Genomic DNA, 45,710 nt, shown 5'->3' with positions numbered 1-45,710 from the left:
ATGGCTGGGCTACCAGGATTCGAACCTGGGAATGGCGGGATCAAAACCCGCTGCCTTACCGCTTGGCGATAGCCCAATCAAATGGTGCGGGAGGAGAGACTTGAACTCTCACACCTTGCGATACTAGAACCTAAATCTAGCGCGTCTACCAATTCCGCCACTCCCGCATTTCTTTGAATTTTACATCGTAAGAGACGATGGCATAACTGCTTATGCTGGTAATAAAAAGCCACCTTGGTGAGGTGGCTTAATGATGTATGGCTGGGCTACCGAGATTCTCGAACCTGGCACTGATGCCGGGATAAAATCCGTTGCCTTGTAACCATATTCAATTAAATGGCTGGGCTACCGATATTGTCGAACCTGGCATTGATGCCGGGATCAAAATCCGCTGCTTTAGAACCATATTGAATTAAATGGCTGGGCTACCAGGATTCGAACCTGGGAATGGCGGGATCAAAACCCGCTGCCTTACCGCTTGGCGATAGCCCAACAAATTGTCTAATGGGTGCGCATGCAACCATTCTAAAGATGGCTGGGCTACCAGGATTCGAACCTGGGAATGGCGGGATCAAAACCCGCTGCCTTACCGCTTGGCGATAGCCCAATCAAATGGTGCGGGAGGAGAGACTTGAACTCTCACACCTTGCGATACTAGAACCTAAATCTAGCGCGTCTACCAATTCCGCCACTCCCGCATCTCTTTATTTTTACATCGTAAGAGACGATGACTGGTAGTATTCCTACCAAATAATGGTAGCTACGGCGGGACTTGAACCTGCGACCCCAGCATTATGAGTGCTGTGCTCTAACCAGCTGAGCTACGTAGCCACTAAATTGTTTTGAAGCTTTGCTTCATTGTCAGCTGCTTGGTAGTGCAACTAACAAAAATATGGCTGGGCTACCCGATTCGCGACCTGGGTGCTGACGTCGGGATCAAAACCCGTTGTCGTTAGCCACATTTCTTAAAAATGGCTGGGCTACCAGGATTCGAACCTGGGAATGGCGGGATCAAAACCCGCTGCCTTACCGCTTGGCGATAGCCCAACAGGACAACAAATTGTAATGCTAGCTAAATGCTAAAACCAACTCTTTATAAGAGATGGTAGCTACGGCGGGACTTGAACCTGCGACCCCAGCATTATGAGTGCTGTGCTCTAACCAGCTGAGCTACGTAGCCATCACAAATTGTTGCGCGCTCCCTCACTGGGAAGCGGGGCGTATTATGCGTAGAACCGCGGAATCGGTCAACCGCTTTTTCAAGGGAATTTTGCTTTGCGCAACTGTTCGTTTGTAAATTGTTCAGTTCGACGCCGCATCAGGCAACTTTGTGCTAATTGTCGTTCAATTTGCTGCAGATAAAATTATGCCCCGACTTGCGGGGCATAGAGAGTTATTGCGGCAACGATTACACGTTGAAACGGAAGTGGATCACATCGCCATCTTTTACGATGTAGTCTTTACCTTCCAGACGCCACTTACCGGCATCTTTAGCGCCGGACTCACCCTTGAACTGGATGTAGTCGTTATAACCGATGATTTCGGCACGAATAAAGCCTTTCTCAAAGTCGGTGTGGATTTTACCTGCGGCTTGAGGAGCGGTGGCGCCAACAGGAATGGTCCAAGCGCGCACCTCTTTCACGCCTGCGGTGAAGTAGGTTTGCAGGGTCAGTAGGCTGTAACCACCACGAATTACGCGGTTCAGACCGGGCTCTTCAATGCCTAGGTCAGCCATGAACTCATCACGCTCTTCATCGTCTAGCTCGGCAATTTCCGCTTCGATTTCGGCACAAACTGGCACTACGATGGCGTTTTCAGTGGCGGCAATTTCGCGAACCTTATCTAGGTAAGGGTTGTTCTCGAAACCGTCATCGTTAACGTTAGCGATGTACATGGTTGGTTTTAGCGTCAGCAGACCCATGTATTCGATGGCTTTTTTCTCGGTGCTGTCTAGTTCTACAGAGCGGGCCATGCCGCCCTCTTCCAGTACTGGCTTTAGCTTATCCAATACGGTGATTTCGAACTTGGCGTCTTTATCACCGCCTTTGGCGCGTTTACCAAGACGCAGAAGAGCACGTTCAACGGCTTCCAGATCCGCCAGAGCCAATTCGGTGTTGATCACCTCGATGTCGTCTTCTGGGTTAACGCCACCAGATACGTGAACGATGTTGTCGTTCTCGAAGCAGCGAACCACGTGACCGATGGCGTCGGTTTCACGGATGTTGGCTAGGAACTTGTTGCCCAGACCTTCACCGGAAGCCGCGCCTTTTACCAGACCAGCGATGTCCACAAATTCCATGGTGGTTGGCAGGACGCGCTCTGGATTTACGATGTCTGCCAGTGCTTGCAGGCGCTCGTCTGGCACAGGAACCACGCCAGTGTTTGGCTCAATGGTACAGAACGGGAAGTTAGCCGCTTCGATACCAGCTTTGGTCAGTGCATTAAAGAGGGTGGACTTGCCGACGTTTGGCAGGCCGACGATACCGCATTTGAAACCCATGGTGAAAAAACCCTTTGTGTTCGCTTAGGCCACTTCGGCCTTAAATGTGTGGAGACGATTCATTGCTTTGGTGATGCCATCCTTCAATAGGATATCGATGCAGCGTGAGGCTTCATCGACGGCTTCATCTATGGCGCGTTGCTCTTTTTCTGGGGCTTTACCCAGAACGTAGCCGCTTACCTTGTTTTTGTCGCCGGGATGGCCAATGCCGATCCGCAGACGATAAAATTCTTTGTTGTTGCCTAGCTTTCTGATGGTGTCCTTAAGGCCATTGTGACCGCCATGACCCCCACCTTTCTTTAACTTGGCAACACCAGGAGGCAGATCCAACTCATCGTGTACGACCAGAATCTCCTCGGGCTCAATGCCGTAGAAATTGGCCATGGCGGCGATGGCTTTGCCTGATAGATTCATGAAGGTGGTCGGAATCAGCAGGCGCATGTCTTGGCCATTTTGCTGAATGCGACCGGTTAGGCCGAAAAACTTGGATTCGCTTTTCAGCACCACATTGTGCATACGGGCTAACTCTTCAATCAGCCAAGCACCGGCATTGTGCCGAGTGCGGCTGTATTCGGGGCCTGGATTGGCCAGACCCACAATCAGGCGGATACTGTTACTCACTGTCTTGATTCGTCTCTTCCGAGTTGTCGTCGTCACCGCCGCCCTTCGCAGGATGGATGGTAACCACGGAGTAGTTGTGTTCGTCGCCTTTACCTAATGCCACCAACTCAGTGCCTTCGGGCAAGGTGAGATCGCTTAAGTGAAGGGTATGGCCAGCCGCCAGATTGGCAATGTCCACGTCGACAAATTCGGGCAGTTTACTCGGAAGTGCCCGCAGTTCCAACTCTGTTAAGTGATGATGTACTTGTCCTCCGGCTTTTTCCCCTACCGATTGGCCTTCATTAAGGAAGTGAATCGGTACTGTGGCGGTGATGGCTTCACCGGCGGTCACTCGCACCAGATCAATGTGTAGAAGCTTGGGTTTGTATGGGTGGCGCTGCAGGGCTTTGACAATCACTTGAATGGGCTTGTCATCGAGAGACAACTGAATGACTTGGCTGTAGAACGCCTCTTGCTCCTGAGCTTTGATCAGTTGATTGTGGGGGAGGGCAACAGAGACGGCGGCTTGGTCTCCTCCATAGAGTACGCCGGGCACTAAGCCCTGATTACGTAATCGGCGGCTGACGCCGGTGCCATGTTCAGTGCGAGTTTGGGCTTCCAATGAGATGGTGGTCATGAAGGTTTTCCTTGAGGTTGGTATTGATCGCGATTAGATCCTTTAGTCGATGAATGTGCGCTTTACCAATCCCCAAAAATAAAAGGCGGCCATAGGCCGCCTCTATTCATGGTGTTAATCAGCTGTGATTAGTCCATGTACTTGATGGTAACGGTTTCAAATGGCAGAGGAGCCAAAATGCCTTTTGCATCAGAGTAGTCGATGAAAGACTGTGCATCGGTGTTGCAACGAACGCCATCGGCTTTACAGTCTGGAGCATTGCCATCTTTGTAGTTTACGGTGAAGGAGATAGCACCATCGTCAGCCACGTTTTTGGTTAGGCTATCCACTGGGTAACCTACGTATTCGCCGTTTTCGATTACCACATCTACACGGTCGGTTGAGCCAACTTGTGCATCGCCCATGGCAGTCCAGCCATCACGGCCGTTAACGTTGTAACCGTTGATAACCACAACGTAGTCTTGGCCATCTACGATGTCAGCCCATACTGGAGCTGCTTCGGTTCCGGTGTTTACCTGCAGCTGAGTGATAGAGCCAGATACGCCCTTCACGGATTCGGTGAAGGTGTAGCGCATGCCACCAACGTATGGGAATTTACCGGCGTGTGCCGCTTTGTCCAGAGTTGGGGTAATGGTGGTTTCCAGCAGGGTCTTAATCTCTGCGCCAGACAGGCTCAGAACAGACAGCTGGTTGGAGAACGGCAGCAGTTCTAGGCTGGAGTTACCTTCGCGGAAGTCACCGGCACCAATGTTGGTACGAACGCCACCTGCACCTACTAGACCGATTTGTGCGGTTAGACCGGTTACGGCTTTAACGGCATCTTGGTTGGCCCAGAACACTTCTGCTTCACCCACTAGAGGTGCTACGTCAGAGCCGTGAGCATCGGTGTTGGCATCGCCAGGACGGCGTTCGTGGTTGATTTCAGCTGGAACCGCAGCAATGACTTCGCCGTAAGCCGCATCAACCGCAGGCTTGTAGAAGGCATCGATGTGAGCACGTAGATCCGCATTCTCTTCTTCAACGGTGATCTGTTTGTGAGCGTCGATGAAGTCGATCACATGTTGATGGTCGTTGCCGATCACCAGTGAATCACTGCCGCGAAGTGCGTCGGTAAAGAAGGTGTCGTTGGACAGTAGCGTGTTATTACCGGCACATTGCACCAGTTCACCTTCAGGGTTGAACTCAACGTTTACTTTACCGATGGCTTGGGCCAGTTCACCAGCTTGGACGATACAGGTTTTGCCTTTGCCATCTGCATTGGTGACTAGCTCAGCGTATGCGCCAGGGTTGCCTTTGCCTAGATCGGTGAAATCGCCAAGCAAGGTGTGGCTGTGGCCACCAACGATAACGTCGATGCCGTTTACACCAGCTGCCAGAGCTTGGTCACGCTGCAAACCGATGTGGGACAGAACGATAATTTGGTTAACGCCGTCAGCTTTCAGAGCATCAACGGTCGCTTGAGTGGCAGTGATCTCGGAAGAGAAAGTCACATCGCCAGTGCCGGTGGAGATGTCTTGCAGGTCTTCAAGAACCACACCGATAACGGCAACAACCTTTTCGCCTTCAACGGCGCCGCTGGCACTGCTGATTTCACGCTTCATGTTGCCGTTAAATGCGAACAGCTGATATGGCTTAAGGTTAGATACTTGACCCAGTGCCGCGTCGGCGCTGGCATCGATGTTGTTGGCCAATACTGGGAAGGTCACGGTATCGATGAAGTCTGCCAACTCGGTGGTAGTCAAATCGAACTCGTGGTTGCCCAGAGCCATGGCATCGATGCCCATTTGTGACAGAAGATCCGCGTTAGCGCGACCATCGTTTAGCTTAAAGTAAGCGCTGCCTTGCCAAGCGTCACCGCCGTGCAGAAACAGAACGGAATCGTTGTTTGCCGCTGCTGCGCTCTTCACTTTGTTTGCCGCTTCTAGCAAGCGAGGGTAGCCACCGAATTCGTTGTAAACCAGGTTGTCTTCACCGGCTAAAAAGCTAGAACGAACTGGATCGAAGGTGGAGTGAGTGTCATTGACGTGCGCGATGGTCAGCTCAAAATTCTCTACCTGAGCCGGTGGCGGTGTATCGCTGTCAGAACATGCGGATAGCGCCGCCATCAGGGAGATAGCGATCATCGATTTTTGTAATTTCATCATACTGGATAGCTCTTTTAATATTTTTTAAGAATCTGCCAGTTAGGCGGTCGAACCGTATCATTATCTGAAAATTCGCTGAGTGATCTGGATCACGTTGAGGGGTTTTGGGTTGCACAAAAATGAAGCGAAAGTTTCAGCTTGGTAACTGAATGCCATTCGCTAAAGCATGAGGAAACTAAGCTAGAAATGAAAAAGGGCGCTGAATAGCGCCCTTTTGAATTAGGTGTTGTGCTTAGTGCTCAAACATTGCCGAGATAGACTCTTCGTTGCTCACGCGACGAATCGCTTCCGCCATCACGGAAGACATGGTCAACTGAGATACTTTGCCAGTGGCTTTCATCTCGTCACTCAGAGGCACAGTATCGGTTACGATCACTTCGTCGATCACCGACTCGGTGATATTTTGAGGCGCGTTGCCGGAGAATACTGGGTGAGTGGCGTAGGCGAATACGCGGCGAGCACCGTGTGCTTTCAGCGCTTCAGCGGCCTTACACAGGGTGCCGCCGGTGTCGATCATGTCGTCAACGATAACGCAGTCGCGATCTTTCACATCACCTATGATGTGCATCACTTGAGATACGTTGGCGCGTGGACGGCGCTTGTCGATGATGGCCAAATCGGAATCATCAAGCAGTTTGGCCACGGCGCGAGCACGTACAACGCCACCGATGTCAGGAGAAACCACAACTGGGTTGTCCAGTGCCTTTGCACGCATGTCTTCCAGTAGCACAGGGCTACCAAATACGTTATCCACTGGTACGTCGAAGAAACCTTGAATCTGCTCGGCGTGCAGGTCGCAGGTTAGAACGCGGTCTACGCCAACGCTGGATAGGAAGTCGGCAACCACTTTGGCGGTGATTGGCACACGAGCAGAGCGAACGCGGCGGTCTTGGCGAGCGTAACCGAAGTATGGGATTACCGCGGTGATACGGCCAGCGGAGGCACGACGTAGAGCGTCGACCATCACAACCAATTCCATCAGGTTGTCGTTAGTTGGAGCGCAGGTAGATTGGATAATGAAGACATCCGCGCCACGAACGTTCTCGTTGATCTGAACGCAAATCTCTCCATCAGAGAAGCGACCTACTTCAGCATCACCCAAAGAACAGTAGAGGCGATTGGCGATACGGTTTGCCAGTTCGGGGGTAGCGTTTCCGGCAAAAAGCTTGATGTCAGGCACAGTATTAACCTCAGGCTAGGCTTATTTTTAATAGGGTAGGGAGGCGCAAAGCGTAGCTCCAGTTAGGGCTGCAGCGTTCGGTCGAGCAGGGGCGAACGGTTACGGCCTCGAGCAACAAATCCTTGCCACTCGCTTGGCAATTCTGCAAGCGCATATTGGGCATCTTCTTGATTTGTAAAGGTGCCAAAGATGCAACTTCCAGTGCCAGTCATTTGAGACGGCGCATATTCTATCAACCACGCCAACGCGTTTGCAACTTGACCATAACGCTTGATAACCGCGCCAACGCAGTCATTTCGCCATTGAGTTTGGTGAAATTCCGGTTGTGCCAGCTTGGCTGAATCTCGAATCAGGTCTGGCGCGCCAAAGATTTCCGCCGTGGAGACTTCAATCCCTGGGGCGACCACCAAATACCAAGGCTCTTCCACTTCAACAGGGCGCAGCTTCTCGCCCACCCCATCGGCCACGGAAGCCAAGCCGCGAACAAACACCGGCACATCGGCACCTAGGCTCAGTCCCAGTTCTGCGAGCGTGTCGACGCTTAGGTTCAGTTGCCAAAGTTGATTCAGAGCGACCAATGTGGTTGCGGCATCGGAAGAACCACCGCCTAGGCCTCCGCCCATCGGCAGCTGTTTTTTCAGCTCAATGAGAGCGCCTTGGTGCGTTCCTGAGTGTTGCTGAAGCAATTTGGCGGCGCGAACAATGAGGTTATCGTCGTGATTGACCCCTTCCACTTCAGGCGTCAGAGAGATGTGGCCATCGTCGGTGATGGCAAAGTGCAACAGATCGCCATGATCAACAAATTGAAATAGTGATTGCAGCTCATGGAAGCCATCTTCACGACGACCATTGATGTGCAGGAAAAGATTCAATTTGGCGGGGGCAGGCCAGTTACGGCTAAATTCAGGCATTCCCTTAAGGCTCCGGTTGCCACTCATAAAGCTTTAATTTTAAGGTCTTATCGAGCTGGCGCAAGTTAATCGCCTTTGGAATTCGGTAGCCATTGAACTGTTGCCACCCTTGGTAGGTCAGAGTCCAAGCCGGAGCCAGAGGGTCCACTTCGACTTGGGCGAACGCGGGCCAGCCATTGGCATCGTATTGGACGGCGTGTTCACCTGAGGGTTGGCCTAAAATCCAACTGGTGAGCTCGGTGAGTGGGAATTGCCAGCCGGTAAGACGTTGGATGAGCGCATTGGCGCTGTTCCCTGTATGATGTTGGCCATCCAATAGGACTGAGGCGTATTCAGGCTGGGATTCCAGTAGAAGTACGGTTCGTCCGAATGGGTCGGACAAGCGAATTTTATCTTGCTGCTCAAGGTGTTGCCACTGCATGGTTAGTGACAACCGCTCGTCAGGGGTGATGATGGCCAGTTTTCCTTTTATCTGCCAGCGAGTTAAATCGGCGGCAGAGTTGGAGTTTTGGTTGGCGTCAGGGGCACTGGCACAGCCGGTTAGCCATAGGGCGAGCAGCACCAAGGTGGTGCACTTAACGAAAGCTTGAAACATAAATTACCTATTTTGTGCACTGCACCACAATCAACAACATCGATCTAGCAAAGAACAGCATTGCTGTTTTCAAGGTTGGCTGTTTGCGCATAGAATTGCCCAAGTCTCGACCCAAGTTCAATTTTCGGGGTGAAGCTGGAGAGCCATGACGTTAGTAGCAATTGGAATCAACCACAAGACCGCAAGTGTATCTTTGCGTGAAAAGTTGGCATTTGGACCAGATATCCTAGCTGATGCTTTAAAAAGCGTATCCAAGATCACCGCCACCGGTGAAGCTGTCATTTTGTCTACCTGTAACCGTACTGAACTGTACGTGAATCAGGCGGAGAGTGAAGCGTTGATCCGCTGGTTGGTTGAATACCATAGCTTGCCAGAAGATGAGGTGCGGGCCAGCCTGTACCTGCACGAAAACCAATCTGCCGTAAAACACCTGTTGCGGGTTTCCGCGGGGCTGGATTCTCTGGTTCTGGGTGAGCCGCAGATTTTGGGTCAAATCAAACAAGCTTTTAGCAGCGCTCAACAGCACGGCACCGTGTCCCATACCGTTGATCGCATGTTCCAGCATACCTTCAAGGTGGCGAAGAAGATCCGTACTGAGACCAATATTGGTGCCTCAGCGGTTTCTGTTGCCTTTGCAGCGGTAAACTTGGCGAAACACATCTTCGATGATGTGCAAGGCGCCAACGTACTGCTGGTGGGCGCGGGTGAAACCATCGAACTGGTGGCCCGACACCTGAAAGAAGCTGGCGTGACTAAGATGACCGTGGCTAACCGCACCGTCAGTCGTGCAGAAGGCATGGCGGAAGAATTTGGTGCCCGAGTCGTGACTCTGCAACAGATTCCGGAATGTCTGCCTGAGGCGGACATCGTGATCTCCTCTACCGCATCACCGCTGCCGATCATTGGTAAAGGGATGGTGGAGAATGCGCTGAAGAGCCGCCGTCAACAGCCGATGCTGCTGGTAGACATCGCCGTACCTCGAGATATTGAATCTGAGGTGGGTGAGCTGGAAAACGCCTATCTGTATACCGTAGATGATCTTCAGGGCATCGTTCAGAAGAACATGAAGAATCGCTTAGAAGCGGCGGAAGAGGCGGAGCAGATCGCCTCAGAAGAAGCGAGCGAGTTCATGGACTGGCTGCGAAGCCTGGATTCCATTGATACGTTGAAACACTATCGCGATCAGAGCAGTGCCATCAAAGACGACATGTTGGAAAAGGCACTGACCAAGCTGCAATCCGGCGGTAACGCTGAGCAGGTGGTGAGAGAGTTGGCCAACAAATTGACCAACCGTTTGATCCATTCTCCAACCCAAGCTTTGGGGCAGGCCGCACGAAGTGGCGATCTGAATTCACTAGACCTCTTGCGTAAGGCCCTCGGCATCAACGACAATTAGCGCCAGCGTTATTTGTCAAAGATGAAATCATGAAGCCTTCCGTATATGCAAAACTTGAAGGCTTGCTCGAGCGTAATGAAGAAGTTCAAGCGCTACTGGGCGAGCCGGATGTCATTTCCGATCAAGATCGGTTCCGCGCTCTGTCAAAAGAGTTCTCTCAGCTGGAAGAGGTGGTTGCCGCCTTTCGTCGTTACCAGCAAGCCCTAGAAGATATCGAAACCGCCGAAGAGATGCTGTCTGATCCTGACATGAAGGAGATGGCAGAAGAGGAGCTTAAAGAAGCCAAAGCGGTGGTAGCCGAACTGGAAGATGAGCTGCAGATTTTGCTGTTGCCTCGTGATCCGAAAGACGACAACAACGCCTTTATTGAGATTCGTGCTGGTGCTGGCGGTGATGAAGCGGCGATTTTTGCTGGCGACCTGTTCCGCATGTACAGCCGTTATGCGGAAGCCAAAGGCTGGCGCATTGAGCTGATGTCTGCCACCGACGGCGAGCATGGCGGTTTCTCCAAAGTGATCGCTAAGCTGTCTGGTGACGGCGCCTACGGGGTAATGAAATTTGAAAGTGGCGGTCACCGCGTTCAGCGTGTCCCCTCCACTGAATCTCAAGGTCGTATCCACACCTCCGCTTGTACTGTGATTGTGATGCCAGAGCTTCCAGAAGCTGAGCTGGTTGAGATCAATCCAGCGGATCTGAAAGTGGACACCTTCCGCGCCTCCGGTGCTGGTGGTCAGCACGTAAACAAAACCGATTCGGCGATCCGTATTACCCACATCCCTACCGGCGTGGTGGTGGAATGTCAGGATGAGCGCTCTCAGCATAAAAACCGTGCCCGAGCGATGTCGATTCTGGGCGCCCGCTTGCAGGCGGCCGAAGATGAGAAGCGTCGTCAGGAGGAGCAAAGCTCCCGCCGTAACTTGATGGCGTCTGGTGACCGTTCTGAGCGAATCCGCACCTACAACTACCCTCAAGGCCGTGTTTCTGACCATCGCATTAACCTGACGCTGTATCGTCTGGCGGAAGTAATGGAAGGGGATCTGGATGCGTTGTCGCAGCCAATCCTGCACGAATATCAGGCTGACATGCTGGCGCAGCTGGCCGAGGAGTAAGGGTGCGTATAGATGCCCTTATCGCCAGCGCTACTCAGGCGCTGGCGGACGCTCACATTTCAGAAACGCCTCAGTTAGATGCTCAGCTGTTGCTGTGTTTCGTGCTGGATAAGCCCCGCACTTATCTTTACACCTGGCCTGAGAAAACTCTGGATGCGGTCACACTGTCGCGGTTTGAAACGCTGTTGACTCGTCGCTTACAGGGGGAGCCCATTGCCCACCTTACTGGTGAGCGGGAGTTTTGGTCTCTGACACTTGAGGTCAATCCCAGCACCTTGATTCCAAGGCCAGATACCGAAGCGCTCATTGAGCACATTCTCGCTTTACCGCTGCCTGAGGCCGCTCAAGTGGTGGATTTGGGTACCGGTACCGGTGCCATTGCGTTGGCGCTGGCCAGTGAGATGCCTCGCTGGCAGATGCATGCGGTGGACCTGCAGCAACCGGCGGTGGAATTGGCGTGTCGGAATCGGGATCGCCATGGACTGCGTGTCGATATACGCCAGAGCAGTTGGTTTGAGGCGTTATCAGGCCTTAAATTTGATTTGATCGTTTCCAATCCGCCGTACATTGAGGCGGACGATCCTCATCTTAGCCAAGGTGACGTGCGATTTGAGCCGTTGTCGGCACTGGTCGCCGACAACAATGGCTTGGCGGATATTGAACATATCATTGAAAAAGGTCGCGATTTCTTGAATGATGGCGGCACCATGGTGTTGGAGCATGGGTTTGAGCAAGCCGGCGCAGTTCGGCAGCTGTTTGAGCAATATGGCTATCAGCAAGTCGGCTCAGGAAAAGACCTAGCCGGTAAAGACCGTTTCAGTTTTGGTCGCTTGGGCTAATCCCACAGCGACGACTTAGGAGAGTTAATGGACGCACTGTATCCTGGAATGAAACATTTCCATATGTTAACCATCGCCTGCAGCGTGACCTTGCTGCTGGTACGTTTCTACTGGCACATGGCTGGTTCCGCGATGATGGAGCGTAAGTGGGTTAAAATAATCCCCCATGTTATCGACACTCTGTTGCTGCTATCCGGCATCAGTTTGTGTTTTTTGATTCAGCAATTCCCTGGTTCTTCCGAATGGTTAACCGAGAAAGTGTTGAGTGTTGTGGCTTACATTCTGTTGGGTGTATTTGCATTTAAAGCCAAGGGCAAAATGCTCAAGGTGTTCGCTGTGTTGGGGGCGCTGGGTTGGCTAGGAATGATTGCCAAAGTGGCGATGACCAAAACCCCAATCTTGTTGGGCTAAGCCTCTGCTAAAAGCAATGGATTTTCGATATGATGGCGCTTCGGCGCCATTTTTGATGCGACCGATAAATACAACAACAAAAAGCCACAGGCAGTGGCAATAACAACGAGGAAGTTATGCAAGAAGTATTGATTACCAACCAAGCGTCAGTGTTGGGGCTGTTGATGTTGGTGTTAGGGGCGGTGTTTTACACCCACCAAAGCGTACACCCATTTTGGAAGAGTTTCTACAAGTACGTTCCGGCACTGCTGCTGTGCTATTTCATCCCATCGTTGCTGAATAGCTTCGGGGTGATCGATGGCAGTGACAATACCCTGTATTACGTGGCGTCACGGTTCCTGTTACCGGCGGCGCTGGTGCTGTTGACCTTGAAGTTGGACCTAAAAGCCATTGCCGGCCTGGGCCCGAAAGCGCTGATCATGTTCTTTACCGGCACATTGGGGATTGTAATTGGTGCCCCCATCGCGTTGCTGGTGACTTCCACCTTCTTCCCTGAGCTTATCGGTGGCCATGGCCCAGAAGCGGTTTGGCGTGGCATGACCACCGTGGCCGGCAGCTGGATTGGTGGTGGCGCTAACCAAACGGCGATGAAAGAGATCTATGGTGTGGGTGATACCATCTTCTCGGCGATGATCGCCGTAGATGTGATTGTGGCGAACATCTGGATGGCGGTGCTGCTGTTTATGGCGGGACGTGCCAAGCAGATTGATGCCGCCAACGGCGCCGATACCAGTGCCATTGAGTCTTTGAAAGAGAAGATGGCCCACTGGCAAGCTACTAATGCTCGCATTCCGGATCTGAATGATCTGATGTTTATTGTGGCGATTGGCTTCGGTGTTACCGGCATCGCCCATATTGGTGCCGATATCCTAGCGCCCTATTTTGAGGTGAACTTCCCGGCGCTGGATAAGTACAGCCTGCACTCGAAGTTCTTCTGGTTGATTGTACTGGCGACCGCCATCGGTATCATTCTGTCGATGACCCGAGTGGCCAAAGTGGAAGAGGCAGGAGCTTCTAAAATAGGCTCTGCCTTTATCTATGTGCTGGTGGCCAGCATCGGTATGCACATGGACATCAGCGCCATTTTGGAGTCGCCGGTGTACTTCCTGCTGGGCGGCATCTGGATGTTGGTGCACGCCAGTTTGATGCTGTTGGTGGCCAAACTGATCAAAGCTCCGCTGTTCTTTATGGCGGTGGGCAGCCAAGCCAATGTGGGTGGCGCAGCCAGTGCCCCAGTAGTGGCCAGTGCATTCCACCCAAGTTTGGCTCCCGTCGGCGTATTGCTGGCGGTATTGGGCTACGCTGTGGGTACGGTTATGGCGTGGTTCTGCGGCCAGCTGCTGCAAATTTTAGCGATGGGTTAATCAAGTTTATCGGCAATTCGATGCGCTTGAGCCCGTCTCACCGAAAATAAGTGAAGAGAGAAACTATGCAACATCGCACTATTGAAGTGGCCTCCCTTGAGGTAGCCAACGACAAGCCGTTTGTGCTGTTTGGTGGCATGAATGTGTTGGAGTCTCGAGATCTGGCAATGCAGATCGCCGAGCACTACGTCGAGGTGACCAGCAAGCTGGGCATCCCTTATGTGTTTAAGGCGTCGTTTGATAAGGCGAACCGCAGCTCAATTCACTCCTATCGTGGTCCAGGTATGGAAGAGGGCTTGAAGATCTTCGAGGAGATCAAAGCTCAATTCAATGTACCTGTGATCACCGATGTGCATGAGATTCATCAGTGCCAGCCTGTTGCCGACGTGGTTGATGTGATTCAACTGCCAGCGTTTTTGGCTCGTCAAACCGACTTGGTTAAAGCGATGGCAGACACCGGTGCGGTGATTAACGTTAAGAAACCGCAGTTTTTAAGCCCGGGTCAGATGAAAAACATCGTCGATAAGTTTGGCGAGTGTGGCAATGACAAAGTGATTCTGTGTGAGCGTGGCAGTAACTTCGGCTACGACAACTTAGTGGTGGACATGCTGGGTTTCCGCACCATGAAAGAGTGCAGTGGCGGTCTGCCAGTGATCTTTGATGTGACTCATGCACTGCAATGCCGCGATCCTCTTGGAGCTGCGTCAGGCGGTCGTCGTCATCAGACGGTTGAGTTGGCGAAAGCGGGAATTGCGACGGGTTTGGCGGGACTGTTCTTAGAGGCGCATCCAAATCCGGATAAGGCGCGGTGTGATGGTCCGAGTGCTCTTCCTCTGGAAGTGTTGGAGCCGTTCCTGGCCCAAATCAAAGCACTTGACGATCTGATTAAGGGTCAGCCGGACCTCAATATCAGCTAACCCTTGCCTATTCGTCTAGGCTCTTCTCCTGCAGCGTGGGTCGTTATTCGGCTCGCGCTGTTTTTGTATCCTTACCCTCTTTTGCAACAATAATTGGTTCGTAAACGTCCATCTGTTGAGCTTGACGCTGCATGTTGAGCATCTGGTCTTCCAGTTGCATCTCAATCTGCTGTTGAACTTCGGTCAGATTAATTTGTGGCATTTCTGGTTGAGCCAGTGGGTTGTGCAGAGCAACGGCGGCTAGGGTTGGAGCAAGAAAGCTAAGTGTGATCATGGTCGGCCTCATTGGAGAAGGTGTAAAAGCTGTTCAAATTCGGGGTGAAAAATAGCCGAACCCCGTAGTGGTCACAAACGATTTAATATAATATTTGGTATTAGAAAAACTTATTCATCAGCCAAGGGAGCACTGATGTCTCGGCGTCTACCCCCATTAAATGCGGTTAAAGCCTTTGAGGCTGCGGCTCGCAACCTGAGTTTCACTCGCGCGGCAGAGGAGTTATTTGTGACTCAAGCCGCGATCAGTCATCAGATAAAGGCATTAGAAGAGTTTTTAGGATTAAAACTTTTTAGGCGTCGTAATCGATCTTTGCTCCTCACTGAAGAGGGACAAAGCTATTTTCTCGACATTAAGGATTTGTTTACCCACTTAAGTGATGCCACTGAACGTCTGCTAGCACGAAGTGCCACTGGCTCTCTGACGGTGAGCTTGTCGCCAAGCTTCGCCATTCAATGGTTGGTGCCTCGATTGGCTAAGTTCTCGGAGCTGCATCCAGAGGTCGACGTTCGCATTAAAGCCGTGGACATGGATGAAGGCTCGCTGTCAGACGATGTGGACGTAGCCATCTACTACGGACGCGGCAAATGGCCGGGGCTGCGTGCCAATAAATTGCGGGCAGAGAGTCTGTTGCCGGTGTGTTCCCCAAGAATGCTAACCGGACCCAAGCCACTGAAAACGCCTGCGGATTTAGCTCAGCATACGCTATTGCATGACATGTCGCGCCGTGACTGGAAGGCGTGGGCAAAGGTGGCCAACATCGAGCTGCCCAATGTGAACCAAGGTCCTATCTTCAGCCATTCCTCTTTGGTGCTGCAGGCGGCGATTCACGGCAGTGGCATCGCGTTGGGGTACTCTGTGCTGGCGCGTCCGGAGATCGAAGCGGGTCGATTGATCTGCCCGTTTGAGGAGGTGCTCCCTAGCAAGAACGCCTACTATCTGGTGTGTCAGGAGGGGCAGGCGGATCTGGGTAAGATCACCGCATTCAGAGACTGGATGATGGAAACCTTCCGCGAAGAGACCGAGAACGAAGCCATTCCAACCCCAGGGTAGACTGATGACTGAATATCGAATTGATGGCAATACCCAAGCCAAAGATTACCTATTGTTGGCCCATGGCAGCGGCGCTGGCATGGATCACCCGTTTATGAAAACCGTGGCTGAGGCCATTGCCGGAGAAGACTTGTGTGTGGTGCGGTTTGAATTTCCCTACATGCAAACCATTCGGGCTACGCAAAAGCGTCGTCCACCTGATAGAATGCCGCGCCTGCTTGAGGCGATGTCAGCATTGGTGGCGGAATTTAGCCAACCGGGGCGTCGAATCTGGTTGGCGGGAAAGTCGTTAGGGGGCCGTGTGTCGGCAACCTGGGCGCTTGAGCATGAGGTTCATGGAGTCATCGCCCTTGGTTATCCATTCCACCCTGTGGGCAAGCCGGATAATTGGCGTTTGGAACCGGTCCTGGAAGCTCGTCAACCGATGCTGATTTTGCAAGGGGAGCGAGACACCTTTGGCAATCGCTCTGAGCTTGACGGGATAAACTTTCCCAAGCCGGTGACCCTGACATTTTTGCCTGATGGTGACCACGGTTTAAAACCACGCAAAGCCAGCGGCTACAGCGAAGCAGACAACCTAGCGCAAGCGGCCAAGGCGTGCCGTGAGTTTATATTGAGGACATGATGCACAGATTATTGATGGCCGTTGCTGCCTTTCTGGGAATGACGGCAACGGGTTTGGGCGCTTACGGTGCCCACGGGTTGGCGAAAGTGGCGCCACCCTACTTAGTTGAGAGTTTTAACACTGCGGTGAGCTACCAGTTCTTCCACTGCCTGCTGCTGATGGCTGTAGCGTTGTGGTTCCGCCAGTGGGGCGGCCGCATCTTACTGGTGGCTGGCAGCCTGATCACCGCAGGGATTTTAGGATTTAGTGGCAGCATCTACTCTTTAGTGCTGTTGGGAACCAAGGGAATTGGCATCATCACCCCCATCGGGGGCAGTTTATTAATTCTGGGTTGGTTCACCTTACTGGTGGCTGCGTGGCAATGGGAGAGAGACAGATGAACACGGTATTACTGCATTGCCGTCCAGGTTTTGAAAAAGAGTGTGCGGCGGAGATCCAAGACAGCGCCGCTACGTTAGAAGTTTATGGCTTTTCCCGTTTGGAAGCGGGCAGCGGCTTTGTGCTGTTCGAGTGTTACCAAGAGGGCGATGCGGAGCGATTGATGTCCGAGCTGGACTTTAGTCGTCTTATCTTTGCTCGCAGCTGGTTTGTGGTGGTCGGTCAGCTTAGCGACATGCCTCTGGGCGATCGCGTTGGTGCGGTTCTGGCCCACGCCAAGTCGCTGCCAAAGTCTGGTCTACTGTGGGTGGAATCTGCCGATGGCGATGCCTATCGTCAGGTGCTGCCGTTCTGTAAGAAGCTGGCGGTTCCTATGCGTCAGGCGCTGCGTAAGCAGGGGATCTTGACGGCCAAAGAGAAAGATAAGATGCCGCGCATCCATCTGTTTCTGACTGACAACCAAAATGGTTATGTGGGTTACAGTCGTTCGGATAATGGTTCGCCGTTCTACATGGGTATTCCGCGGCTGAAATTCCCATCGGACGCCCCAAGCCGTTCAACCTTGAAGTTGGACGAAGCGTTTCTGGTGTTCCTCAATGAAGAGGAGGCCGAAGAGCGTTTGTGTGGTGGTTTGCGTGCCGTTGACTTGGGGGCGTGCCCTGGAGGCTGGACCTATCAGCTAGTGCGTCGTGGCATGTTCGTTAACTCCGTGGATAACGGCCCGATGGCGGAAAGCCTGATGGAGACCGGTCAGGTAACTTATTTCCCTGAAGATGGCTTTAAATATGTTCCTGAGGATCCTCGCATTCACTGGATGGTGTGTGACATGGCGGATCAGCCTCATAAGGTGGCTCAGCGCATGGCAACCTGGATCATCGAAGGCTGGTGTAAAGAGACCATCTTTAACCTGAAGCTGCCGATGAAACAGCGTTATCAGGCGGTGGCGGAGTGCTTTGGTGAAATGACCGCCATGCTGCGTAAAGCGGGTGTGCGATATGGCATACAGGCTAAGCACCTCTACCATGATCGCGAAGAGATAACCGTTCACCTCTACCGCATTCATAAATGATGAAAACACCCCGCCACGCGGGGTGTTTTTTTATCTGCGGTTCAGGCGCTTAATTACCCGAGCATAGGGGCTGTGGCGTTTGGCAAACTCGCCAATGCTCAAGCCATTACACTGGATCTTTTTTTGAATACCAAGGTAGCTGTACTGTGAGTTCGCGACAGCCTGATGCAGTTGAGCGGGAGTGCCTTTAGCGGCGAGCATGCACATCTTCGTGGCGAACTGTTTGTCTGCGGCTTGAAAGCTGACGCTGTGGGCAGAAGCGCAGAGAAGTAGGGCAGCAATAGGGATTAAATACTTCATCGGTACCTCCATTAGCTGGAAGTATAAGTAAAGTCGAAAATGAGTGAGTTTTTGAGATTACTGCGCTTTAGATGCAAGCCCTTTGATCTTTCGCGCTTTGTTTTTGAGCACTAAAAAAGGCAGCCGAGGCTGCCTTTTTCTGTATTTAAGCGAGTTTACGCGATCTTAGCCAGCACACGCTCTGCGGCGGCGATGGTGGCGTCGATGTCAGCGTCGGAGTGCGCCATAGACAGGAAGCCCGCCTCAAAGGCAGACGGTGCCAAGTTTACGCCCTCTTCCAGCATGCCGTGGAAGAATGCATTGAACTGCTCCATGTTGCACTGAGTTACCTGCTGGTAACCGGTTACCTTCTCTTCAGAGGTGAAGAAGAAACCGAACATGGCGCCAACGTAGTTGACGCTCATTGGCACGCCCACTTTGTCTGCTGCTGCTTTTAGGCCCAGAGCCAGCTTCTCAGTTTTGGCTGCCAGTGCTTCGTACAGACCAGATTCGCGCAGCAGGTTCAGCTGAGCCATACCCGCCGCCATGGCGATAGGGTTACCAGACAGGGTGCCGGCTTGGTATACCGGGCCAGCTGGAGCCAGATGTTGCATAACGTCAGCTCGGCCACCGAAGGCGCCCACAGGCATGCCGCCACCAATAACTTTACCTAGACACAGCAGATCAGGTCGCACGCCGTAGTGGCCGTGAGCGCCGGTCAGAGACACGCGGAAGCCTGTCATTACTTCGTCGATGATCAGCAGAGCGCCGTGCTCATCACACAGAGCGCGCAGACCTTCCAGGAAGCCTTCTACGGGCGGGATGCAGTTCATGTTGCCTGCAACTGGCTCCAGAATGATGGACGCGATCTGGCCTGGGTTTGACTCGAACAGTTCACGAACGGAGTCCAGATCGTTGTAGTTTGCGGTCAGGGTGTGCTTGGCGAAATCGGCGGGCACGCCTGGGCTGGTTGGCTCACCGAAGGTCAGCATGCCTGAACCAGCTTTAACCAGCAGACAGTCGGCGTGGCCGTGGTAGCAGCCTTCGAATTTAATGAATTTGTCGCGACCGGTGAAACCACGAGCCAAACGCAGGGCGCTCATGGTGGCTTCAGTACCTGAGTTCACCATACGAACCTGCTCAACGTGAGGCAGGATGTCGCATACCAGTTCCGCCATCTCCACTTCGGAGGCGGTTGGCGCGCCAAATGATAGGCCATTTTCAGCGGCTTTTACTACGGCTTCGCGGATGGCGCTGTGGTTGTGACCCAGAATCATCGGGCCCCAGGAGCCAACGTAATCGATGTACTCTTTGCCATCGACGTCGTACAGGTAGGCACCGTCGGCGCGCTCAATGAATACTGGGGTGCCACCAACACCTTTAAAAGCACGAACTGGCGAGTTTACGCCGCCCGGAATGGTCTTTTGGGCTTGTTCAAACAGAGTTTCGGAGCGATTCATCTTTATCCTTCCTGGGTGGGGTTGCTTGCCAGCGTCCCCGTTGCAATGAGCTAACACAAGCCGAGATTACTCGACTCTAGGAAAATTGGGGTTTGGGAGCCTATGTTAACGACAATCTTCGTTTGAATACAGTTCCCGAACAGACCGCTAAGGTTGGCATTATGTGACCGGTGTGGCAAGGAGTTGCATCACAGCTTTATGGCTGTAGCTATAGGCGAGGTGTGGTTCACCTACGTGGCGCCAATGAAAAACGAAAACTTCGTTTAAACGGGGTCGTATCATTCTTTAAAATAGATTGATTCTGGCCAACCGTTGCTAGAAACGGCCGGCTCGAATCTCTTTTCTGAGCATGGACCAAGTGAGCAGGCCAATGGGGTGATCAACGTTGCCGTCATGGATGTAGACCGCCTGACGGCGATTTTTATTGAGCAGCAGATACACCTCAGCCAAGGTGGCGGTGTTGGGCAGCGGGTGGGCAACCGTCCTATCGAGGGGAGCATCATCGCTGCTGTAGTTGGCGTGAAGGCTAACCAGTTCACAGCGATCAGAGTGGCGTAGCAGCAATCGCTGTTGATTGGCTTCCTGCATCAGCGTTAGCAACTGCTCATCACTTTGCTGCGGACTGCCAATGACAAACTGTCGGTCGGCCAGTGCCAATACGCCGGTTTTCTGCAGACCCTGCAGCGTGGGAGATACCCGATACTCCAATCCCATGGCGTCAAGCTGTTGCAGGAAGATGGAGCGGGAGCCAAAACCAACGAAAGACAATAGGTAGGCTGGAATGGTCACCAACAGCGACGGCAGAATAATTGCCGCATCTTGGGTCATCTCCAAGAGTGCCAGCAGCGCCGCCAAGGGGGCGTGCAAACAGACTCCCATCATGGCCGTCATACCCAGAACCGTATAAAGGGGAATATAAGCTTGAAGTTCGGGGAACCAAGGCACCATGAGCCAAGCCAGCAGGCTGCCGATGATGGCACCGATACCGTAGAGTGGGCCGATGATACCGCCGGGAATGCCCAAGCCGATGGCGGCAATGGTGGCTAAAATTTTGGCGGCCAGCAGGGCAAACAACAGAGCCAGCCCCGGGTTTTCCCCAAGGGCAATGGTCAAGGCGCCATGTTCGGTGCCCAGCGCTTGTGGCAGTTGCCAGCCGATGGCCGCGGTTGCGATGCCTGCAAGCAGTAACTTAACGGCTATTGGCCATTTGCGGGTGAACTCGGTAAGAGAGATTAGCCCATGGCTGAAGCCGGCGGCGATGGTGCCGATCAGCAGGCCGCTGACCACTAAAAATGGATATTGGGCGATGGGAATGGCGCTGATAAACAGCTCTTCGTAATGGTGCACATTGCCGAAGATGCTCTGGGTAATGACGCTACCGGTAACTGAGGCGATCAGAATGGGAATAAAGCTGTGAATGCGATACTCCCGCAGCACCACTTCCAATACGAACAGCACCGCCGCCAAGGGAGAGTTGAACGTGGCGCTAATGCCCGCGGCAATACCGCAGGAGGCGAGAATAGTTAAAGCGTTGTCAGGCAGTTGCCAGCGGCGAGCAAAGCTGGTGGCAACGGTGGCACCTAGGTGAATTGCCGGCCCCTCCCGTCCCACGGAGAAGCCACAGCCCAGGGCGACAATGGCGCTGAAAAATTGATTGGTCGCATTGCCCAAGGGGAGACGGCCGTAATGCATCTTAATGCGATGGATAACATAGGCGATGCCGAGGCGTCGGTACTTGCTGGCGGTCATTCGGGCGATTAATGCGATGATGATCGCCCCAGATATGGGCAGAATGGCTCGCCATAGTAGGGGGAGATCGCTAAAATCGTCTGGATTATTAAGGATTAGCCCATGGCCAAAGTCGATAATGGCCCGAAATAGCACCAGCAACAATGCTGCCGCAACCCCCACTAGCAGCCCCAGCAAACAGATTGGGTAGCTGAGTTTCGGGTGGTGCAATTGCAGGTTGTTCTTTAGCATTGGGCACTCTCGACTTTAAGTGGCTAAAGTTTAACAACAAAAATGCGAATTCACTATGCAGAGATGGAAACACCGTTGGCACGCCCTGGTTCACCTAGAGCAAAGCTTTCGTCCTCGAGGGACGTTTTTGGTGCTAGGCACCCTTGCGGCGATTGGCCTTGGTTACCTAGCTGCTCAGCCACAGCTTTGGAAACTGCAGTCAAACGTTGAAGTTTTACAGATCGAGGCCGGGCTGCAAAAAGAGCGAATTCGAGGCTTGAATGAATCCCATGGTGCGCTGGAAATTGAGCTGCAAGCGGAGCGCCAAGCTCAGCATGAAACCATTGAAGCGATGACCGCATTGCGTAAAGAGGCGGCAATGCTGAAAACTGAGCTGAGCTTCTATCAGAACGTGATGGCACCGGAGCGAAGCGTTGACGGTGTCTTGATTGAAAAAGTGGCGCTGGAGTCGAGCGCGGCCCCGGGTCACTATCGTTTTCAGGTGCTGCTAACCCAACAGAAGAAGCGCAAAACCTTTGCCAAAGGCAGTGTGAGTATTCGCATCATTGGCAGTCTGAAGGGCAAAACTAAGACGCTGAAGTTTGAAGACTATGGTGTTGATGCCTCTAAACTGGCGTTTGCTTTTCGCTATTTTCAGGAGCTTGATGGCAGCGTAACCCTGCCGGAGGGTTTTACTCCAGAGAAGCTTGAAGTGAGCGTTAAGGTTCGCGGTAAGGGCAAGTCAAAGTCGACCCAATCCAGTTTCGACGTGGCCACGTTGTTGGGCAGTTAAACAGAGATAGTGGACAAAACTTGAACCTATTACTCGGGTATTAGATAATCCTCCGCAGAAAGATGTATTAGAGGTAAACATGACAGCTGCAGCAGAACAAGCGATGCCGATTCAGTTCTCCGATGCCGCCGCTCTTAAGGTTAAGGGGCTGCTGGAGGAAGAGGAAAATCCGAACCTGAAATTGCGGGTATACGTAACCGGTGGTGGTTGCAGTGGTTTCCAGTACGGTTTTACCTTCGATGAAGCCGTAAATGACGGCGATACCACTATCGAAAAAGAGGGAGTAACCCTGTTGGTCGATGCCATGAGTCTTCAATATTTGGTTGGCGGCATGGTTGATTACACCGAAGGGCTAGAAGGCAGCCGATTCTTCGTGAATAACCCGAATGCGACTACCACTTGCGGTTGCGGCGCTTCCTTCTCAATCTAAGTGCTTCGGTTAGCAAAAAAGCGCCTATCTGGCGCTTTTTTTGTGCTCTTATTTCATCATTAATGTGATTTCCATCTACTGCAATTTGCCCATGAGTTGCTGAAATTAGCGGCCTTCATAACACTCTTCTGCTAATTCAATATCTAAAAAACTGCCAGTCCATACAATGGTTTATGAACGAGATGGTCAGCAAAATCATCTGTTATTACCCGTTGTTATGAGGTGGGTGTATGAACAAGTTATGGATAGGGGGGCTTGCGCTGCTCTCTTTCGGAGCTTTGGCGATTGAAGGGTGCAATGAGTGTCATGATGAGAAATGGCAACTGACACCGGCCCACATCTGGATCGATACCGAGGATCATCTAGATGCGGTGAGCTGCATGGACTGTCATCGCTGGAAAGAGGGAGACGATCTGCCTCCCGTACTGCCCAGTGCCAAGACCTTAGCTAAGGACTGCGGTCTGTGTCATCACACGCCGGAAGATCTCGCCAAAAAGATGAACATGCAGCAGTATCAGCAGCTTGAAGAATAGGTTTACAAACTAGGTCGAAACAGCTTTTCGAAGGCGTCGTAAACCGCCAAGTGCAGGGTGTCGCCATGGTCCAGTTGCTCGAAATAACCAAAATGAATAGAGAACTGGCGCTGTGGCTCCTGCGCTAATTTTCGGTGCAGGACTCTGGCAAGCTCTGTCATAACCTCCCCCTCTTTTCCCACTCCCACATACACCGACTTCACTTGTGGTGCGTGTTTATATGGCTGGCTCAGCAACCCTCGTTTATCCCACCAGAGACTCGGACTGATGATCACATAGTGATTGAACAGTTCCGGTTTGGTTAACAACACCTCGGTAGCCAGCAGTCCGCCGAGGGACTGTCCTATTAGAGTTTGCTGGCCGCGAGTTCGATATTTGGAGGCGATAAGGGGCTGAAGTTCCTCTGCCAGCATCTTAATGAATGCTGCAGAGCCGCCGGAGGTTGGGAGCTCTCGTCGGTCGATGTCATCGGAGCTTGGGTAAGTAAAATCGCGTTTTCTGTCTACGTTGGCGATGCCGATCACGATGGACTCCGGCAGCTGGTTGACCCAGGAGAAGCTGCCGAATTGAACCAAGCCCGAGATGTGAATGAAATCCTCATCCATGGAGCCGTCAAGCAGGTAGATAACGGGGTAGTCTTTCTCGCCTTTGTGGTAACTCAGGGGAAGGTACACGTTGATGGTACGACTTTCCCCTAGGGCGGTGGATTCAAACTGCCACTGTTCACCGATGCTCAGGGGGATTGGGGCACTTTCCGTTATCGCTAGGGTGCTGAAGCTCAGCAGGCTTAGGAGCAATAGTAGGGGCTTCATTGTCACGTCCTTGTGGTTTTGAATTGCCGATTAAGCTATCAAAATTACTCATCAGTGAGTATGTTTTGCCTAAGAGGTATTGGCTATTTTGACCTCGTATTGGCGAAACTGGCACAGCTGGCTAGTGGTGAAAATACATCAAGATATTGAATTTATTTAATTATTTTTTTTGGCCGGTTTTTTGCTTTGTTACTGCCATCATTAATTGAAACCAAGGATGAATAATGAAAACCGTCATGACGTTATGTTCAGTTGCTGCGCTAGTGGCAGCAGCGAGTTTTTCCCTTAGTGCTGCTGAACGCTGTTATCAAGGGCAGCCTCAATCTCAAACCCTAACGCTTGAGGCTGGCTCGGTTTCGATGTTAGATATTGAAGCTGGCGCAGGAACCATGACCGTTGAGGGCGTCAGCGGAAGTCACATTGAGGTTGTGGGAAAGCTGCATGTGGGCGATCCAGATAGCTACCGATTTGAACTGCTAAAAAAGGGCAGCAAAGCGGTACTTAAAGCCTACATCGAAGAGGGGGGAAGCTGCAGCGGTTCTGAGTCTCCATTTATCGATATTGCCATTCGAGTACCCCGCAGCTTAGACCTTGAGATCAGTGATGGCAGTGGTGACATCAATGTCTCCAATATCGGCGGTGAGTTGTCGGTAGCCGATGGCAGTGGTCACATCCGCATTGCCGACGTTGATGGGGAAGTGTCCGTGGACGATGGCAGTGGCAACATCGAGCTGGCGAACATTGGTGCTGAGGTAGAGGTGAACGATGGCTCTGGGCATATTGTTATCAATGGCGTTAACGCTGGGGTAGAGATTAACGACGGTTCAGGCAATATCGATCTGCAGCGTATTCAACGTTTTGCTGAAATTAATGACGGTTCTGGTCACATTCGCATTAGCGATCTAACCGCAGGCTCGGCGCGCTCTCCTAAGATTGAGATTAACGACGGTTCTGGCGACATTGAGATCAATCGAGCCGAGGCTTGGGTAAGTGTCAGCGACGGCTCCGGTGACATTGAGGTGAACTCTGCCAAAGGGCTCACCATCGAAGGCGATGGCTCCGGTGACGTGCGAGTGTCGGACACGGATTACCAACAAGACTCCAACTATTTGATGTAATTAAGCTTAGATAGACAAAAGGCCGCGTTTGCGGCCTTTTTTGGTGTTAGCGCATGGCGAGCTGCAGTTGATGGCGGTGCTCTAGTTGCTCTAGCTGATCGCCAGCAAAGGCGAGAAAAGCTTGGCGGTCTGATCTCTTAATGTCTTCCGCTTCCGGCAGTTTCACTTTACGTGGGTTGCGGTGGGTGCCATTTACGAGGAATTCATAGTGCAGGTGGGCGCCAGTCACTCGCCCTGTGGAGCCAAGCAGACCGATGGTTTGTCCCTGTTTTACGCGCTGCCCCTGTTTCACTTTACGTTTCTTCAGGTGCAGGTACTTGGTGACGTACTTGCTTCCGTGCTGAATGAATACGTAGTTGCCGTTGAGATTGTTGTAGGCAGACTTAATCACCTTACCGTCACCGGCGGCCATGATTGGGGTGCCTACTGGGGCGACGTAGTCGGTGCCATTGTGAGGGCGTACTCGCTTGGTAACCGGGTGCAGACGACGTGGATTAAAGTTTGAGCTAACGTAATTAAACTGAACCGGTGCTCGCAGGAAGGCTTTGCGCATCGCCTTACCTTTGTCGGAATAGAAGTTGCCGTCGGTGTGGCGTACCGCCTTAAAGCTGTCGCCTTGGTTGGTAAATTCAGCGGCGATGATCTGTCCTTCACCTACATAATGGCCGTTGATGAACTCCTGTTCATACAGCACTTTGAAGGTGTCGCCCTTGCGAATATCTAGGGCGAAGTCGATATCCCAACCAAATATCCCCGCCAGGCTCATGATCTGGTTCGGGCTCATGCCGGCATCGATGCCCGCATTCCAGAAGTTGCTGTTGATGGTGGCCGCAGCGAAATGGCTGCGCAGCTCGACCTCTTTGGTATCGATGCGCTCTTGGTATTCTCCATCCTCGGATTTGATGATCAGGGTTTGTTTACGATCGATGGCGTAGCGCAGCTCTTGGAGTTCACCGCGGTCATCGCGGCCCAGTTCGATGGTTTGCCCCGGCTTAACCTTGCTGAGGCGCTTTTTGGCAATGGGGAGTTGGGTGATGCGATAAAGCTGTTGTGGAGAGAGGCCTGCGCGGTCAAACAGTTTAGCCAGGTTATCGCCACTTCCGAGGGTGTAATTGCTCCAATCCAGCGAGGCCTGGATCGTCACGGGAGAAGAGGAGACATTCACCTCCAAAGGGAGGCGCTGGTTGAGCGGCAGAGGCTCAACAAATTCCGCGGCCAACTCTTTGCCTGACGGCAAGATTAACATCAGCGCAATCAGGCCGAATGCAGACATTACGCCTAATTTGTGTGGGCGAGGCAGTTGCCAAAAAAGTGCCAGCCAAGAGCGAAATTGAGTCGACTTTGAGCGGTGTTGTTTTCTAGTCATCAAAGATTTGCACAAAATTCTGATATTAATCACCCAAACACTGGGTAAAGCGGTCGAACAGCTTAGTCTACACTCTTTCCTTTATTCTGCCTAACCAGTAACATGACTGGCTTTAGTATATACACGTAACACCGGCGGAGTGGCTTGATGAGCGAGTTGGAACGGGCGTTGGCAGAGATCCGACGCGGCACCGAAGAGATCCTAGTTGAAGAGGATCTGGTTGAGAAACTAAAGCAGGGTAAACCCCTAAAAGTGAAGCTGGGTGCCGACCCAACGGCTCCTGATATCCACCTTGGTCATACGGTGATCTTGAACAAGCTTCGCCAGTTCCAAGAGCTGGGTCACGAAGTGATCTTCCTGATCGGTGATTTCACCGGCATGGTAGGCGACCCATCTGGTAAGAACACCACCCGTCCTCCGCTGACTCGTGAGCAGGTATTGGCCAACGCTGAAACCTATAAAGAGCAGGTGTTCAAGATTCTGGATCCGGCTAAGACCCGCATCGAGTTTAACTCCAGCTGGTTGAACGAGCTGGGCAGCGCCGGCATGTTGCGTCTGGCGTCGAAGCAAACCGTGGCTCGTATGCTCGAGCGTGATGACTTTAAAAAGCGTTACGGCAGCGGCCAGGCGATCGCAATCCACGAATTTATGTACCCACTGCTGCAAGGCTGGGATTCCGTGGCTCTGGAAGCTGACGTTGAGCTTGGCGGTACCGACCAGAAATTCAACCTGTTGATGGGCCGTGAGCTTCAAAAAGACGAAGGTCAGCGCCCACAAACGGTGATCACCATGCCACTGCTGGTGGGTCTGGACGGCGTTAAGAAGATGTCCAAATCTGCCAATAACTACATTGGTGTGTCTGATCCGGCCAACGAGATGTTCGGTAAGATCATGTCCATCAGTGACGAGCTGATGTGGAACTACTACGAACTGCTGTCGTTCCGTCCGCTGGAAGAGATTGAGCAACTGAAAGCCGATATGGCTAACGGTGCCAACCCTCGTGATATCAAGATCGCTCTGGCGAAAGAGATCATCGCACGTTTCCACGACGAAGCCGCTGCAGAGGGCGCTCATCAGGACTTCATTCAACGCTTCCAGAAGAACGCCATCCCTGATGAGATGGACGAGCTGGAATTTGACGCGGGCATGGGCATTGCCAACCTGCTGAAAGAAGCGAACTTGGTGGCATCCACCTCAGACGCCATGCGCATGATCCGTCAAGGTGCGGTGAAGATCGATGGCGATAAGGTAGAGGATACTAAACTGGTACCTGAGGCGGGCGTCGCCGTGTATCAGGTGGGCAAGCGAAAGTTTGCTAGAATCACCCTGAAGTGATGAAACAAGGCCGCACAATGCGGCCTTTTTTGATGCTCAAATTGGCTCTCTGCTTAATACAAACGTGCTCCTAAGCGCTGTATTAAGGTGCTGCGAAGAAGCAATGGTAGGTCTGTTTCGATGACGTGGTTTACTCAGCTTGCACTTGGTTTTGGCTTGATGTTGCTCTGCCTGCCGTTGATATGGGCTCTGCAGCAGCTGTCGCCGTGGATGTTTGCCACCTCATGGTATGCGGTGGCCATTGTTCAGGATGCACTGGTGATCTTCAGTCCCGTTTGGGTCAGTTATACCTGGGCTGGTATCAAATTGCGCCTGCCGCTATTTAGCCTTTGGAGCCTGTTAGGGGGCATGCTGTTTTGTTATCTGCTGCTGCCACTATTGTTCGGCAGCAGTTGGTCGCTGGCGGCTTGGCTGTGGAGCCAGCCAAGCGCATTGGTGGCATTGGGCTTGAGTGCCGTTCTGCAGTGGTATATTTCTGAAAGTCATTAGGGGCTGTTGACCTTTCTTGCTCATTTTTGCGCGACAAATTGCCTCTTTTGTTCTGAATTTAACTGCTTGTGTCAGGTTAGATGGCAAACAATGAGTGTCTGGGCGCCCTTCGGGGTCTGACTAACGGCTTTTACTCTGCGTCAAACGATTTCGACGTATAACCACTATGCCTTTAATCGTTTTCCTTGATTAAAAAGCCGTTATCCTAGACCAAAATTTCATCACCAAAGATAAACAGACCCTAGCTAGATTGATCTACTGCGCCGCCAACTGATCTCTCATGGTGTCGTAGTCCAGCAGGTCAGTGTGGGTTTTGATCTCGCGATCGTTGAGGTCCACTTCGATGGTGGTAACCCCTGGAATTTGTAATTCGATATTCTGCCCAGGCTTGCCAAACAGATCCCCACGAGACTTGTATTTGTAGGTGCCGATGTAGACCACGAGGGAACCGGAATGGAAGGCGTGGTCTACCTCAAAGCTGTAGTCCAAGGTATAAACGTGGATGCGGCGGAGGAAGGTCAGGATATCACTGCCGCCGGTGAGAGTCTTTTTGGCGGTGCGATCAACAAATTTGGTTTCCCTTGAGTAGAAGCGAGACAGCTTGCCGTAGTCGCGTGCGGTTAATGCAGCGAGATACTCGTTTGCCAATTGAATCGCATCTGGAATCTGTTTTGAGGGAGCTTCCACCTGTTCGGGAACGATATCGGCTTTGGCCTGACCGGCAATGATAGAAAACAACATTATCAATATTGGCCAAAACTTCACTGGTGTCCCCTTATATCATTGTTATTTGGATTGGCTGTTTAGCTCAAACGCTGGCAGTGACAGGCTCCAATAGATGGCAGCAACTCGAATAATGAGTGCGCCCGCCATGGCAATAAGCATCGCTGGAACCTGACTTATCTGCAGTGCTAGACTGATGGTATACAAAATCCCCCCAACAATGGAAGCCGTTGCGTAGATCTCTTTTCGCAGCACCAGAGGGATCTCGCGGCACAGCACATCTCGAATCATACCGCCAACCACACCGGTCATCACCCCCATCATCACGGCGATCATTGGCGAGGTACCAAAGCTTAAGGCTTTTTGGGCGCCGATGACGGTGAACAGCGCTAACCCAAACGCATCGGCCAGTTGGAACCAGGTACCGGAGAGGCGCCTTGGACAGCGAACCAGCGCCATAACGGCGACGGCGGTGATCAAGATAACCCAGATGTAGTTGGTGTCGGTGATCCAAAATACGGGAGTGGCGCCGAGTATGGTGTCTCGAATGGTGCCGCCACCAATGGCGGTAACTGCAGCGAGTACGGTAACGCCGAAGGGGTCCATACGAAGTCGTCCGGCCGCGAGTGCACCGGAGATGGCGAATACAGCGGTGCCGAATAGATCGGCGAAATAGACAAACTCGTTCAACGTCAGATTTTCCACTCAGAATTTTGGAGCTGCATTGTAATGGTTTACGTCAAAGTGGGCTAGCTAACTGAGCCCACTCTGCGGCGACACTTGTAGTGGCTTTTCTGCCACAAAACCGCGACTCGCAATAGGATGTTATTGCGGAGCCACCATCATCAAAGACACGGAGATGGCAATCAGATTGACCATGGCGAGCCACAGCCAACTGGCTAAGTTGACCAGCTTATCGGCACGAATCAGATCCTGAGGTTGAGGGCTGATATTTGGGCCTAAACGAGCGAACTCCAAACGACGGTCGTCCAGCTGCCAAGGGCCACCTAACTGCACGTTAAGGTAATAGGCCATGGCCGTTAGAAGCCAATTACGGCCGCCTTGGGTTTGCCACTGGGTTTTTGGCAACTGCTGCAGACAGGCTCGGGTATTGCCATACAAGCTAAGGGTGAGCCCTAATAGCAGGTTAATGGGCATCAAGATGGCAAAGGAGAGCAAGGCGGGCCCCATGCCGAAGTGCTGATAATCTTTTCGGCCAATGAACCAATGGCGGTGCAGCATCTGAATGATGGCCATCGTCAAGGTGAGCTCTAAGCCCAGTAGAGGGTAATACAACAACCACAAAAAGGTGGTGCTGGCTTCATGAGTTAGCCGGCTTTCAATGGCGGCTTTTAATAGCCCAACCTCGCTGAGCTTATCGGTTTGTCTCAGAGTGAAAGGGGCTAGAGTCAGACGTGCTTGCTGTTTACGTCCCAGATGAAGTTCTGTGGCCAATTGTTGGTGGCGCTTCCATTGCAGCCTACCGGGCAAACAGAGGGCGATGAGCAGCAGCTCAAAGACTTGAGGGAAAGCTGCCAAGTGAATGATGGCGGCGCTGATGCCTACAAACGGCAGCAATATCATGGTCAAAGAGAGCCAGCCAGCGAGACGTTGCTGGGTGGCATCCCGCTGCGGATTGAGCACTTTCTGGGTCAGGGCGTCGGCCACTAGGTGGATCCAAGTGGCCAATTGGAATTTGGCTGGCAGCACTAAGCTGACGATAAACGCCAGCGTTAGTACCAATGGTGGCATTAGCCAGTCATAAAACGGGCCGAGCTCTTGGATCATTACTGGGCTGCCAATCGACTAACCATGGCCATAACTACTTTGGCGGAGTGCTCACCGGCTTTAACGATGAAGCTGTCAAAATCCACGGCAGAATCGTCATTGGCGTTGTCGCTGATGGCACGAATGACCACGAAAGGCATCTGGAACTGATGACAGGTCTGTGCGATAGCGGCTGCTTCCATTTCACAGGCGGCCATTGCTGGGAAGTGGGAGAGCATCACTTTGGTGCGCTCAGGATCAGCAATAAAGCTATCGCCGGTGCAGATCAGCCCTTCGATGGCGTTCACTTCGCCAACCTCGGCGATGCAGGCCTTGGCGGCGTCGACTAAGTTTGCGGCGGGAAGAAAAGCGGCTGGCTGGCTGGGTAGCTGTCCCATTTCGTAACCAAAGGCGGTGACATCCACGTCGTGATGACGCACTTCGGAGGAGATAACCACATCGCCGATGGCCAGCTCTTTACGGAAACCACCGGCAGAGCCGGTGTTGATCACTGCGTCTGGGGCAAAGCGTTCAATCAGCAGCGTGGTTGCGATAGCGGCGGTTACCTTACCAATTCCTGAGCGAGTGACGACCACTTCGGCACCGTCCAAATTGCCAGAGTAGAATTCGATGTTGGCAATGGTGGTAATAGTGAGATCTTGAAGCTGGCTACGTAGCAGGGCAACTTCCTGCTCCATGGCACCAATAATACCGATTTTCATGGTGTTGATTCTTGGTAGGTTAACAGTGGCGCCAGTGTAGCATAGAGCAGAGAAAAAACGCCCTTAAAGGGCGTTCATTGCTGCGCCTTATGGGCACATTTCGCGGTAAGGAGTGCGAGGATCATCGCACTGCTCAATTGGCGGTGGGTTGTCGCACTTGGTGGTGCAGGTGGTGACGCAGCCTTGAGCACCTGTTGCGGTGGCAGGTTGGGCACCGGCGAAGATCAGACCTAGGCCGAAGGCCGTAACCATTAGGTAGTGTTTCATAACGAATCCTTGTTAATTATTGATTTGTTTACGCAAATAGTGCGTAAGTAACATTACAAATGTCTGGTGAGGCAGAGTCAATGCAGGGTTGTAAGTGAAATCAGGCGGTTATTGTGGCCGTTGTAAGCGAGCATTTGTAAGACAAGGTCGGTGTTGTTTTTGCGACAATAAACCGATCTCGCGACCTCGTGCACTATGGCGGGAGGTAAGAGAAAGTAAGTGACGGCCGCAGAGGCCGTCACTTGATACTGATGGGGATCTAAGGTTGGCTGTCGAACAGGTTTACCATACCGATGGCGGCGTGACGGCCTTCATCGATGGCAGTTACCACTAGATCCGAGCCGCGCACCATGTCTCCGCCGGCAAACACCTTTGGATGACTGGTCTGGAAAGCAAATTTGCCCTCTCTCGGTGCCTGCACTCGGCCGTTTGGTGCGGTGATGATGCCAAACTCGCCAAACCAAGGGGCTGGGCTGGGCTGGAAGCCAAAGGCGATAAGCACCGCATCGGCTTCCAACAGGTGCTCCGAGTCGGCAACCGGTTCTGGACGACGACGGCCGTTGGCGTCAGGCTCTCCCAGTTCGGTATGGCAGCAGCGAACGCCAGTCACCTGACCTTGGTCGTCAGTTTCGATGGCCAGAGGCATGCGGTTGAATAGAAACTCAACTCCCTCCTCTCGAGCGTTTGCCACTTCGCGGCGGGAGCCGGGCATGTTGGCTTCGTCGCGGCGGTAAGCACAGCTGACGGTGTCGGCCCCTTGACGCACCGCGGTGCGAACGCAGTCCATGGCGGTATCGCCGCCACCGAGCACCACCACCTTCTTGCCCGCCATATCGACAAAGGGGTGTTCGCAATCGTAGCCTTCAACTTGACTGGTGTTGGCGATGAGATAGGGCAGGGCTTGATAGACGCCCTGGGCATCTTCGCCTTCAAGGCCTGCCTCCATCGCCTTATAGGTGCCCATGCCGAGGAACACCGCATCATAGTCATCCAGCAATGTTTGGAATGGGATATCTTGGCCGATGCTCACGCCTAGCTTAAAGGTGATGCCCATCCCTTCCATTAGGGTGCGGCGGCGGCGAACCACCGATTTTTCAAGCTTGAAGCTGGGGATGCCGAAGGTCAGCAGGCCGCCAATTTCATCCTGGCGGTCGAATACGGTGGCACTGATGCCATTTCTGGCCAGCACATCGGCACAGCCTAGGCCAGCGGGCCCGGCGCCAACAATGGCCACTTTTTCTGTCCGTGGCACCACTTGGCTAAGATCCGGTTTCCAGCCTTGCTCGATGGCGGTATCGGTGATGTATTTCTCAACATTGCCAATGGTTACCGCACCAAATTCATCGTTGAGGGTACAAGCGCCTTCACAGAGGCGATCCTGAGGGCAAACTCGGCCACACATCTCAGGCAGTGAGTTGGTTTGGTGTGACAGCTCGGCGGCCTCAAATAGTCGCCCTTGCTGGATTAGCTTTAGCCAGTCTGGAATGTAGTTGTGAACGGGACACTTCCATTCACAGTAGGGGTTACCACAGTCAAGGCAGCGAGTGGCTTGCTCGGCAGCGGTGTGAGACTCAAACGGGCGATAGATCTCCACAAACTCCTGCTGGCGGGTGGCCAGATCCTGCTTTTGCGGTTCGTGACGCTCAACGTCGATAAACTGAAAATCGTTGCTCATGGTCACTCCTTAGCTCGCTTGAACGTGCAGGCCCTGGCTCTGCTCGATGTTGATGAGATCCCCTAAGTGGCTGGCTTTGGGCTTGACGATGCGGAACTTTGGTAGCCAATTGCTGAAATCGGCCAGCAGCTCGGCGGCACGCTCTGAGCCCGTTAGCTCTAGGTGTTGCTCCAGCAATCGTTTTAGGTGCAGTTGCACCATCGGTTCGATGACCGGCAATGCTTCCACCATCTCAGGGTTGAGGCGGCGTTCAAGGGCATTTTTCTGGTCAAACACGTAGGCGAAGCCGCCGGTCATACCGGCACCAAAGTTAACGCCGGTACGACCGAGCACCAGAACCACGCCGCCGGTCATGTATTCACAGGCGTTGTCGCCACAGCCTTCGATTACGGCGATGGCACCGGAGTTACGAACGGCAAAACGCTCTCCCGCGGTTCCTGCGGCGAACAATTTGCCGCCGGTGGCACCGTAGAGACAGGTGTTACCCAGAATGGCCGACTTATGGCTCAGGTAGGCGACGCCTGGCGGTGGCGTGATCACCAACTGACCTCCGGTCATGCCTTTACCCACGTAATCGTTAGCATCGCCGGCGAGAGACAGGTTCATGCCGGCCACGTTCCACACCCCAAAGCTTTGTCCCGCAGAGCCGCTGAGCTTGATCTCAAGCGGTGTGTTCTGCATCCCTTGGTTGCCCCACTTAGCGGCGATGTAGCCGGCAACGGAAGCGCCTAGGCTGCGATCGGTGTTGGCCACTTGAAGGTTAAAGCTGGCAGATTGCTTTTCGTCGATGGCGTTTTTGGCCATCTCCAGTAGCTGTTGGTTTTTGATTCCTGGGTCGTCTGGGTGGTTACGTTGGGTACCAAACAGGGCACTGCCTTCAGGCGCCGGTGCTGATGCCAATACCGGAGCCAAGTCCAGTTGACCTTGACGTTTGGTTTCCCCGTTCAGCTGCTTCAATAGGTCGGTACGACCAATCAGCTGATTGAACTCTCGCACGCCCAAGGCGGCCATGTGACGGCGCAGATCTTCGGCGACGAACTGGAAGAAGTTAACCACTTTGTCAGCGGTACCGTGATAGTGGTTATCACGCAGATCTTTTCGCTGGGTCGCCACACCGGTAGCACAGTTGTTCAGGTGGCAGATTCGCAGGTATTTACAGCCAAGGGCGATCATTGGGGCAGTGCCAAAGCCGAAGCTTTCTGCACCAAGTAGCGCCGCTTTAACCACATCTAAGCCAGTTTTCAGGCCCCCATCAACTTGCAGACGAACCTTGTGGCGCAGGCCATTATTGACTAAGGCTTGTTGAACCTCGGCCAAACCCAGCTCCCAAGGGCTGCCGGCGTAGTGGATGGAGGTTAACGGGCTAGCACCGGTGCCGCCATCGTAACCGGAGACGGTGATCATGTCGGCGTTTGCTTTGGCCACGCCACAGGCGATGGTGCCGATGCCAGGCTCCGATACCAGCTTCACTGAGATGCGAGCCTCGGGATTGATCTGCTTAAGGTCGAAGATCAGCTGGGCTAAGTCCTCAATGGAGTAGATGTCGTGGTGAGGTGGCGGTGAAATTAGCGTCACGCCTGGGCGCGAGTAGCGCAGGGTGGCGATCTCAGTGCTGACCTTATCGCCAGGTAGCTGTCCACCTTCACCGGGCTTAGCCCCTTGGGCCACCTTAATTTGAATCACGTCGGCGCTCATCAGGTAGGCGGCGGTTACCCCAAAGCGGCCAGAGGCCACCTGCTTGATGCGGGAGTTGCCTGGGCTATTGAAGCGGCGAGGATCCTCACCACCTTCACCGGAGTTGGAGTGGCCTCCAAGGCGATTCATGGCCACGGCCAGCGCTTCATGAGCCTCTGGAGCCAGAGCGCCGATACTCATGGCCGCAGTATCAAAGCGCCAGTAGAGGTTGTCAGCGGCTTCGACGCAATCGCTGTCCACCCCCTGTTGCGGTGGGTTTAAGCCCAGCAGATCGCGCAAGGTAGCCACAGGACGGTCATCAACCAGTTGGCAGTAGTGGTCATAATCGGCTTGCTTGCCACTGGTGACCGCTTGTTGCAGTGCCTGAACCACATCGGGGTTAAAGCAGTGGTATTCACCGCCATGCACAAATTTCAGCAGCCCGCCGTGATTCAGAGGTGAGAACGGTGCAAAGGCGGCTTTGTGCAGCGCTTGCTGGTCGGCTTCAATATCATCGAAGCTGGCCCCGCCGATGCGGTTAGTGACGCCGTTAAAGCACAGCTCGGTTAACTCGCTGCTAAGGCCAATGGCTTCAAACAGGCGGCTGCAGCGGTAACTGGCGATGGTGCTGATCCCCATCTTGGAGAGAATCTTCTGCAGGCCCTTGTTGATGCCTGCGCGGTAGCCAAGCAGCAGTTCGCGAAGGCTGGTTTGTTCACCTTCTAAAGCGCGCATGGCGGCAATGGACTCGTAGGCCAAATAGGGATAGATGGCGGTGGCGCCAAAGCCCAGCAGTACCGCAAAGTGATGCGGGTCGCGGGCGCTGGCGGTTTCTACCAGAATATTGGTATCACAGCGAAGGTTATTATCAACGAGTGCTTTTTGCACTGCGCCCACTGCCATGGCAGCAGGGATTGGCAGCTTGTTGGCGTCCAAGTTACGGTCGCTTAGTACCACCATGGTGGCACCATCGCGGGCAGCGCGAATCGCTTCAACGCAGGTGCGTTCGATGGCGGTCTGAAGCCCTTCGGTTTGAGGGTAGTGCAGGCTCAGTACTTCCGAGCGGTAGTGCTCGTTATCCAGCGCCATGAGCTGTTTAAAGTCGGAATAGAGCAGCACCGGCGAGTCAAAGATCACCCGGTTGGCGTGACCTGTGGTCTCATTAAAGGGGTTTTGCTCTTTACCGATGCAGGTGGCCAGGCTCATGACGTGCTTTTCACGCAGTGGGTCGATGGCCGGGTTGGTCACCTGGGCGAACTGTTGACGGAAATAATCACAGATATGGCGCTGCTGCTTGGACAGCACCGCAATTGGCGTATCGTCACCCATGGAGCCGATGGCTTCCTGGGCGCCAGCGGCCAGAGGCCACAGTATCTGTTTGAGCTCTTCACGGCTTAAGTTAAACAGTTTCTGATACTGCTTGAGTTGCTGGGCATCAAAGCTGCTAGAGCCCAGCGCGTCTTCACTTAAGGTTTCCGGTGGCGTTAAGCGTTTGGAGTTGACCCGCATCCACTGCTCATAAGGGTGACGCTGTTTTAGGTCTTGATCGATCTCGAAAGAGCGCATTAGGGTGCCGGAGAAGCTGTCCAGAACCAACAGCTCTCCAGGGCCTACGCGGCCTTTTTCGACCACTTCATCCGGTTGATAGTCCCAGATGCCCACTTCGGAGGCCAGCGTTAGAATGCGGTCTTTGGTGATCACATAGCGGCTTGGACGCAGGCCGTTACGGTCTACGGCACAGGCGGCATGGCGTCCATTGGTCAAAACGACGCCCGCCGGGCCATCCCAGGGCTCCATGTGCATGGAGTTAAAGTCGTAGAAGGCTTTTAGTTCGTCATCCATCTCTGGGTTAGATTGCCACGCAGGTGGAATCAGCAGACGCATGGCGCGTTTGATGTCCATGCCACCAGCAAGCAGCAATTCCAGCATGTTGTCTAGGCTGGAGGAGTCAGAGCCTTGCTCGTTTACAAATGGCGCGGCGTCGTGCAGATCCGGCAGCAGTGGTGAAGCGAACTTGTAGGCACGGGCTCTGGCCCATTGACGGTTGCCAGCGATGGTGTTGATCTCGCCGTTGTGGGCCAGATAGCGGAACGGTTGTGCCAACTGCCAACGAGGCTGGGTATTAGTAGAGAAGCGTTGATGGAACAGACAGATGGCGCTTTCCATTCTCAGGTCGGCCAGATCCGGAAATACATTCGGCAGATCCACCGGTAGCATCAGGCCTTTGTAGACCACCACCTGGCCGGAGAGGCTAGAGACGTAGAAATCACCGTCGTCGACCAGCAGCTTCTCGATACGGCGACGGGCCATATAGAGGCGGCGGTCGAGATCTTTGGAGCGCCATCCCACAGGAGCATTTACAAACACTTGCCAAAATGCCGGTACCGTTTGAATGGCGATGCTGCCGAGTACCGCTTCATTAACTGGCACTTCTCGCCAACCGATAACGCTCAGGGTTTCTTTGCCTAGCTCCTGTTCAATGATCGATTTGGCGTGCTGCTGACGTACAGGGTCTTTGCTCATCATCAGCATGCCAACGGCGTATTTGCTGGATAGGCGCCAGCCTTGCTCGGCAGCAATGTGTTGGAAAAAGCCATCGGGCTTTTTCATCAGTAGGCCGCAGCCGTCACCGGTCTTACCGTCGGCGCCAACTGCACCGCGGTGTTTTAGACGATCCAAAGCCTGAATGGCCGTGCGGACAATGCGGTGGCTGGGTTCGCCATCCATGTGAGCAATGAGCCCAAAGCCACAATTTTCTCGCTCAAAATTCGGCTGATGTAACGACATACCCTTCCCCTCCGCGTAATGCAAAACTTTTTATCAACAACACATAATTATGCAGGCGAACTACTCAAGGTACTCAGGAGTGGACTAAAGGTCAAACGCCCGTATGAATGTGGTGTCGATTCGATAATGGAAGCATATAGGATCTATATCCTCTCTTTTGCCCCATGTAAAACTTGAAATGAGGTTGAATTCGTGATGGTTCACTGGCTTGAGCGAAAATTAATCCATATAAACTCTGTGGTTTCTTTGAGATGAGGCTGTTGTGCTCAATTTTTGTTACTGCATATTTTTTCATAACGTTATCGCTGAATAACCATTTCGTATAAATGCTGGGGATGTGATCCACCTCCTATGGATGGTGATCACCTTTCAGTAGAATGGCGCACTTTTTCGCCACCGAGTAATTGCAATGGGTTTGGATAAGTACGTTCATACGTTGGGTAACTACATGAAGGGCCAGTATGGTTCGAAGATTCATAAGTTAACCATCGATGCCAGTTTTACCTGCCCAAATCGAGATGGTTCCCTTGGGCGCGGTGGCTGTACCTTCTGCAATGTCTCCTCTTTTAGCCGAGAGTTTGGTAGCCAAAAATCCGTGGCTGAGCAGTTGGCGCAGGGTAAGCAGCGTCGCGGTGAGAATAAGCGCTACATGGCGTACTTTCAGGCCTATACCTCCACCTACGATGAGTATCAGGTGCTAAAGCGCCGCTACCAAGAGGCGGTAACGGTGTCAGACATCATTGGCCTGTGTGTGGGGACCCGTCCGGATTGCGTGCCCGATGACGTATTGGATCTGCTGGTGGAATATCAGCAGCAGGGGATGGAAGTGTGGCTGGAGTTAGGGCTGCAGTCTGCCCATGATGCCACGTTAAAGCGCATCAATCGCGGTCATGGCTGGGCTGAGTATGAAGATACCGTCCGCCGAGCTCGGGCTCGTGGCCTAAAGGTGTGCACCCACCTGATCATGGGGCTTCCCGGTGAGGGCGCTGAAGAGGCTTTTACAACCCTAGATAAGGTGCTTGAGGTTGGAGTCGATGGCCTGAAACTGCATCCGCTGCATGTGGTTCAAAACAGCACCATGGCCAAACAATTGGCAGCCGGTCGCCTAGCGCTGATGCAAGCGGATGCCTACATGGATATCGCTGCCGAGATGATTCGCCGTACGCCAACATCGGTGATCTACCACCGCGTTAGCGCTTATGCCAAGCCGCCAGAGCTGATTGCGCCGGAGTGGTGTTCAGATAAGTGGTTAGCGCTTAATGGCATCATTGAGCGCCTAAAGCGAGATGGTGGTCAGGGCTCTGCACTAACAAATTAGCCATTTGCGTATAAAAAAACCGATGCTCTGGCATCGGTTTTTTGTGAGTAACGTTATTACTACTTATGGCTGGTAGCCGTCGGCCAAGCCTTTGCAGGTTACTGACACCGCATCATGAGCGTGCAGGCTTTCTAGGTGGTTTACTCGCAGCCAGAAGTCGAGAATTTGAGTATCGTCGTTTAGGGCTAATTTCAAGCGACGAGCGGCATCTTCCACAAACATCAGGTTCTGGCCGTTCAAACGAGCAAATTCCTGCTCATCTTCCCGTTTTACCGCAGCTTGAACCGGCGTTTGCAGCGCTGATTCGATGCGATCTACCAAGCTGACAATCGGCAACTCTTCCATCTCGGGATCAAGTTTTACCCACACTTCGGCGATGGAGCGTTGGCTGTGTGGCGTTGCGACAACACCTTGAGTGGTGCCTAGCCACTGCTGTACCTGCTCTGGGGTTAGGCTTTGCTCTTGGCCAAACTGAGTGTTGAAAGCGTCTTGAATCAACTGGCGAGCCAGGGCTGCAGAGCATGGGCAGGTTGAAGAGTAGGAGACGTCCACGTTCATCTCCATGCTCAACTTACCTTGGTTGAGGCTGCCAACCAAAGTCACTGGATAGGAGCGCCAGCCGCTATTGTCAGACAGCAGCGAAGAGCGACGCAGATGATAATCGAAGCTGATCTTCACCCGAGCACGGTCAGACAGTGCCTCATGACTGGAGATAAAGTCGTCCAGCAGAGACTTTAGGCTGTTGAGGTTCAACTCACCGGCAAGGGACATCTGATCCAGTGCCAAGTACAGGCGCGACATGTGGATGCCTTTCGCCTGAGGATTAGGTAAGTTGACGAAGGCTTCAACTTTAGCGCTCACAGCTCGGGGTTGGCCATCATCAGCACGGATGGTCAACGGCAACTCAATATTGCTCATTCCCACCCAATCCAGGGTACCGCCGATTTGGGCTTTGGCACTGCTTGCCACATCGGGCATGATTGTCGCCATGGACGTAGACTCCGTTTTTCTATTGCCGTACTTCTTAATGGGCACGGATTGTAACATGAGGCACGAGGGGACGCCGTCAAAAACTTTGGCGTTTATACGATTAGCTTAATCGACCCGCAGAGGGCTCTCGCCCCGTGCTTAGAGTAGGGTTGAGCCTAGGCTCAGTGTAAGGCAGCAAAACTTACCTTAGAGAGGCGATGGAGCGCAACCATGGATTTTGTGGGACATTATTCAACGCCGCCAAGGCCGCTTGGGCTTCGGCGCGAGTCCCAAAGCTGCCCCAAAACAGTTGATACCAGCCATTTTGGTGGCGAATGTGGACGTTGTCCCCTAGGTTGAGCTCTTTGGCTAAGGTCAGTGCGCTGGCCCGTTGCTTAGCGGCCATGAGCTGCCAGGTAAAGTTGGCGGCCGGTTGTTGGCCTAGCCAATCAGTGGCGTCAATTTGCTGAGGCTCTGCACTATTACGCTTGGCCCACTTGAGGTAGACGTTGTGTTGGTATTGCAGACCCGTAACCGGTTTTACCAGAGGCAGGTTATTGGCAAATTCTTTCGGAATGTCGCGCAGGCCATATTGTGCCGAGCGTTCGTTGGGGTATTGACCCGCAATCAGAAGGTACATGGGTTGGTCGTCACGAATGACGGTAACCTGTTCTAAAGATTGATGCGGGTAATTTTCCCGTAACTTATTTAGATTAAATGCCTTTCTCTGAGCGGCGATCTGAATGGTGTAGTCTTCACTGTCCATCCGCATGATGCCTTGGCCCAGTTCCGGTACTTTATCAGCTTGTTTTGGGGTTGGCAGGGTTTCTTCTACGTTGCCTTGAGCCACATTGATTTGGGAAGCTTGCTCAACGTACTTGATGCGAAGATCCCGTTGCTGGTGGTCCAATTTGCGTCCAGACAGCGCGATGGGAAACAGGGGCTCTTCCTGCAGTTGTCCATAGTCGTCCAGTTGATCTGGGCGCATCTGCAATAGGTAGTAGCCTGGTTTGATGTTGCTAAATTCGTACTCGCCACGACTGCCGGTCGTTAAGTTAGCCAGTGGTTGTTGATGCAGGTCTTTAAGGCTGATTTCAATTCCAGCCAAAGGCATGTCATCGTGATCTTTGAGCACCTGGCCTTTTATGTCGGTAAGTGCAACCAGTGGCAGATCCACGGTCACCATCTTGCCGGTCATCGGCATCACTTCGATAGGCCCATCCCTGAGAACGAGGTTATCGGGAAGGTTTTCCGTAATGGGAGCGATGGTATAGAGCTGGTTGGATTTCACCTGGCTGAGTCGAATCTCGCCTATGTCATTGCTGGCCGAGTGAGGTAAGCTGGGTGACGAAAGCAGGTGTAGCCCTTGGAGTGGCTGATCGCTAGAGTCAAAGCGGCCATTGTTGTTGTTGTCGATGAACACATTGACTTTGATGTCGGCAACCTGAGGGCGGTAGTCCTCACCGCGTACTCGAGAGTCTTCATAGTTTAGGGCGATGACCGAGGTGGCGCTGACTTGCCAGTCGCCTCGAGAATCGATCTGCCCGCTGAGGCCGGCCGTGAACCAGTCCCAGGTCATTGAAATGCGGTGCTCATAACCGTAGCGGCTCTTATCGTCGATTGGGTCATCGAAGTACACCACACTCTGGTTGTTAATGCCCCGCCAAGGGCGCCAGCGAAACACAGTGTTAAAGCCGGTGATGCCACTGCCACTTTCGTAACTCAAAGCGCTGGTTAGATTCCAGTCCAGCATCGGAGTATCGATCAATAACAGGCCACTGGTTGAGCGGTCAAAATCGGTCAAGTGGCTGTCGTAGGCCAAAAAGTGGGTGATTGCCATATTGCCTAGCTGAGTCGATACACGAGAATCGATCAGATAAGAGCTGTCATCGCCCTGACGATAGCTGGCACCAATTTTATATTGAAACGGGTGCTGAGCATTGAAACTGCCTTCCAGTTCGGCGCGCAGGTTGGAATCGGCACCAATACGGGCAAGGTCCTTAGAGAGATCGGAATCGAAATCTTTGAAGTTGTAGTACATGACGCGGGCGCTGTGATCTGTACCCAGTCGTTTTTGCCAGCCGAAGGTGTAGGCAGTGCCGCCATCCTGCTGGGTTGAAGCTTCCATGTTCCAAGTGCTTTTAAGGAAGTTTGCCACCACGTTACCGCCAAAGTAGTTGCGGTTGGTGGTGCGCCCCCACTCATCAATGCTCTGCTGGCTGTAGGTCGCACCAACGGTGATTTGGTCCGTCAGACCATATTCAAGGTGACCATTGAAACTGCGGTGGATATTGAGCTGGTCGATCTCTTGTTGAGACTTTTTATTAAACAGATCCGTGGTTTGATCAATGTAGAAGCCGGAGTAGCTCCATTGCCCTTGTCCGAGGCGCTGGCCACCACTTTGGACGGTCTTTCGGCGAACCATGTATTCACCGTTGGGGCCGAACATGCGGATCTCAAACAGGTTGGAGCCTTCCAGTACAGGAATACCGCTAAAGACGTAACGGTTATCGCCATCGGCAATGTCGATGCGAACCAATGCGTGGTTGCGATACAGGTGGATGCTCCATCCTTCTGGGGCATTGCCTTCAATGGTGGTGCGGCCAAAACGGTTGTTGTTTATATCGGCGGCATTGCCAAATACTACCCCTTGACCAGACAGGTAGCCGTGGTTGAGGTCGTCACCATAGTACTCAACGTCACCCAGCTGATAACCACCAACAGAAACCGGCAGACGGCCATCGAGGTCTCCTAGGTCTTTGGAGATCTGCAGTCGATATTGAGTGTCCTCTCCCTGAGTTCTCTGGTAGCCAAATTCGTAGCTATGAAAGCCCAGATCGCCGGTACTGAGAAGATTGAGATTGTAGTCTTGGGTCAGGAAGTCATCGCCAGCGATTGCCGCATCACCTTGAAGGTAAAATAGCGGCGGGGTCATCGCTTGATAGTCGTGAGGGTGCTCAGGATCAAAAGGCGTGACACTGATCTCTTCGGACTCTCCCGGTTCATTGGTCACTTGGTTTAGGGTGATCGCCTGCTGAACCGCGGGCAGTGGAACCGTTGAGCTGACGCTAATGCGTTGCTTTAAATTGTTGGCGGTGATCTGAATCGGTAACAACTGCTGGATAAAACCGGCTTCCAGATAGATGTCGACATTATCCCTGCCCCAAACCAATTCCGGTAAGATTGGAATTTGGGTAAAACCTCTTCTGGCTTGGTCTTTGTTCAGATCCAGCATCAAGTTAGCGTTTTCACCTTTTATCCATCCTGATGCGATGAGTGAATGAGGATCGACTTGAATGTCGATTCCTAGCTTGCTTGAAAGACCTTGAAGAGGGAAAAGTAGCTTTTTTTCATATTGATAGACCGGAAGTTGGTCATCCAGTTGAACGCCTTGCGCGGTCAGTTCGAAAGGTTTTAACTGCTGCTTAGGTAGTTGAATCTCAGAAGCTGCCACTGTATTCAAACAGCAACTTAACATTACTGATAAGGCAACGGTTAATCTTCGCATCGAACTTTCAACGTATAATTAAAAAAGACATTTTATCATACCATTTGATGGCCATAACTCGAACTATAAAGCTTTATTTTTGACTGATTAAGCAGCTTAGCTATGATAGGCTGGATGGATAAGCATCAACTTTTTGGGAGTCGGGACATGGCTGAGTCGAATGAAGCTACGTTGGATATAGCAACGTTGGAAGCGTACTGCAGTGCCATTGGCGCCTCAACATTGCTAAAGAGCGTAGTGATGTTTGAGCAGATGGCTCCGGAATACCTGCAGACCATGGCTGCAGCGATTAAATCTGGGGATAAACCACTGCTGTGCAGTGAAGCGCATAAATTGAAAGGGGCGGCAGGCTCAGTGGGTCTAAAGCGAATTCAAGAATTTTCTCAGCTGTTACAGCATGGGGACCAGCCCGAATGGGAAGGTGCGCACCTTGAGTGGTACAAGGCGATTGAGTCCCATTTAGATGAAGACATTGCCGGGTTGAAGCAATACTTGAGTCGGTAGGGGCAAAGATACCGAGCTTTAGATGACCACGTTGAAATATGAGGTATGGCTGAGATAACAGAGCCCATATCGTTTTCGAGTGAGCGGGATGTCGGTATCTTAATTTGAGCCACTGTCTCCAGACACAAAAAAAGCCGCATTAAGCGGCTTTTTTGCATTTTTCCTATCGACTTAAGCTTCTTCAAGCTGGCCGCAGAAACGGTAACCTTCACCATGGATGGTGGCGATGATTTCCGGAGTCTCTGGGTGGCTTTCGAAGTGCTTACGGATACGGCGGATGGTGACATCCACGGTACGGTCATGAGGTTTTAGCTCACGGCCAGTCATCTTCATCAGCAGATCCGCACGTGACAGGATCTTTCCAGGGTTTTCTACGAAGTGCAGCATGGCACGGAACTCACTGCGAGGCAGCTTGAACGGCTCGTCACTTGGGCTAACCAGTGAGCGGCTGTTGATTTCCAGTGTCCAGCCGTTGAACTGGTAATGCTCAACCTGAGGCTTATCTTCAGGCTGCTTGCCGGAGTTAACGATGCGGTTCAGCAGGTTGCGTGCGCGGATGGTTAACTCACGAGGGTTGAATGGCTTGGTGATGTAATCATCGGCGCCAATCTCTAGACCCAGAATCTTATCAACTTCGTTATCGCGGCCGGTCAAGAACATCAGTGCAATGTTGTTGTTCTCACGCAGTTCACGGGCCAGAAGCAGACCGTTTTTACCAGGCAGATTGATGTCCATGATCACCAAGCTAACCTTGTGTGCTTTCAGAATGTCGTGCATCTCATCGCCGTCAATGGCTTCAGAAACCACGTAGCCTTCGGCTTCAAAAATGCTTTTCAGTGTATTTCGAGTGACGGCTTCGTCCTCGACGATCAGAATGTGTGGATTTTGCATGTTCAGCTACCTAGAAGCTTGCCGTTATCTACCAACCGCCTGGCTGAGGACCTCCTCATGCGCAGGCACAATGCCTATGCAAATTCCTTTTCGGCGTGTGAGAACCTGTGTACATCGTTAGGTTCTTTGGACAAAAATCGCGACCCATCAGGGGGTCAGCTTCAATCTTGGATACAAAAATACAGTAAAAGGGCTTAAATGTTAGCCGCAAATGTTAACAAAACCCGATTTCTGGTACCTAGATCACAAATAATTAATGTCACTAGTGATTTTTGTTTCAAGGGATTGGGTCCAAGCCGTAAGGCGTTGGTAATTTTAGACCAAATTTC

Annotated in this window: 41 protein-coding genes and 8 tRNA genes; 18 read left to right on the top strand and 31 right to left on the bottom strand. The window is 52.6% G+C overall.

The window, feature by feature from the left end; translation table 11 throughout:
- Window position 1: 1 nt before the first annotated feature.
- The 15 genes from FCL42_RS11685 to lolB form a co-directional block, all read right to left on the bottom strand.
- A tRNA-Gln gene (locus FCL42_RS11685) sits at window positions 2-76 on the bottom strand.
- 6 nt (window positions 77-82) lie between these two features.
- Window positions 83-167 (bottom strand) — tRNA-Leu (locus FCL42_RS11680).
- A gap of 250 nt (window positions 168-417) precedes the next feature.
- Window positions 418-492: transfer RNA gene (locus FCL42_RS11675), tRNA-Gln, on the bottom strand.
- A 40-nt stretch (window positions 493-532) separates the two neighbouring features.
- Window positions 533-607: transfer RNA gene (locus FCL42_RS11670), tRNA-Gln, on the bottom strand.
- 6 nt (window positions 608-613) lie between these two features.
- Window positions 614-698, bottom strand: a tRNA-Leu gene (locus FCL42_RS11665).
- Between the two features lie 56 nt (window positions 699-754).
- Window positions 755-831 (bottom strand) — tRNA-Met (locus tag FCL42_RS11660).
- Between the two features lie 141 nt (window positions 832-972).
- Window positions 973-1,047 (bottom strand) — tRNA-Gln (locus tag FCL42_RS11655).
- Window positions 1,048-1,103: 56 nt separating this feature from the next.
- Window positions 1,104-1,180: transfer RNA gene (locus tag FCL42_RS11650), tRNA-Met, on the bottom strand.
- Between the two features lie 228 nt (window positions 1,181-1,408).
- Window positions 1,409-2,500 (bottom strand): redox-regulated ATPase YchF, encoded by a 1,092-nt coding sequence (gene ychF / locus FCL42_RS11645; protein ID WP_136863594.1) that lies wholly within the window; start codon window positions 2,498-2,500, stop codon window positions 1,409-1,411.
- A 24-nt stretch (window positions 2,501-2,524) separates the two neighbouring features.
- Entirely contained in the window at window positions 2,525-3,121 is a 597-nt protein-coding gene (pth, locus tag FCL42_RS11640; protein ID WP_136863593.1) for an aminoacyl-tRNA hydrolase, read from the bottom strand.
- A complete protein-coding gene (locus FCL42_RS11635) occupies window positions 3,114-3,737 on the bottom strand; it encodes a 50S ribosomal protein L25/general stress protein Ctc (RefSeq protein WP_136863592.1) in 624 nt (207 codons plus the stop codon). The genes pth and FCL42_RS11635 overlap by 8 nt, the downstream gene beginning before the upstream one ends.
- 128 nt (window positions 3,738-3,865) lie before the next feature.
- Entirely contained in the window at window positions 3,866-5,881 is a 2,016-nt protein-coding gene (locus FCL42_RS11630; RefSeq protein ID WP_229359846.1) for a bifunctional metallophosphatase/5'-nucleotidase, read from the bottom strand.
- A gap of 232 nt (window positions 5,882-6,113) precedes the next feature.
- Window positions 6,114-7,061, bottom strand: coding sequence for a ribose-phosphate pyrophosphokinase (locus tag FCL42_RS11625; RefSeq protein WP_136863591.1), 948 nt, complete (start codon window positions 7,059-7,061; stop codon window positions 6,114-6,116).
- A 62-nt stretch (window positions 7,062-7,123) separates the two neighbouring features.
- Window positions 7,124-7,972 (bottom strand): 4-(cytidine 5'-diphospho)-2-C-methyl-D-erythritol kinase, encoded by an 849-nt coding sequence (gene ispE / locus FCL42_RS11620; RefSeq protein WP_136863590.1) that lies wholly within the window; start codon window positions 7,970-7,972, stop codon window positions 7,124-7,126.
- A 4-nt stretch (window positions 7,973-7,976) separates the two neighbouring features.
- A complete protein-coding gene (gene lolB, locus FCL42_RS11615; RefSeq protein WP_136863589.1) occupies window positions 7,977-8,567 on the bottom strand; it encodes a lipoprotein insertase outer membrane protein LolB in 591 nt (196 codons plus the stop codon).
- Between the two features lie 145 nt (window positions 8,568-8,712).
- Between lolB and hemA the strand changes: the two genes are divergently transcribed.
- From hemA to kdsA, 6 genes are all read left to right on the top strand, one after another.
- The gene (gene hemA, locus FCL42_RS11610) at window positions 8,713-9,963 is read left to right on the top strand and encodes a glutamyl-tRNA reductase (RefSeq protein ID WP_136863588.1); all 1,251 of its coding nucleotides are present in this window, start codon (window positions 8,713-8,715) and stop codon (window positions 9,961-9,963) included.
- A 29-nt stretch (window positions 9,964-9,992) separates the two neighbouring features.
- Window positions 9,993-11,072: a peptide chain release factor 1 gene (gene prfA / locus FCL42_RS11605; protein ID WP_136863587.1), complete on the top strand. Its 1,080-nt coding sequence runs from the start codon at window positions 9,993-9,995 to the stop codon at window positions 11,070-11,072.
- Window positions 11,073-11,074: 2 nt separating this feature from the next.
- Window positions 11,075-11,911 carry a peptide chain release factor N(5)-glutamine methyltransferase gene (prmC, locus tag FCL42_RS11600; protein WP_136863586.1) on the top strand — a complete coding sequence of 279 codons (837 nt, stop codon included), beginning with the start codon at window positions 11,075-11,077 and terminating at the stop codon, window positions 11,909-11,911.
- A 27-nt stretch (window positions 11,912-11,938) separates the two neighbouring features.
- Window positions 11,939-12,322: a SirB2 family protein gene (locus FCL42_RS11595; RefSeq protein WP_136863585.1), complete on the top strand. Its 384-nt coding sequence runs from the start codon at window positions 11,939-11,941 to the stop codon at window positions 12,320-12,322.
- Between the two features lie 116 nt (window positions 12,323-12,438).
- Complete coding sequence (locus FCL42_RS11590; protein ID WP_136863584.1) at window positions 12,439-13,686, top strand: DUF819 family protein; 1,248 nt, start codon at window positions 12,439-12,441, stop codon at window positions 13,684-13,686.
- Window positions 13,687-13,751: 65 nt separating this feature from the next.
- Window positions 13,752-14,603 (top strand): 3-deoxy-8-phosphooctulonate synthase, encoded by an 852-nt coding sequence (gene kdsA, locus FCL42_RS11585; RefSeq protein WP_136863583.1) that lies wholly within the window; start codon window positions 13,752-13,754, stop codon window positions 14,601-14,603.
- 43 nt (window positions 14,604-14,646) lie between these two features.
- Here kdsA and FCL42_RS11580 read toward each other — a convergent pair whose 3' ends face one another.
- Window positions 14,647-14,877 (bottom strand): hypothetical protein, encoded by a 231-nt coding sequence (locus FCL42_RS11580; protein ID WP_136863582.1) that lies wholly within the window; start codon window positions 14,875-14,877, stop codon window positions 14,647-14,649.
- 135 nt (window positions 14,878-15,012) lie between these two features.
- On the opposite strand from FCL42_RS11580, the gene FCL42_RS11575 reads away from it, so the two are divergent.
- Genes FCL42_RS11575 through rlmM form a run of 4 tightly spaced genes read left to right on the top strand, consistent with a single transcriptional unit; the run spans window position 15,013 to window position 18,002 of the window.
- The gene (locus FCL42_RS11575) at window positions 15,013-15,930 is read left to right on the top strand and encodes a transcriptional regulator GcvA (protein ID WP_136863581.1); all 918 of its coding nucleotides are present in this window, start codon (window positions 15,013-15,015) and stop codon (window positions 15,928-15,930) included.
- Window positions 15,931-15,934: 4 nt separating this feature from the next.
- Window positions 15,935-16,555 (top strand): alpha/beta family hydrolase, encoded by a 621-nt coding sequence (locus FCL42_RS11570; protein WP_136863580.1) that lies wholly within the window; start codon window positions 15,935-15,937, stop codon window positions 16,553-16,555.
- A complete protein-coding gene (locus FCL42_RS11565; protein WP_136863579.1) occupies window positions 16,555-16,935 on the top strand; it encodes a DUF423 domain-containing protein in 381 nt (126 codons plus the stop codon). Before FCL42_RS11570 ends, FCL42_RS11565 begins: the two co-directional genes overlap by 1 nt.
- The gene (gene rlmM, locus FCL42_RS11560; RefSeq protein WP_136863578.1) at window positions 16,932-18,002 is read left to right on the top strand and encodes a 23S rRNA (cytidine(2498)-2'-O)-methyltransferase RlmM; all 1,071 of its coding nucleotides are present in this window, start codon (window positions 16,932-16,934) and stop codon (window positions 18,000-18,002) included. The genes FCL42_RS11565 and rlmM overlap by 4 nt, the downstream gene beginning before the upstream one ends.
- Before the next feature lie 30 nt (window positions 18,003-18,032).
- Here the strand turns inward: rlmM and FCL42_RS11555 are convergent, their stop codons facing one another.
- From FCL42_RS11555 to FCL42_RS11545, 3 genes are all read right to left on the bottom strand, one after another.
- Window positions 18,033-18,302 carry a DUF3718 domain-containing protein gene (locus tag FCL42_RS11555; protein WP_169308370.1) on the bottom strand — a complete coding sequence of 90 codons (270 nt, stop codon included), beginning with the start codon at window positions 18,300-18,302 and terminating at the stop codon, window positions 18,033-18,035.
- 155 nt (window positions 18,303-18,457) lie between these two features.
- On the bottom strand, window positions 18,458-19,741 hold the full coding sequence (hemL, locus tag FCL42_RS11550; RefSeq protein WP_136863576.1) for a glutamate-1-semialdehyde 2,1-aminomutase: 1,284 nt from the start codon (window positions 19,739-19,741) through the stop codon (window positions 18,458-18,460).
- 315 nt (window positions 19,742-20,056) lie between these two features.
- Window positions 20,057-21,721: a chloride channel protein gene (locus FCL42_RS11545; RefSeq protein WP_136863575.1), complete on the bottom strand. Its 1,665-nt coding sequence runs from the start codon at window positions 21,719-21,721 to the stop codon at window positions 20,057-20,059.
- 55 nt (window positions 21,722-21,776) lie between these two features.
- Between FCL42_RS11545 and FCL42_RS11540 the strand changes: the two genes are divergently transcribed.
- From FCL42_RS11540 to FCL42_RS11530, 3 genes are all read left to right on the top strand, one after another.
- A complete protein-coding gene (locus FCL42_RS11540) occupies window positions 21,777-22,493 on the top strand; it encodes a DUF6776 family protein (protein WP_136863574.1) in 717 nt (238 codons plus the stop codon).
- A gap of 79 nt (window positions 22,494-22,572) precedes the next feature.
- The gene (gene erpA, locus FCL42_RS11535; protein WP_136863573.1) at window positions 22,573-22,923 is read left to right on the top strand and encodes an iron-sulfur cluster insertion protein ErpA; all 351 of its coding nucleotides are present in this window, start codon (window positions 22,573-22,575) and stop codon (window positions 22,921-22,923) included.
- Between the two features lie 230 nt (window positions 22,924-23,153).
- Entirely contained in the window at window positions 23,154-23,456 is a 303-nt protein-coding gene (locus tag FCL42_RS11530) for a cytochrome c3 family protein (protein ID WP_136863572.1), read from the top strand.
- A 2-nt stretch (window positions 23,457-23,458) separates the two neighbouring features.
- Here the strand turns inward: FCL42_RS11530 and FCL42_RS11525 are convergent, their stop codons facing one another.
- A complete protein-coding gene (locus FCL42_RS11525) occupies window positions 23,459-24,268 on the bottom strand; it encodes an alpha/beta hydrolase (protein ID WP_136863571.1) in 810 nt (269 codons plus the stop codon).
- A 224-nt stretch (window positions 24,269-24,492) separates the two neighbouring features.
- Here FCL42_RS11525 and FCL42_RS11520 point away from each other — a divergent pair, with 224 nt between their 5' ends.
- Window positions 24,493-25,386 (top strand): DUF4097 family beta strand repeat-containing protein, encoded by an 894-nt coding sequence (locus FCL42_RS11520; RefSeq protein ID WP_136863570.1) that lies wholly within the window; start codon window positions 24,493-24,495, stop codon window positions 25,384-25,386.
- A gap of 46 nt (window positions 25,387-25,432) precedes the next feature.
- On the opposite strand, the gene FCL42_RS11515 is transcribed toward FCL42_RS11520, so the two are convergent.
- Window positions 25,433-26,752 (bottom strand): peptidoglycan DD-metalloendopeptidase family protein, encoded by a 1,320-nt coding sequence (locus tag FCL42_RS11515; protein ID WP_136863569.1) that lies wholly within the window; start codon window positions 26,750-26,752, stop codon window positions 25,433-25,435.
- Between the two features lie 147 nt (window positions 26,753-26,899).
- Between FCL42_RS11515 and tyrS the strand changes: the two genes are divergently transcribed.
- Window positions 26,900-28,087: a tyrosine--tRNA ligase gene (gene tyrS / locus FCL42_RS11510; RefSeq protein WP_136863568.1), complete on the top strand. Its 1,188-nt coding sequence runs from the start codon at window positions 26,900-26,902 to the stop codon at window positions 28,085-28,087.
- A 120-nt stretch (window positions 28,088-28,207) separates the two neighbouring features.
- Entirely contained in the window at window positions 28,208-28,576 is a 369-nt protein-coding gene (locus tag FCL42_RS11505; protein ID WP_136863567.1) for a hypothetical protein, read from the top strand.
- A 255-nt stretch (window positions 28,577-28,831) separates the two neighbouring features.
- Here the strand turns inward: FCL42_RS11505 and FCL42_RS11500 are convergent, their stop codons facing one another.
- The 7 genes from FCL42_RS11500 to gltB form a co-directional block, all read right to left on the bottom strand.
- Window positions 28,832-29,317, bottom strand: a complete 486-nt coding sequence (locus FCL42_RS11500; protein WP_136863566.1) for a nuclear transport factor 2 family protein — start codon at window positions 29,315-29,317, stop codon at window positions 28,832-28,834.
- Between the two features lie 45 nt (window positions 29,318-29,362).
- Window positions 29,363-29,989 carry a trimeric intracellular cation channel family protein gene (locus tag FCL42_RS11495; RefSeq protein WP_136863565.1) on the bottom strand — a complete coding sequence of 209 codons (627 nt, stop codon included), beginning with the start codon at window positions 29,987-29,989 and terminating at the stop codon, window positions 29,363-29,365.
- Window positions 29,990-30,124: 135 nt separating this feature from the next.
- Window positions 30,125-31,087 (bottom strand): cobalamin biosynthesis protein CobD/CbiB, encoded by a 963-nt coding sequence (locus FCL42_RS11490; protein ID WP_136863564.1) that lies wholly within the window; start codon window positions 31,085-31,087, stop codon window positions 30,125-30,127.
- Complete coding sequence (mtnN, locus tag FCL42_RS11485; protein WP_136863563.1) at window positions 31,087-31,788, bottom strand: 5'-methylthioadenosine/S-adenosylhomocysteine nucleosidase; 702 nt, start codon at window positions 31,786-31,788, stop codon at window positions 31,087-31,089. Before mtnN ends, FCL42_RS11490 begins: the two co-directional genes overlap by 1 nt.
- An 87-nt stretch (window positions 31,789-31,875) precedes the next feature.
- Entirely contained in the window at window positions 31,876-32,055 is a 180-nt protein-coding gene (locus tag FCL42_RS11480; RefSeq protein ID WP_136863562.1) for a hypothetical protein, read from the bottom strand.
- A gap of 259 nt (window positions 32,056-32,314) precedes the next feature.
- Window positions 32,315-33,730, bottom strand: coding sequence for an FAD-dependent oxidoreductase (locus FCL42_RS11475; protein ID WP_136863561.1), 1,416 nt, complete (start codon window positions 33,728-33,730; stop codon window positions 32,315-32,317).
- 9 nt (window positions 33,731-33,739) lie between these two features.
- Window positions 33,740-38,191: a glutamate synthase large subunit gene (gene gltB / locus FCL42_RS11470; protein ID WP_136863560.1), complete on the bottom strand. Its 4,452-nt coding sequence runs from the start codon at window positions 38,189-38,191 to the stop codon at window positions 33,740-33,742.
- Window positions 38,192-38,600: 409 nt separating this feature from the next.
- Between gltB and FCL42_RS11465 the strand changes: the two genes are divergently transcribed.
- Window positions 38,601-39,509: a TIGR01212 family radical SAM protein gene (locus FCL42_RS11465; protein ID WP_136863559.1), complete on the top strand. Its 909-nt coding sequence runs from the start codon at window positions 38,601-38,603 to the stop codon at window positions 39,507-39,509.
- A gap of 63 nt (window positions 39,510-39,572) precedes the next feature.
- On the opposite strand, the gene folE2 is transcribed toward FCL42_RS11465, so the two are convergent.
- Both folE2 and FCL42_RS11455 read right to left on the bottom strand, forming a co-directional pair.
- Window positions 39,573-40,499: a GTP cyclohydrolase FolE2 gene (gene folE2 / locus FCL42_RS11460; protein ID WP_136863558.1), complete on the bottom strand. Its 927-nt coding sequence runs from the start codon at window positions 40,497-40,499 to the stop codon at window positions 39,573-39,575.
- Window positions 40,500-40,680: 181 nt separating this feature from the next.
- Window positions 40,681-43,932 (bottom strand): SPOR domain-containing protein, encoded by a 3,252-nt coding sequence (locus tag FCL42_RS11455; RefSeq protein ID WP_229359848.1) that lies wholly within the window; start codon window positions 43,930-43,932, stop codon window positions 40,681-40,683.
- Between the two features lie 201 nt (window positions 43,933-44,133).
- Here FCL42_RS11455 and FCL42_RS11450 point away from each other — a divergent pair, with 201 nt between their 5' ends.
- Window positions 44,134-44,490 carry an Hpt domain-containing protein gene (locus FCL42_RS11450; protein ID WP_136863556.1) on the top strand — a complete coding sequence of 119 codons (357 nt, stop codon included), beginning with the start codon at window positions 44,134-44,136 and terminating at the stop codon, window positions 44,488-44,490.
- Window positions 44,491-44,661: 171 nt separating this feature from the next.
- On the opposite strand, the gene arcA is transcribed toward FCL42_RS11450, so the two are convergent.
- Complete coding sequence (gene arcA / locus FCL42_RS11445; RefSeq protein WP_136863555.1) at window positions 44,662-45,381, bottom strand: two-component system response regulator ArcA; 720 nt, start codon at window positions 45,379-45,381, stop codon at window positions 44,662-44,664.
- Window positions 45,382-45,710: the final 329 nt, after the last annotated feature.

It is taken from the genome of Ferrimonas aestuarii (assembly GCF_005116665.1).
Taxonomy (GTDB): domain Bacteria; phylum Pseudomonadota; class Gammaproteobacteria; order Enterobacterales; family Shewanellaceae; genus Ferrimonas; species Ferrimonas aestuarii.
Note: the sequence above shows the minus strand (reverse complement) of the source record. Positions and strands in the feature narration are given on the sequence as shown.

Excerpts from the sequence above, each read along its gene's own strand:
- ychF (WP_136863594.1), bottom strand. The coding sequence starts at position 2,500 with ATGGGTTTCAAATGCGGTATCGTCGGCCTGCCAAACGTCGGCAAGTCC.
- FCL42_RS11635 (WP_136863592.1), bottom strand. The coding sequence starts at position 3,737 with ATGACCACCATCTCATTGGAAGCCCAAACTCGCACTGAACATGGCACC.
- FCL42_RS11630 (WP_229359846.1), bottom strand. The coding sequence starts at position 5,881 with ATGATGAAATTACAAAAATCGATGATCGCTATCTCCCTGATGGCGGCG.
- ispE (WP_136863590.1), bottom strand. The coding sequence starts at position 7,972 with ATGCCTGAATTTAGCCGTAACTGGCCTGCCCCCGCCAAATTGAATCTT.
- lolB (WP_136863589.1), bottom strand. The coding sequence starts at position 8,567 with ATGTTTCAAGCTTTCGTTAAGTGCACCACCTTGGTGCTGCTCGCCCTA.
- hemA (WP_136863588.1), top strand. The coding sequence starts at position 8,713 with ATGACGTTAGTAGCAATTGGAATCAACCACAAGACCGCAAGTGTATCT.
- prfA (WP_136863587.1), top strand. The coding sequence starts at position 9,993 with ATGAAGCCTTCCGTATATGCAAAACTTGAAGGCTTGCTCGAGCGTAAT.
- FCL42_RS11595 (WP_136863585.1), top strand. The coding sequence starts at position 11,939 with ATGGACGCACTGTATCCTGGAATGAAACATTTCCATATGTTAACCATC.
- FCL42_RS11590 (WP_136863584.1), top strand. The coding sequence starts at position 12,439 with ATGCAAGAAGTATTGATTACCAACCAAGCGTCAGTGTTGGGGCTGTTG.
- kdsA (WP_136863583.1), top strand. The coding sequence starts at position 13,752 with ATGCAACATCGCACTATTGAAGTGGCCTCCCTTGAGGTAGCCAACGAC.
- FCL42_RS11580 (WP_136863582.1), bottom strand. The coding sequence starts at position 14,877 with ATGATCACACTTAGCTTTCTTGCTCCAACCCTAGCCGCCGTTGCTCTG.
- FCL42_RS11575 (WP_136863581.1), top strand. The coding sequence starts at position 15,013 with ATGTCTCGGCGTCTACCCCCATTAAATGCGGTTAAAGCCTTTGAGGCT.
- FCL42_RS11570 (WP_136863580.1), top strand. The coding sequence starts at position 15,935 with ATGACTGAATATCGAATTGATGGCAATACCCAAGCCAAAGATTACCTA.
- FCL42_RS11565 (WP_136863579.1), top strand. The coding sequence starts at position 16,555 with ATGCACAGATTATTGATGGCCGTTGCTGCCTTTCTGGGAATGACGGCA.
- rlmM (WP_136863578.1), top strand. The coding sequence starts at position 16,932 with ATGAACACGGTATTACTGCATTGCCGTCCAGGTTTTGAAAAAGAGTGT.
- FCL42_RS11555 (WP_169308370.1), bottom strand. The coding sequence starts at position 18,302 with ATGAAGTATTTAATCCCTATTGCTGCCCTACTTCTCTGCGCTTCTGCC.
- hemL (WP_136863576.1), bottom strand. The coding sequence starts at position 19,741 with ATGAATCGCTCCGAAACTCTGTTTGAACAAGCCCAAAAGACCATTCCG.
- FCL42_RS11545 (WP_136863575.1), bottom strand. The coding sequence starts at position 21,721 with ATGCTAAAGAACAACCTGCAATTGCACCACCCGAAACTCAGCTACCCA.
- FCL42_RS11540 (WP_136863574.1), top strand. The coding sequence starts at position 21,777 with ATGCAGAGATGGAAACACCGTTGGCACGCCCTGGTTCACCTAGAGCAA.
- erpA (WP_136863573.1), top strand. The coding sequence starts at position 22,573 with ATGACAGCTGCAGCAGAACAAGCGATGCCGATTCAGTTCTCCGATGCC.
- FCL42_RS11530 (WP_136863572.1), top strand. The coding sequence starts at position 23,154 with ATGAACAAGTTATGGATAGGGGGGCTTGCGCTGCTCTCTTTCGGAGCT.
- FCL42_RS11525 (WP_136863571.1), bottom strand. The coding sequence starts at position 24,268 with ATGAAGCCCCTACTATTGCTCCTAAGCCTGCTGAGCTTCAGCACCCTA.
- FCL42_RS11520 (WP_136863570.1), top strand. The coding sequence starts at position 24,493 with ATGAAAACCGTCATGACGTTATGTTCAGTTGCTGCGCTAGTGGCAGCA.
- FCL42_RS11515 (WP_136863569.1), bottom strand. The coding sequence starts at position 26,752 with ATGACTAGAAAACAACACCGCTCAAAGTCGACTCAATTTCGCTCTTGG.
- tyrS (WP_136863568.1), top strand. The coding sequence starts at position 26,900 with ATGAGCGAGTTGGAACGGGCGTTGGCAGAGATCCGACGCGGCACCGAA.
- FCL42_RS11505 (WP_136863567.1), top strand. The coding sequence starts at position 28,208 with ATGACGTGGTTTACTCAGCTTGCACTTGGTTTTGGCTTGATGTTGCTC.
- FCL42_RS11500 (WP_136863566.1), bottom strand. The coding sequence starts at position 29,317 with ATGTTGTTTTCTATCATTGCCGGTCAGGCCAAAGCCGATATCGTTCCC.
- FCL42_RS11490 (WP_136863564.1), bottom strand. The coding sequence starts at position 31,087 with ATGATCCAAGAGCTCGGCCCGTTTTATGACTGGCTAATGCCACCATTG.
- mtnN (WP_136863563.1), bottom strand. The coding sequence starts at position 31,788 with ATGAAAATCGGTATTATTGGTGCCATGGAGCAGGAAGTTGCCCTGCTA.
- FCL42_RS11480 (WP_136863562.1), bottom strand. The coding sequence starts at position 32,055 with ATGAAACACTACCTAATGGTTACGGCCTTCGGCCTAGGTCTGATCTTC.
- FCL42_RS11475 (WP_136863561.1), bottom strand. The coding sequence starts at position 33,730 with ATGAGCAACGATTTTCAGTTTATCGACGTTGAGCGTCACGAACCGCAA.
- gltB (WP_136863560.1), bottom strand. The coding sequence starts at position 38,191 with ATGTCGTTACATCAGCCGAATTTTGAGCGAGAAAATTGTGGCTTTGGG.
- FCL42_RS11465 (WP_136863559.1), top strand. The coding sequence starts at position 38,601 with ATGGGTTTGGATAAGTACGTTCATACGTTGGGTAACTACATGAAGGGC.
- folE2 (WP_136863558.1), bottom strand. The coding sequence starts at position 40,499 with ATGGCGACAATCATGCCCGATGTGGCAAGCAGTGCCAAAGCCCAAATC.
- FCL42_RS11450 (WP_136863556.1), top strand. The coding sequence starts at position 44,134 with ATGGCTGAGTCGAATGAAGCTACGTTGGATATAGCAACGTTGGAAGCG.
- arcA (WP_136863555.1), bottom strand. The coding sequence starts at position 45,381 with ATGCAAAATCCACACATTCTGATCGTCGAGGACGAAGCCGTCACTCGA.